This is a genomic window from Enterobacter sp. 3U4 (assembly GCF_057224565.1).
Genome location: NZ_CP136665.1, coordinates 3,258,780 through 3,315,342, shown reverse-complemented (window position 1 = coordinate 3,315,342; position 56,563 = coordinate 3,258,780). Strand labels below are relative to the sequence as shown.

At 56.5% G+C, this 56,563-nt stretch carries 54 protein-coding genes, 1 pseudogene and 1 other annotated feature (2 of these 56 only partly in view); of the genes and pseudogenes, 42 read left to right on the top strand and 13 right to left on the bottom strand.

Features of this window, described 5'->3' with window-relative positions:
* The 6 genes from yjjG to RVY89_RS15835 all read left to right on the top strand — a co-directional run.
* Window positions 1-115, top strand: partial view of a pyrimidine 5'-nucleotidase gene (gene yjjG, locus RVY89_RS15860; RefSeq protein ID WP_008502077.1) — the end only. Its footprint begins 563 nt before the window's first position; only the last 115 of its 678 coding nucleotides appear in the window; its start codon lies off the left edge, out of view; the stop codon is at window positions 113-115.
* Between the two features lie 91 nt (window positions 116-206).
* On the top strand, window positions 207-1,796 hold the full coding sequence (gene prfC / locus RVY89_RS15855) for a peptide chain release factor 3 (RefSeq protein ID WP_028015433.1): 1,590 nt from the start codon (window positions 207-209) through the stop codon (window positions 1,794-1,796).
* A 299-nt stretch (window positions 1,797-2,095) separates the two neighbouring features.
* Window positions 2,096-2,713 carry a molecular chaperone OsmY gene (gene osmY, locus RVY89_RS15850; RefSeq protein WP_484825828.1) on the top strand — a complete coding sequence of 206 codons (618 nt, stop codon included), beginning with the start codon at window positions 2,096-2,098 and terminating at the stop codon, window positions 2,711-2,713.
* A gap of 127 nt (window positions 2,714-2,840) precedes the next feature.
* Window positions 2,841-3,002: a DUF1328 domain-containing protein gene (locus RVY89_RS15845; RefSeq protein WP_003856556.1), complete on the top strand. Its 162-nt coding sequence runs from the start codon at window positions 2,841-2,843 to the stop codon at window positions 3,000-3,002.
* Between the two features lie 120 nt (window positions 3,003-3,122).
* The gene (locus RVY89_RS15840; protein ID WP_371899481.1) at window positions 3,123-4,175 is read left to right on the top strand and encodes a patatin-like phospholipase family protein; all 1,053 of its coding nucleotides are present in this window, start codon (window positions 3,123-3,125) and stop codon (window positions 4,173-4,175) included.
* On the top strand, window positions 4,172-4,954 hold the full coding sequence (locus tag RVY89_RS15835; RefSeq protein WP_484825827.1) for a TatD family hydrolase: 783 nt from the start codon (window positions 4,172-4,174) through the stop codon (window positions 4,952-4,954). The genes RVY89_RS15840 and RVY89_RS15835 overlap by 4 nt, the downstream gene beginning before the upstream one ends.
* Here the strand turns inward: RVY89_RS15835 and RVY89_RS15830 are convergent.
* Window positions 4,949-5,809, bottom strand: coding sequence for a YjjW family glycine radical enzyme activase (locus RVY89_RS15830; protein ID WP_484825826.1), 861 nt, complete (start codon window positions 5,807-5,809; stop codon window positions 4,949-4,951). The genes RVY89_RS15835 and RVY89_RS15830 overlap by 6 nt on opposite strands.
* Entirely contained in the window at window positions 5,784-7,331 is a 1,548-nt protein-coding gene (locus RVY89_RS15825; protein WP_484825825.1) for a YjjI family glycine radical enzyme, read from the bottom strand. The genes RVY89_RS15830 and RVY89_RS15825 overlap by 26 nt, the downstream gene beginning before the upstream one ends.
* A gap of 262 nt (window positions 7,332-7,593) precedes the next feature.
* Here RVY89_RS15825 and deoC point away from each other — a divergent pair, with 262 nt between their 5' ends.
* The 4 genes from deoC to deoD all read left to right on the top strand — a co-directional run bounded on the left by deoC (window position 7,594) and on the right by deoD (window position 11,921).
* Window positions 7,594-8,373, top strand: coding sequence for a deoxyribose-phosphate aldolase (gene deoC / locus RVY89_RS15820; protein ID WP_023310320.1), 780 nt, complete (start codon window positions 7,594-7,596; stop codon window positions 8,371-8,373).
* A 100-nt stretch (window positions 8,374-8,473) separates the two neighbouring features.
* Entirely contained in the window at window positions 8,474-9,796 is a 1,323-nt protein-coding gene (deoA, locus tag RVY89_RS15815; protein WP_484825824.1) for a thymidine phosphorylase, read from the top strand.
* Between the two features lie 53 nt (window positions 9,797-9,849).
* Window positions 9,850-11,073 carry a phosphopentomutase gene (gene deoB, locus RVY89_RS15810; protein ID WP_249576712.1) on the top strand — a complete coding sequence of 408 codons (1,224 nt, stop codon included), beginning with the start codon at window positions 9,850-9,852 and terminating at the stop codon, window positions 11,071-11,073.
* 125 nt (window positions 11,074-11,198) lie between these two features.
* Entirely contained in the window at window positions 11,199-11,921 is a 723-nt protein-coding gene (deoD, locus tag RVY89_RS15805) for a purine-nucleoside phosphorylase (protein WP_010427122.1), read from the top strand.
* A gap of 60 nt (window positions 11,922-11,981) precedes the next feature.
* Here the strand turns inward: deoD and lplA are convergent, their stop codons facing one another.
* Window positions 11,982-12,998: a lipoate--protein ligase gene (gene lplA / locus RVY89_RS15800; RefSeq protein WP_484825823.1), complete on the bottom strand. Its 1,017-nt coding sequence runs from the start codon at window positions 12,996-12,998 to the stop codon at window positions 11,982-11,984.
* A gap of 39 nt (window positions 12,999-13,037) precedes the next feature.
* Entirely contained in the window at window positions 13,038-13,682 is a 645-nt protein-coding gene (locus RVY89_RS15795; protein ID WP_048225575.1) for a YtjB family periplasmic protein, read from the bottom strand.
* A 117-nt stretch (window positions 13,683-13,799) separates the two neighbouring features.
* Here RVY89_RS15795 and serB point away from each other — a divergent pair, with 117 nt between their 5' ends.
* From serB to nadR, 3 genes are read left to right on the top strand one after another with little or no spacing between them, the layout of a single operon-like run.
* Window positions 13,800-14,768: a phosphoserine phosphatase gene (gene serB, locus RVY89_RS15790; protein WP_025757501.1), complete on the top strand. Its 969-nt coding sequence runs from the start codon at window positions 13,800-13,802 to the stop codon at window positions 14,766-14,768.
* A gap of 11 nt (window positions 14,769-14,779) precedes the next feature.
* Window positions 14,780-16,165, top strand: a complete 1,386-nt coding sequence (radA, locus tag RVY89_RS15785; protein WP_014068810.1) for a DNA repair protein RadA — start codon at window positions 14,780-14,782, stop codon at window positions 16,163-16,165.
* Between the two features lie 37 nt (window positions 16,166-16,202).
* Window positions 16,203-17,435, top strand: a complete 1,233-nt coding sequence (nadR, locus tag RVY89_RS15780) for a multifunctional transcriptional regulator/nicotinamide-nucleotide adenylyltransferase/ribosylnicotinamide kinase NadR (RefSeq protein WP_015572616.1) — start codon at window positions 16,203-16,205, stop codon at window positions 17,433-17,435.
* 111 nt (window positions 17,436-17,546) lie between these two features.
* Here the strand turns inward: nadR and RVY89_RS15775 are convergent, their stop codons facing one another.
* On the bottom strand, window positions 17,547-18,548 hold the full coding sequence (locus RVY89_RS15775) for a zinc-binding alcohol dehydrogenase family protein (protein ID WP_484825822.1): 1,002 nt from the start codon (window positions 18,546-18,548) through the stop codon (window positions 17,547-17,549).
* Between the two features lie 108 nt (window positions 18,549-18,656).
* On the opposite strand from RVY89_RS15775, the gene RVY89_RS15770 reads away from it, so the two are divergent.
* Window positions 18,657-19,556 carry a LysR family transcriptional regulator gene (locus RVY89_RS15770; RefSeq protein WP_484825821.1) on the top strand — a complete coding sequence of 300 codons (900 nt, stop codon included), beginning with the start codon at window positions 18,657-18,659 and terminating at the stop codon, window positions 19,554-19,556.
* Window positions 19,557-19,741: 185 nt separating this feature from the next.
* Here RVY89_RS15770 and ettA read toward each other — a convergent pair whose 3' ends face one another.
* Window positions 19,742-21,409 (bottom strand): energy-dependent translational throttle protein EttA, encoded by a 1,668-nt coding sequence (gene ettA, locus RVY89_RS15765; RefSeq protein WP_006810191.1) that lies wholly within the window; start codon window positions 21,407-21,409, stop codon window positions 19,742-19,744.
* 227 nt (window positions 21,410-21,636) lie between these two features.
* On the opposite strand from ettA, the gene sltY reads away from it, so the two are divergent.
* A complete protein-coding gene (sltY, locus tag RVY89_RS15760; RefSeq protein ID WP_484825820.1) occupies window positions 21,637-23,574 on the top strand; it encodes a murein transglycosylase in 1,938 nt (645 codons plus the stop codon).
* 55 nt (window positions 23,575-23,629) lie between these two features.
* Entirely contained in the window at window positions 23,630-23,956 is a 327-nt protein-coding gene (trpR, locus tag RVY89_RS15755; RefSeq protein ID WP_047747961.1) for a trp operon repressor, read from the top strand.
* Here the strand turns inward: trpR and yjjX are convergent.
* Complete coding sequence (yjjX, locus tag RVY89_RS15750; protein ID WP_032649880.1) at window positions 23,953-24,468, bottom strand: inosine/xanthosine triphosphatase; 516 nt, start codon at window positions 24,466-24,468, stop codon at window positions 23,953-23,955. The two genes, trpR and yjjX, sit on opposite strands and share 4 nt — an antisense overlap.
* A gap of 50 nt (window positions 24,469-24,518) precedes the next feature.
* Here yjjX and gpmB point away from each other — a divergent pair, with 50 nt between their 5' ends.
* Window positions 24,519-25,166, top strand: a complete 648-nt coding sequence (gene gpmB / locus RVY89_RS15745) for a 2,3-diphosphoglycerate-dependent phosphoglycerate mutase GpmB (RefSeq protein WP_008502057.1) — start codon at window positions 24,519-24,521, stop codon at window positions 25,164-25,166.
* Here gpmB and robA read toward each other — a convergent pair.
* Entirely contained in the window at window positions 25,163-26,032 is an 870-nt protein-coding gene (robA, locus tag RVY89_RS15740; protein WP_024907406.1) for an MDR efflux pump AcrAB transcriptional activator RobA, read from the bottom strand. The two genes, gpmB and robA, sit on opposite strands and share 4 nt — an antisense overlap.
* Window positions 26,033-26,243: 211 nt before the next feature.
* Between robA and creA the strand changes: the two genes are divergently transcribed.
* Genes creA through creD form a run of 4 tightly spaced genes read left to right on the top strand, consistent with a single transcriptional unit; the run spans window position 26,244 to window position 30,251 of the window.
* A complete protein-coding gene (creA, locus tag RVY89_RS15735) occupies window positions 26,244-26,714 on the top strand; it encodes a protein CreA (protein WP_023334448.1) in 471 nt (156 codons plus the stop codon).
* Between the two features lie 14 nt (window positions 26,715-26,728).
* A complete protein-coding gene (creB, locus tag RVY89_RS15730; protein ID WP_484825819.1) occupies window positions 26,729-27,418 on the top strand; it encodes a two-component system response regulator CreB in 690 nt (229 codons plus the stop codon).
* Entirely contained in the window at window positions 27,418-28,842 is a 1,425-nt protein-coding gene (gene creC / locus RVY89_RS15725) for a two-component system sensor histidine kinase CreC (protein WP_484825818.1), read from the top strand. Before creB ends, creC begins: the two co-directional genes overlap by 1 nt.
* A 56-nt stretch (window positions 28,843-28,898) precedes the next feature.
* Window positions 28,899-30,251 (top strand): cell envelope integrity protein CreD, encoded by a 1,353-nt coding sequence (gene creD, locus RVY89_RS15720; protein ID WP_484825817.1) that lies wholly within the window; start codon window positions 28,899-28,901, stop codon window positions 30,249-30,251.
* A 46-nt stretch (window positions 30,252-30,297) separates the two neighbouring features.
* Here creD and arcA read toward each other — a convergent pair whose 3' ends face one another.
* On the bottom strand, window positions 30,298-31,014 hold the full coding sequence (gene arcA, locus RVY89_RS15715) for a two-component system response regulator ArcA (protein WP_003856501.1): 717 nt from the start codon (window positions 31,012-31,014) through the stop codon (window positions 30,298-30,300).
* 95 nt (window positions 31,015-31,109) lie between these two features.
* On the opposite strand from arcA, the gene yjjY reads away from it, so the two are divergent.
* The 7 genes from yjjY to RVY89_RS15680 all read left to right on the top strand — a co-directional run bounded on the left by yjjY (window position 31,110) and on the right by RVY89_RS15680 (window position 37,928).
* The gene (gene yjjY / locus RVY89_RS15710; RefSeq protein WP_085928893.1) at window positions 31,110-31,250 is read left to right on the top strand and encodes a YjjY family protein; all 141 of its coding nucleotides are present in this window, start codon (window positions 31,110-31,112) and stop codon (window positions 31,248-31,250) included.
* A 399-nt stretch (window positions 31,251-31,649) separates the two neighbouring features.
* Window positions 31,650-32,336 (top strand): tRNA/rRNA methyltransferase, encoded by a 687-nt coding sequence (locus tag RVY89_RS15705; RefSeq protein ID WP_484825816.1) that lies wholly within the window; start codon window positions 31,650-31,652, stop codon window positions 32,334-32,336.
* A 211-nt stretch (window positions 32,337-32,547) separates the two neighbouring features.
* On the top strand, window positions 32,548-32,616 hold the full coding sequence (gene thrL, locus RVY89_RS15700) for a thr operon leader peptide (protein ID WP_015572623.1): 69 nt from the start codon (window positions 32,548-32,550) through the stop codon (window positions 32,614-32,616).
* Window positions 32,555-32,672 (top strand) — a sequence feature (Thr leader region). Its footprint overlaps the gene before it by 62 nt.
* Before the next feature lie 24 nt (window positions 32,673-32,696).
* Window positions 32,697-35,159, top strand: a complete 2,463-nt coding sequence (gene thrA, locus RVY89_RS15695; protein WP_484825815.1) for a bifunctional aspartate kinase/homoserine dehydrogenase I — start codon at window positions 32,697-32,699, stop codon at window positions 35,157-35,159.
* Between the two features lies 1 nt (window position 35,160).
* A complete protein-coding gene (gene thrB / locus RVY89_RS15690) occupies window positions 35,161-36,090 on the top strand; it encodes a homoserine kinase (protein ID WP_032660770.1) in 930 nt (309 codons plus the stop codon).
* 3 nt (window positions 36,091-36,093) lie between these two features.
* The gene (gene thrC, locus RVY89_RS15685) at window positions 36,094-37,380 is read left to right on the top strand and encodes a threonine synthase (RefSeq protein ID WP_371899494.1); all 1,287 of its coding nucleotides are present in this window, start codon (window positions 36,094-36,096) and stop codon (window positions 37,378-37,380) included.
* Window positions 37,381-37,625: 245 nt separating this feature from the next.
* A complete protein-coding gene (locus RVY89_RS15680) occupies window positions 37,626-37,928 on the top strand; it encodes a DUF2502 domain-containing protein (RefSeq protein WP_484825814.1) in 303 nt (100 codons plus the stop codon).
* Window positions 37,929-37,960: 32 nt separating this feature from the next.
* Here the strand turns inward: RVY89_RS15680 and yaaA are convergent, their stop codons facing one another.
* A complete protein-coding gene (gene yaaA / locus RVY89_RS15675; RefSeq protein ID WP_484825813.1) occupies window positions 37,961-38,734 on the bottom strand; it encodes a peroxide stress protein YaaA in 774 nt (257 codons plus the stop codon).
* A gap of 66 nt (window positions 38,735-38,800) precedes the next feature.
* Window positions 38,801-40,231, bottom strand: a complete 1,431-nt coding sequence (locus tag RVY89_RS15670) for an alanine/glycine:cation symporter family protein (RefSeq protein ID WP_484825812.1) — start codon at window positions 40,229-40,231, stop codon at window positions 38,801-38,803.
* Between the two features lie 262 nt (window positions 40,232-40,493).
* Here RVY89_RS15670 and tal point away from each other — a divergent pair, with 262 nt between their 5' ends.
* From tal to RVY89_RS15655, 3 genes are all read left to right on the top strand, one after another.
* Complete coding sequence (tal, locus tag RVY89_RS15665) at window positions 40,494-41,447, top strand: transaldolase (protein WP_023334458.1); 954 nt, start codon at window positions 40,494-40,496, stop codon at window positions 41,445-41,447.
* Window positions 41,448-41,557: 110 nt separating this feature from the next.
* Window positions 41,558-42,145 (top strand): molybdopterin adenylyltransferase, encoded by a 588-nt coding sequence (mog, locus tag RVY89_RS15660; protein WP_371899498.1) that lies wholly within the window; start codon window positions 41,558-41,560, stop codon window positions 42,143-42,145.
* 122 nt (window positions 42,146-42,267) lie between these two features.
* Complete coding sequence (locus RVY89_RS15655) at window positions 42,268-43,590, top strand: MFS transporter (RefSeq protein WP_048028554.1); 1,323 nt, start codon at window positions 42,268-42,270, stop codon at window positions 43,588-43,590.
* Here the strand turns inward: RVY89_RS15655 and satP are convergent.
* Complete coding sequence (gene satP / locus RVY89_RS15650) at window positions 43,567-44,133, bottom strand: acetate uptake transporter (protein ID WP_008502042.1); 567 nt, start codon at window positions 44,131-44,133, stop codon at window positions 43,567-43,569. The genes RVY89_RS15655 and satP overlap by 24 nt on opposite strands.
* A gap of 297 nt (window positions 44,134-44,430) precedes the next feature.
* Between satP and dnaK the strand changes: the two genes are divergently transcribed.
* From dnaK to nhaR, 4 genes are all read left to right on the top strand, one after another.
* Window positions 44,431-46,344 carry a molecular chaperone DnaK gene (gene dnaK / locus RVY89_RS15645; RefSeq protein WP_023310346.1) on the top strand — a complete coding sequence of 638 codons (1,914 nt, stop codon included), beginning with the start codon at window positions 44,431-44,433 and terminating at the stop codon, window positions 46,342-46,344.
* 87 nt (window positions 46,345-46,431) lie between these two features.
* Entirely contained in the window at window positions 46,432-47,577 is a 1,146-nt protein-coding gene (dnaJ, locus tag RVY89_RS15640; RefSeq protein WP_023310347.1) for a molecular chaperone DnaJ, read from the top strand.
* A gap of 172 nt (window positions 47,578-47,749) precedes the next feature.
* Window positions 47,750-48,925, top strand: a complete 1,176-nt coding sequence (nhaA, locus tag RVY89_RS15635; RefSeq protein WP_484825811.1) for a Na+/H+ antiporter NhaA — start codon at window positions 47,750-47,752, stop codon at window positions 48,923-48,925.
* 58 nt (window positions 48,926-48,983) lie between these two features.
* Entirely contained in the window at window positions 48,984-49,883 is a 900-nt protein-coding gene (gene nhaR / locus RVY89_RS15630) for a transcriptional activator NhaR (RefSeq protein WP_371899501.1), read from the top strand.
* A gap of 57 nt (window positions 49,884-49,940) precedes the next feature.
* Here nhaR and rpsT read toward each other — a convergent pair whose 3' ends face one another.
* Window positions 49,941-50,204 (bottom strand): 30S ribosomal protein S20, encoded by a 264-nt coding sequence (gene rpsT, locus RVY89_RS15625; RefSeq protein ID WP_003856458.1) that lies wholly within the window; start codon window positions 50,202-50,204, stop codon window positions 49,941-49,943.
* A gap of 101 nt (window positions 50,205-50,305) precedes the next feature.
* On the opposite strand from rpsT, the pseudogene RVY89_RS15620 reads away from it, so the two are divergent.
* From RVY89_RS15620 to dapB, 7 genes and pseudogenes are all read left to right on the top strand, one after another.
* Window positions 50,306-50,524: pseudogene (locus RVY89_RS15620) on the top strand (DUF2575 domain-containing protein).
* A 7-nt stretch (window positions 50,525-50,531) separates the two neighbouring features.
* Window positions 50,532-51,458 carry a bifunctional riboflavin kinase/FAD synthetase gene (ribF, locus tag RVY89_RS15615; protein WP_032644021.1) on the top strand — a complete coding sequence of 309 codons (927 nt, stop codon included), beginning with the start codon at window positions 50,532-50,534 and terminating at the stop codon, window positions 51,456-51,458.
* 45 nt (window positions 51,459-51,503) lie between these two features.
* Window positions 51,504-54,320: an isoleucine--tRNA ligase gene (ileS, locus tag RVY89_RS15610; protein WP_484825810.1), complete on the top strand. Its 2,817-nt coding sequence runs from the start codon at window positions 51,504-51,506 to the stop codon at window positions 54,318-54,320.
* Window positions 54,320-54,820, top strand: a complete 501-nt coding sequence (gene lspA / locus RVY89_RS15605) for a signal peptidase II (protein WP_033144602.1) — start codon at window positions 54,320-54,322, stop codon at window positions 54,818-54,820. Before ileS ends, lspA begins: the two co-directional genes overlap by 1 nt.
* Before the next feature lie 95 nt (window positions 54,821-54,915).
* On the top strand, window positions 54,916-55,365 hold the full coding sequence (gene fkpB / locus RVY89_RS15600) for an FKBP-type peptidyl-prolyl cis-trans isomerase (protein WP_003856450.1): 450 nt from the start codon (window positions 54,916-54,918) through the stop codon (window positions 55,363-55,365).
* A 1-nt stretch (window position 55,366) separates the two neighbouring features.
* A complete protein-coding gene (gene ispH, locus RVY89_RS15595; RefSeq protein ID WP_371899504.1) occupies window positions 55,367-56,317 on the top strand; it encodes a 4-hydroxy-3-methylbut-2-enyl diphosphate reductase in 951 nt (316 codons plus the stop codon).
* 205 nt (window positions 56,318-56,522) lie between these two features.
* Window positions 56,523-56,563, top strand: partial view of a 4-hydroxy-tetrahydrodipicolinate reductase gene (gene dapB / locus RVY89_RS15590; protein ID WP_484825809.1) — the start only. The gene runs 781 nt beyond the window's last position; the window shows 41 of its 822 coding nt (coding positions 1-41); the start codon lies at window positions 56,523-56,525; its stop codon lies off the right edge, out of view.

Sequence of the window (56,563 nt, the reverse complement as noted above, 5' to 3'; positions counted from 1 at the left end):
AGGTCTGTCGACCGTGTGGCTCAATGCGCATGGCCGCGTGAAGCCTGAAGGCATCGAGCCGACCTGGACCGTGACGTCGTTGAACGAACTGGAGCAACTCCTGTGTAAACAATGATTGCCTGCCCCCCGTTGATGGGTAAAATAGCCGCAATTTTGTATTCCATGATGCGTGGCGTGCTGCCGCGCTTATAAAAGAAGATTTAATTATGACGTTGTCTCCTTATCTGCAAGAGGTGGCCAAGCGCCGCACTTTTGCCATTATCTCGCACCCGGATGCCGGTAAAACGACCATCACTGAGAAGGTGTTGCTGTTCGGACAGGCGATCCAGACTGCGGGTACCGTTAAAGGCCGTGGCTCCAGCCAGCATGCAAAATCTGACTGGATGGAGATGGAAAAGCAGCGTGGTATTTCGATTACCACCTCCGTGATGCAGTTCCCGTATCACGACTGCCTGGTGAACCTGCTGGACACCCCGGGTCACGAAGACTTCTCTGAAGATACCTACCGTACCCTGACGGCGGTGGACTGCTGTCTGATGGTGATCGACGCCGCGAAAGGTGTAGAAGACAGGACCCGTAAGCTGATGGAAGTTACCCGTCTGCGCGATACGCCGATCCTCACCTTTATGAACAAACTCGACCGTGACATCCGCGATCCGATGGAGCTGATGGATGAAGTGGAAAACGAGCTGAAGATCGCCTGTGCGCCAATCACCTGGCCAATTGGCTGCGGTAAGCTGTTCAAAGGCGTTTACCACCTCTATAAAGACGAAACTTACCTGTATCAGACCGGTAAAGGCCACACCATACAGGAAGTGCGCATTGTTAAAGGTCTGGACAACCCGGATCTGGACGCGGCGGTCGGGGAAGAGCTGGCCGCACAGCTGCGCGACGAGCTGGAGCTGGTCAAGGGCGCGTCTCATGAATTCGACAAAGAGCTGTTCCTGAGCGGCGAAATCACCCCGGTCTTCTTCGGTACCGCACTGGGTAACTTCGGCGTTGACCACATGCTCGACGGTCTGGTGGAGTGGGCGCCGCAGCCGATGCCGCGCAAAACCGACACCCGTGAAGTGGAAGCAAAAGAAGAGAAGTTCACCGGCTTCGTGTTTAAGATTCAGGCCAACATGGACCCGAAACACCGTGACCGCGTGGCCTTTATGCGCGTGGTGTCCGGTAAGTATGAAAAGGGCATGAAGCTGCGCCAGGTGCGTATCGGAAAAGACGTTGTCATCTCCGACGCGCTGACCTTTATGGCGGGTGACCGTTCGCACGTTGAAGAAGCCTATCCGGGCGACATCATCGGACTGCACAACCACGGCACCATCCAGATCGGCGACACCTTCACCCAGGGTGAAATGATGAAGTTCACCGGTATTCCGAACTTCGCGCCGGAACTGTTCCGCCGCATTCGTCTGCGCGATCCGCTTAAGCAGAAACAGTTGCTGAAAGGTCTGGTTCAGCTCTCCGAAGAGGGCGCCGTGCAGGTCTTCCGCCCGATTGCGAACAACGATCTGATTGTTGGCGCGGTCGGCGTGCTGCAGTTTGACGTGGTCGTTGCGCGTCTGAAGAGCGAATACAACGTGGAAGCGATTTACGAATCGGTGAACGTCGCGACCGCGCGCTGGGTCGAATGTTCTGACGTGAAGAAATTCGAAGAATTTAAGCGTAAGAACGAAATTCAGCTGGCGCTGGACGGTGGCGATAACCTGACCTATATCGCGCCAACAATGGTGAACCTGAACCTGACTCAGGAACGTTACCCTGACGTTCAGTTCCGTAAAACCCGCGAGCACTAATCCCCTCTCAGAGCACGGCTGCCGCCGTGCTCTTCTTTAATTCCTGTCTTATTAATCCCTTGCGGAATGTTCTTAATTCAACGCAATTTCGCGCTATTCGCGCGTTTTTTACCCAATTCTGAAAGCGGCTCTGTGAGAGTGATCTATATTTAACTCAGTGTTTAACACCGGGCGTGGATAAATTAACTGTTCAATGCATGACTTTAGGTTATCCATTTTGCCCGTGTGTTTATTCGCAATATATATAACTACTAAGGAAGTACGTAGCCCGAATAACGGGTCAACACAGGAATAGATCGATGAATATGACAAGACTGAAGATTTCTAAAACTCTGCTGGCTGTAACCCTGGGTAGCATTCTGGTGAGCGGTTCCGCTCTGGCGGAAAACAGCACCATGGATAAAGCACAGTCCACGGCCGACAGCGCAGGGCAAAAAATCGATAGCTCTATGAATAAAGTCGGCAATTTCATGGATGACAGCTCAATCACAGCAAAAGTGAAAGCCGCACTGGTGGATGATGAAGCCATTAAGAGCACCGATATTTCCGTTAAGACCGACAAGAAAGTAGTCACGCTGAGTGGCTTTGTTGAAAGCCAGGCTCAGGCTGAACAGGCAGTGAAAGTGGCGAAAGGCGTCGAAGGCGTTGCCTCCGTCAGCGATAAGCTGCACGTACGTGACGGCAAAAACGCGTCGGTGAAAGGTTATGCCGGTGATGCAGCTACTACCAGCGAAATCAAAGCTAAACTTTTAGCAGATGACATCGTGCCGTCCCGTAAGGTGAAAGTGGAAACCACCGATGGTGTGGTTCAGCTTTCCGGTACGGTAGATTCGCAGGCGCAAAGTGAACGTGCCGAGTCCATCGCGAAAGCGATTGATGGTGTGAAAAGCGTTAAAAACGATCTGAAAACGAAGTAAATCTGGACCATTCGCCCGTCTGGCTAACACCGGCGGGCGATATAAGAACGACTCTGGAAAAACGCCGGTGAGTGACCTGAGCGCTCACGTTTAGCGGCCGACATTAACTATGGTAAAGGAGAAGCTTATGTTTCGTTGGGGCATTATATTTCTGGTTATCGCGTTAATTGCCGCCGCATTGGGCTTTGGTGGACTGGCAGGTACAGCGGCATGGGCAGCTAAAATTGTCTTCGTTGTGGGTATTATTCTGTTCCTGGTCAGCCTGTTTACGGGGCGTCGACGTCCGTAGCAAACGCAATATTCCTTCAACAAAATAAAGCCAGTCACTGCGACTGGCTTTTTCTTATTTGCGGAACAGGTCGGGTGCGTTACTGTGGTGTTATAAAATAATCAAAACAGGAAAGCAGAGGTGGGGCAACGAATTCCCGTTACGCTCGGCAATATTGCGCCGCTGACGTTAAAACCGTTTCGCGCAGGTCAACTCGCGCTGGTCTGCGAGGGTGGGGGACAGCGCGGCATTTTCACCGCTGGCGTGCTGGACGAATTTATGCGCGCGCAGTTCAACCCGTTTGACCTTTACTTCGGCACGTCTGCCGGGGCGCAGAACCTCTCTGCCTATGTCTGCAACCAGCCCGGCTACGCGCGAAAGGTCATCATGCGCTACACCACGGCGAAAGAATTTTTTAATCCGGTGCGCTTTGTGCGCGGCGGTAATCTGATCGACCTCGACTGGCTGCTGGAATCAACTTCCAGCCAGATGCCGCTGGCCATGGACACCGCGGCCCGCCTGTTTGATAGTGGTAAAGAATTCTGGATGTGTGCCAGCCGGGGCGATGACTATTCGCCGGGCTATTTTTCGCCTCAGAAAGAGAACTGGCTGGACATCATCCGTGCCTCCAGCGCCATTCCCGGTTTTTATCGTACCGGTGCGCTGCTGGACGGCATTAGCTATCTGGACGGCGGGATCAGTGACGCCGTGCCGGTGCAGGAAGCCGCCCGTCGCGGGGCGAAAACCATTGTGGTGATCCGTACCGTACCGTCGCAAATGTATTACACCCCGCAGTGGTTTAAACGGATGGAGCGCTGGCTGGGCGACAGCAGCCTGCAGCCGCTGGTGAACATCGCGAAGCAGCATGAAACCACCTACGGCGCGATGCAGCGTTTTATTGAAAAGCCGCCGGGTAAGCTGCGTATTTTTGAAATCTATCCCCCTAAGCCGCTGCTGAGCATGGCGCTGGGGAGCCGCGTCCCTGCGCTGCGTATGGATTATAAAACGGGGCGGCTGTGCGGGCGCTACTTCCTGGCGACGGTGGGGAAAATGCTGGCGGAGCAACCGCCGCTTCATCGCCATAAACGCATTATTACGCCGCCTGCGATTGTCGCCAACGATCCCCTGACGATGCCGCTGGTGGATATTCCGCAGGCGAACGATGCTTTACTGGATAACGAGGATCTGGCGTGACGTACCGCTTTATCGATACCCACTGCCACTTTGATTTCCCGCCGTTTACGGGGGATGAAGCGCAAAGCATTGCGAAAGCGGCTGACGCAGGCGTTCAGGCCATTATTGTGCCGTCAGTGGAAGCGGCGTACTTTTCCCGCGTGCTGGATCTTTCTGCACGGCACCCCGCGCTCTATGCGGCGCTCGGCCTGCATCCGATCGTGATTGAGCGGCATCGTGCTGAGCACATTGAGAGACTTGATGAGATCCTGCAGACCGCAGGCGACAAGCTTGTCGCCATCGGGGAGATCGGCCTCGATCTTTATCGCGAGGACCCGCAGTTTGAGCGCCAGCAGACGATCCTCGACGCGCAGCTCAGGCTGGCGAAGCGTCACGATCTGCCGGTGATCCTCCACTCCAGACGCACGCACGATAAGCTGGCGATGCACCTGAAACGCATCGATCTGCCCCGCAGGGGCGTCGTGCACGGTTTCTCCGGCAGCCTGCAGCAGGCGCAGCGTTTTATCGAACTGGGTTACAAAATTGGAGTGGGTGGCACCATTACCTATCCACGCGCCAGTAAAACCCGCGACGTGATGGCACAGCTGCCGCTGTCGTCGCTTCTGCTGGAAACCGACGCGCCGGATATGCCGCTGAATGGTTTTCAGGGCCAGCCGAATCGCCCGGAACAGGCGGCGCGCGTGTTCACAGCCCTGTGTGAACTGCGAAAGGAGCCTGAAGAGGTGATTGCCGATGCGCTGCTGGAAAATACGCGGTCGGTATTTGGCATCACGCTATAGGTAAAGCGCCGGGCGGATCACCGTAATCTTCTGTTTTTCCAGCGCCCGCGCCAGCGGTTCAACGTCTTCCGGCGTGGCGCTGCGCCACGACGCCGCCTCACCGTACACGCCATGCGCATGAAACGCGTTGAGGCGTACCGGCACATTCCCCAGCCCGTGGATAAACGTCGCCAGCGGCTTGAGGTGTTCCAGATAGTCACACTGCCCCGGAATCACCAGCAGGCGGAGCTCCGTCAAGCGGTGACGATCTGCCAGCCAGCGGATGCTCTGCTTAATCTGCGGATTGTCGCGCCCGGTCAGGAAGCGGTGATGCGCGTTCCCCCACGCCTTGAGATCCAGCATCGCGCCATCCAGTACCGGCAGCAGCTTTTGCCAGCCGGTTTCGCTTAACAAACCGTTGCTGTCTACCAGGCAGGTCAGATGATGCAGGGCGGGATCGGCCTTGATCGCGGTGAACAGCGTAACTAAAAACGGTAATTGCGTTGTGGCTTCTCCGCCGCTCACGGTAATGCCTTCGATAAACGGTGCGGATTTGCGGACCTGAGCGAGGATTTCCTCCACGCTCAGGCGGTGCGCCATAGGCGTTGCCTGCTGCTGGCACAGGTGCAGGCAGGTGTCGCACTGCTGGCAGTCGCTCTCCTGCCACCAGACGCGCCCGGCCTGAATGGTCAGCGCGTCGTGCGGGCAGTGGAGCACGCAGTCCCCGCAGTCGTTGCAGCGGCCTATCGTCCACGGGTTGTGGCAGGTTTTACAGCGCAGGTTGCAGCCCTGCAGGAACAGGGCCAGGCGGCTGCCCGGCCCGTCCACGCAGGAAAAAGGAATGACCTGACTAACTAAAGCGCATCTGCTGTTCATGGCTAATCACGCGCGGCTGACGTTCCAGAATGCGGGTATTGCGTGCGGCTTCTTCCCCCAGCCACGTGGTGTTCGTTCTCGACCCTGCATCCCGGTATTTCTCCAGATCCGACAAGCGAACCATATAGCCGGTGACGCGCACCAGATCGTTACCCGCTACGTTGGCGGTAAACTCACGCATACCCGCCCTGAACGCGCCCAGGCAGAGCTGAACCACCGCCTGCGGGTTGCGTTTTACCGTTTCATCCAGCGTCAGGATATCGCTTATCCCGGAAGCGTAGTGCTTGTGATGGGGAGCCACCGCCAGCAGGTGGCTGATGGGATCCGGCTCGTCGCCGTAGGGCAGGCGAGCGCCTGGCGTGGTGCCCGAATCGGAGCTGATCCCCGACTGCGCATGAAGCATCGCGCGTTGCTTCCAGCCGTGTTTAACCGGCGTGTTTTCCACGAACGCCGCAAGCTGTGCGCTGATGCGATAGCCCAGCGCGTTGGCCTGCTCATCTTTGCCGTAACGTCCCGCGATGCCTGTTTTCTCACAGAGCGCGTTTACCGCTTCTGCCAGACCGTGCATGCCAAACATCGGCACAAACCGATCGGCATCAATCAGCCCCTCTTTTACCAGGAAGCTATTCTCAAAGAAGCCAGATTGTTCGTACAGGAAACCGCAGCGGGCATCAATGATGGCCACTTGCTGCTGGCAGTAGTGCGGAAGGGCGCGAGTGAAGAAGTCCTCAATAGACGTGCTACGTTCAGCAATGGCTTTGAGGTTAAGGCGCACCAGGGTGCTGCCACCGCCTGCAAGTGGCAGGGAGTTGTAACAGCTCACCACGCCATAACGGCCTTTTGTGAAAATTTTATCATTCACCGGGCCATTAGAAATATGCGGTTTGCTGCATTCACATATGTTTTTCGCCACCTCAAGCAGTAAATCATCCGGGGTGATCTCTGGATCAAAAATAAAGGTCAGGTTCGGCGCGACCTGCTTCAGCTCTGCATCGGCACGCAGAATGGCTCGGGTGATGGGGCCGTCAGCAGGCCCGATGTTTGCGTGCATAAACGCATCCGGCAGCGTACGGTCGAGATAGCGCCAGAAACGTTTTATTCGGCTATTGATTTCTTCTTGTGTTAGAATTCTAACATATGGTTGCAGCAACTCATCAAGCTGGCCGAGATAGACCGGCATCGATGTGACGGACGGAACATGGTGATAGAGGATGGTTAACAGCGAGAGGGCATCGTCGAGATCTTTCGCGCCTTCCAGCTCCAGCCATTCTGAACCGTTAGCCAGAAATTTTGCGTAGTCCGGCAGAACGTAACGGGGTTTGTAAGGCGCATGGCCTTCGAACATGTCGCAGATAAACCCTTCGTCCAGAGCGGCTCTTGCGGCCTCAGGAAGTGCCGGATACGGCAGGTTGTTTTCCGCTTCCAGCGCCAGAAAATGACGTTTTTGTTCCGGGGTTAACACCGGGCTTGTCACAATGTTCTGGCAACGTTGCTGCAGGGCGTCGGGGCCGGAGTGGGGCATATTCGCTTCCTTGAATGTTCTGCGGATGATGAACGGATTGTAGAAAGCCTGCCTGTTGTCGCTTTTGATCCCACAGGGGGTATTGCTGCTTTAGTCGGCAATTTGCGTACGAAAGTTTGAAGAATATCTCATTACAGTAATGCAAATTTGTACGCAGTTTTCATTAACTGTGATGAATGTCGAAGTGTGGATGCGGGTGAATGTTAGAATACTCACAGACCCGCAAGGTAAAATTTATACGGCACTGCCGTTGGAGAATGTTATGACCGATTTAACTGCAAGCAGCCTGCGCGCGTTGAAACTGATGGACCTGACCACCCTGAACGATGACGACACCAATGAAAAAGTCATCGCCCTGTGCCATCAGGCGAAAACGCCGGTGGGTAACACCGCCGCCATCTGTATCTACCCGCGCTTTATCCCGATTGCCCGTAAGACGCTGAAAGAGCAGGGCACGCCGGACGTGCGCATTGCAACCGTAACTAACTTCCCGCATGGCAACGATGATATCGAGATTGCGCTGGCAGAAACCCGCGCGGCGATTGCCTACGGCGCAGACGAAGTTGACGTGGTGTTCCCTTACCGCGCGCTGATCGCCGGCAACGAGCAGGTCGGTTTTGACCTGGTGAAGGCCTGTAAAGACGCGTGTGCGGCGGCAAACGTGCTGCTGAAAGTGATCATCGAAACCGGCGAGCTGAAAGAAGAGGCGCTGATTCGTAAGGCATCTGAAATCTCCATCAAAGCCGGTGCGGATTTCATTAAAACCTCTACCGGTAAAGTGCCGGTTAACGCCACCCCTGAAAGCGCGCGCATCATGATGGAAGTGATCCGCGACATGGGCGTGTCCAAAACCGTCGGTTTCAAACCCGCGGGCGGCGTGCGTACCGCCGAAGACGCGCAGCAGTTCCTGGCGATTGCCGACGAGCTTTTCGGCGCCGACTGGGCCGATTCCCGTCACTACCGCTTCGGTGCGTCCAGCCTGCTGGCCAGCCTGCTGAAGGCGCTGGGTCACGGCGACGGTAAGAGCGCAAGCAGCTACTAAGTTTGAATTGCCGGGTGGCGCTACGCTTACCCGGCCTACCGGATCGTGGTCGGGTAAACCGTACCCGCCGCCATTCACCCGATTCCTCATGGGGGTTACCGTGTTTCTCGCACAAGAAATTATTCGTAAAAAACGTGATGGTCATGCATTAAGCGACGAAGAGATCCGCTTCTTCATCAACGGCATTCGTGATAACACCGTCTCAGAAGGGCAGATTGCGGCTCTGGCGATGACCATTTTCTTCCACGATATGTCGATGCCTGAGCGCGTGTCGCTGACCATGGCGATGCGAGATTCAGGAACCGTTCTGGACTGGAAAAGCCTCAACCTTAACGGCCCGATAGTGGATAAACACTCCACCGGCGGCGTGGGCGACGTGACGTCTCTGATGCTCGGCCCAATGGTGGCAGCCTGCGGCGGTTACATCCCGATGATCTCCGGGCGCGGCCTGGGCCACACCGGCGGTACGCTCGACAAACTGGAAGCCATTCCGGGCTTCGATATCTTCCCGGATGACAACCGCTTCCGCGACATTATTAAAGACGTTGGTGTGGCGATTATCGGCCAGACCAGCTCTCTTGCTCCGGCAGACAAGCGTTTCTACGCGACCCGCGACATTACCGCGACCGTTGACTCCATCCCGCTGATCACCGCCTCTATCCTGGCGAAGAAACTGGCAGAAGGGCTGGACGCGCTGGTGATGGACGTCAAGGTGGGCAGCGGTGCGTTTATGCCAACCTATGAACTCTCAGAGGCGCTGGCCGAAGCGATCGTTGGCGTCTCCAACGGCGCGGGCGTCCGCACTACCGCACTGCTCACCGACATGAACCAGGTGCTGGCTTCCAGCGCCGGTAACGCCGTCGAAGTGCGTGAGGCCGTCCAGTTCCTCACCGGCGAATATCGTAACCCGCGTCTGTTTGACGTCACCATGGCGCTGTGCGTTGAGATGTTAATCTCCGGCAAGCTCGCCAAAGACGACGCAGACGCCCGCGCGAAGCTGCAGGCGGTGCTGGACAACGGCAAAGCGGCGGAGATCTTTGGCCGCATGGTCGCGGCGCAAAAAGGCCCGACCGACTTCGTCGAAAATTACGCGAAGTACCTGCCAACCGCGACGCTCAGCAAAGCGGTGTATGCCGATAGCGAAGGGTTTGTCTCCGCGATGGACACCCGTGCGCTGGGTATGGCGGTGGTCTCGATGGGCGGCGGCCGCCGTCAGGCGTCAGACACCATTGATTACAGCGTCGGCTTTACCGATATGGCGCGTCTGGGCGACAGCGTTGACGGTCAACGTCCGCTGGCGGTAATCCACGCCAAAGACGAAGCCAGCTGGCAGGAAGCGGCAAAAGCGGTGAAAGCGGCAATCAAGCTTGACGATAAAGCGCCGGAAACCACACCGACTGTCTATCGCCGTATCACCGAATAGCGGTATACTGATCTGATCGATAATTTTTGAAGCACTACGTACGGAGAACAATTATGAAACGTGCATTTATTATGGTGCTGGACTCATTCGGCATCGGCGCAACCGAAGATGCAGAACGTTTTGGTGACGTGGGTTCCGATACCATGGGTCACATCGCGGAAGCCTGTGCGAAAGGCGAAGCGGACAACGGTCGTAAAGGCCCTCTGACTCTACCTAACCTGACCCGCCTTGGGCTGGTGAAAGCGCATGAAGGCTCTACCGGTAAAATCGCAGCCGGTATGGACGGCAACGCGGAAGTCGTGGGCGCCTATGCCTGGGCGCACGAGCTCTCCTCCGGCAAAGACACCCCGTCTGGCCACTGGGAAATCGCCGGTGTGCCGGTGCTGTTCGACTGGGGTTATTTCTCCGATCACGAGAACAGCTTCCCGCAGGAGCTGCTCGATAAGCTGGTGAAGCGTGCCAACCTGCCGGGTTACCTGGGCAACTGCCACTCTTCCGGTACCGTGATTCTGGACCAGCTCGGCGAAGAGCATATGAAAACCGGCAAGCCGATTTTCTACACCTCTGCTGACTCCGTGTTCCAGATTGCGTGCCATGAAGAGACGTTTGGCCTGGATAAACTCTACGAGCTGTGCGAAATCGCTCGTGAAGAGCTGACCGAAGGCGGCTACAACATTGGCCGCGTGATCGCGCGTCCGTTTATCGGTGACAAAGCGGGTAACTTCCAGCGTACCGGTAACCGTCACGATCTGGCCGTTGAGCCACCTGCACCAACCGTGCTGCAGAAGCTGGTTGAAGAGAAAGACGGTCACGTGGTGTCCGTGGGTAAAATTGCGGATATCTACGCTAACTGCGGCATCACTAAGAAAGTGAAAGCCACCGGTCTGGATGCGCTGTTCGATGCCACCATCAAAGAGATGAAAGAAGCGGGCGACAAGACCATTGTCTTCACCAACTTCGTGGACTTCGACTCCTCCTGGGGCCACCGTCGCGACGTAGCGGGCTATGCAGCGGGTCTTGAGCTGTTTGACCGCCGTCTGCCGGAGCTGATGGAGCTGGTGGGTGAAGATGACATTCTGATCCTGACCGCGGACCACGGCTGTGACCCGACCTGGACCGGTACCGACCACACCCGTGAGCACATTCCGGTGCTGGTGTACGGCCCGAAAGTGAAGCCGGGCTCGCTCGGTCACCGTGAAACCTTCGCGGACATCGGCCAGACCATCGCGAAATACTTTGGTACGTCAGACATGGAATATGGCAAGGCCATGTTCTAAACGGATTGGGTGCGGCCTGATGCCCTCACCCCGGCCCTCTCCCACAGGGAGAGGGAGAACCGAATGTAGGCCGGGTCAGGCGTAGCCGCCACCCGGCAAAAACAACAATGTTAAAGGAACTGAAGATGGCAACTCCTCACATTAATGCAGAAATGGGTGATTTCGCTGACGTCGTATTGATGCCGGGCGACCCGCTGCGCGCGAAGCACATTGCAGAAACTTTCCTCGAAGACGTGCGTGAAGTGAACAACGTTCGCGGCATGCTGGGCTTCACCGGTACCTATAAAGGCCGCAAGATCTCCGTTATGGGTCACGGCATGGGTATCCCATCCTGCTCTATCTACACTAAAGAGCTGATCACCGATTTCGGCGTGAAGAAAATCATCCGCGTTGGCTCCTGCGGCGCGGTGCGCATGGACGTTAAGCTGCGCGATATCGTTATCGGTATGGGTGCCTGCACCGATTCCAAAGTTAACCGTATGCGTTTCAAAGACCATGACTTCGCGGCAATTGCAGACTTTGGCATGGTGCGTGACGCGGTTGACGCGGCAAAAGCGCTGGGCGTTGAAGCGCGCGTGGGTAACATCTTCTCTGCTGACCTGTTCTATGCACCGGACGGCGGCGAGATGTTTGACGTGATGGAGAAATACGGCATTCTGGGCGTGGAAATGGAAGCGGCCGGTATCTACGGCGTTGCGGCTGAGTTTGGTGCGAAAGCGCTGACCATCTGCACCGTGTCTGACCACATCCGTACTCACGAGCAGACCACCGCTGCCGAGCGTCAGACCACCTTCAACGACATGATCAAAATCGCGCTGGAATCCGTTCTGCTGGGCGATAAAGAGTAATTCTGTCTCTCCCTCCCTCTCCCTGTGGGAGAGGGCTGGGGTGAGGACAACAGACCGCACCTAGCGCACGGCCTGTGCAATCCACGCTGACAAATCCCTTAACTCTTTTTCCTGCTCCGGGAAATCCCCAATCAACGCGTCGCATTCCTGCTGCAGCATATCCGCCCGGTACAAACAGCCCTGTAAACGTGCCGCCAGCGCCTCTAACGGTGCCGGATTAAGGCTATCGGTAAACACCTGCGTACGGGTGATATGGCCTTTCTCCACGTCAAAATGCAGCTCCACGCCGCCCCAGGTAAAACGCTCGTCCAGCAGATGGGAAAACGCAGGAGCCTGGCCGAAGTTCCACTCCCAGCTGCTCTGGCGGGCGAAGGTTTCGGCGAAGTTGGGCAGGTCCGGGGTTTTGTCAGGGGAGATCACTTCTGCTTCCACGCGCTCGCCGTAATGTTCAAAGAACGCGTCACGGATCGCATCGCAAATCTGCTGGTGAGTAATTCCTGGCAGCAGTTCCACCAGATTTGCCACGCGTCCGCGCACGGAGGTAATCCCCTTAGCCTGCAGCTTTTTCTTGTCCGGATTCAGGTAGTTCGCCAGACGGCTCAGGTCAGCGTTCAGCAGCAGGGTGCCGTGGTGGAAGCCGCGATCCATCGTTTCGCGGTAGGCGGAGCCGGAGACCTTCCGGTCGCCCTCGGGGGTTTTCACCACCAGATCGTTACGCCCGGAGGCTTCAGCCGTCACGCCGAGTGAATTCAGCGCGGTGAGGACGATGGACGTTGAGATGGTTTTGTCGTATTCCGGTTTGCCCGCCATAAAGGTAAAGCAGGTATTGCCCAGATCGTGAAACACCGCGCCGCCGCCGCTGCTCCGGCGCGCCAGGCGGACGTTGTCCTCTTCCATACGCCGGGTGTTGCACTCTTTCCACGGGTTTTGCGCGCGGCCAATGACCACCGTATCGGCGTTACGCCAGAGAAAGAGGACGCGCTGGGTGGCAGGCATCTGGCGGAAGATGCACTCTTCCACCGCGAGATTAAACCAGGGATCGTAAGAGTCAGAGATAAGCAGGCGTAACGTCGTCATGGCAAAGTTCCTTTTCTGAATCGTTCGCCTACTTTATCACTATTCTTTCTTCTCGCTCTCTTCGTCTTCGGGGACTGACCGGCTGGCGGTCAGCAGGAACGGCGATTGCTGCCAGCGCGTGCGTTTTCCGCGAAGCAGGGTGCGCGCCAGCACAACGCCAATGGCGAGCGAAAGCAGCAGCATCAGGCGCAGAATGTTGGTGGTATTATCGACCTGTTTGGCTTCAGTGGGCAGAGTATGGGTGTCGAGCGTCAGGCGCAGATAACCCAGAGGACCATTCTTGCCCTGAATAGGTTCAACAAGCTGTTGGTTGAAGTAGCCGCCGGCTTTTTTGCCGTCCAGCGCCAGCCTGTCGCGTACGTCGACGTGCTCACCCGCGCGGGCAATCAGGTTGCCTTGCTCATCGTAGACGCCCGCATCAAGAATGCGGCTGTTCTCCGTGAGCAGGCGTAAAACCTGGCCTATCCGCTTCTCGTCCGGCGTTTCGGTACGCATGGACGGCGCGACGTTGAGCGTCACCTGGCGTGCCAGCGTGCGGGCCAGCTCTTCAAACTGGGGGTTGCGTTGCCGTTGATGGTTCTGGCTAAACCACGATGCCCCTTGCATCAGCACCACTAAGAGTGCGAGACAGGAAAGGACAATCACGGCGCGATGGAGCCGGAATTTCAGTTTTGCGCGAGCCATATTCCACCTGCTGAAAATTTACGGCTTAATGTTGCCAGAAGTGATGGTTACAGGGTAGCCTCATGCGTTATTTTCCCTCTGCAACCTTCCGGCGCGAACGAAATTACAGGAGCTTTAATGCCGAACATTACCTGGTGTGACCTGCCAACGGATGTCTCTTTATGGCCAGGATTGCCGCTCTCTCTAAGTGGCGATGAGGTGATGCCTCTGGATTACCACGCCGGTCGTAGCGGCTGGCTCCTCTACGGACGCGGTCTGGATAAGCAACGCCTGACCCAGTATCAAAGCAAGCTGGGTGCGGCAATGGTCATCGTCGCCGCCTGGTGCGTGGAAGACTACCAGGTTATTCGCCTGGCGGGTTCCCTGACGCAGCGCGCAACGCGTCTGGCGCACGACGCCGGGCTGGACGTCGCACCGCTGGGTAAAATTCCGCATCTGAAAACCCCGGGCCTGCTGGTCATGGATATGGACTCTACCGCCATTCAGATCGAGTGCATTGACGAAATTGCGAAGCTGGCGGGCAGCGGCGAGCTGGTGGCGGAAGTCACCGAGCGTGCGATGCGCGGCGAGCTGGATTTCACCGCCAGCCTGAGACAGCGCGTGGCGACCCTGAAAGGGGCAGATGCTAACATTCTGCGCCAGGTGCGCGACGTGCTGCCGCTGATGCCTGGACTGACGCAGCTGGTGCTGAAGCTGCAGTCCCTCGGCTGGAAGGTGGCGATCGCCTCCGGTGGCTTTACCTTCTTCGCGGATTATCTGCGGGAAAAACTGCATCTGACCACCGTGGTGGCCAACGAGCTGGAGATTATGGACGGCAAGCTGACCGGCCAGGTGATCGGCGATATTGTGGATGCCCAGTACAAAGCCAATACGCTGACGCGTCTGGCGGAAAAGTATGAAATTCCGGTTGTCCAGACCGTCGCTATCGGGGACGGCGCTAACGACCTGCCGATGATCAAAGCGGCCGGGCTGGGCATTGCCTACCATGCCAAGCCAAAAGTGAATGAAAAGACGGAAGTGACTATCCGTCACGCTGACCTGATGGGGGTGTTCTGCATTCTCTCCGGCAGCCTTAATCAGAAATAACGAGGTAAACCGTGGCGAAAGCTCCAAAACGCGCATTTGTCTGTAATGAATGTGGTGCGGATTATCCGCGCTGGCAGGGGCAATGCAGCGCCTGCCATGCCTGGAACACCATCACCGAAGTGCGTGGTGTGGCGGCTTCGCCGAGCGTGGCCCGCAATGAACGTCTGAGCGGCTATGCCGGTAACGCGGGCGTGGCGAAGGTGCAAAAACTTTCGGACATCAGCCTCGAAGAGCTGCCGCGCTTCTCCACCGGGTTCAAAGAGTTTGACCGCGTGCTCGGCGGCGGCGTGGTGCCGGGCAGCGCCATTCTGATCGGCGGTAACCCGGGCGCGGGTAAATCGACCCTGCTGCTGCAAACGCTCTGCAAGCTCGCGGAACAGATGAAAACCCTGTACGTCACGGGCGAAGAGTCTCTGCAGCAGGTGGCGATGCGCGCGCACCGCCTGGGCCTGCCGACCGGCAACCTGAACATGCTCTCCGAAACCAGCATCGAGCAGATCTGCATGATTGCCGAAGAAGAGCAGCCGAAGCTGATGGTGATCGACTCCATCCAGGTGATGCACATGGCGGACATTCAGTCCTCGCCGGGCAGCGTCGCGCAGGTGCGTGAAACCGCGGCCTACCTGACGCGCTTTGCCAAAACGCGCGGCGTGGCGATTGTGATGGTCGGCCACGTAACCAAAGACGGCTCGCTGGCCGGACCGAAGGTGCTTGAACACTGTATCGACTGCTCGGTGATGCTCGACGGGGACGCGGACTCCCGCTTCCGTACCCTGCGTAGCCACAAGAACCGCTTTGGGGCGGTGAACGAACTGGGCGTGTTTGCCATGACCGAACAGGGGCTGCGTGAAGTGAGTAACCCGTCGGCCATCTTCCTGAGCCGTGGCGATGAGATCACCTCCGGCAGTTCGGTGATGGTGCTGTGGGAAGGGACGCGCCCGCTGCTCGTTGAAATTCAGGCGCTGGTGGACGTGTCGATGATGGGCAACCCGCGGCGCGTGGCGGTCGGTCTGGAACAGAACCGTCTGGCAATCCTGCTGGCGGTGCTGCACCGTCACGGCGGGCTGCAGATGGCGGATCAGGACGTCTTCGTTAACGTGGTCGGCGGCGTCAAAGTCACGGAGACCAGCGCAGACCTGGCGCTGCTGCTGGCGATGGTCTCCAGCCTGCGTGACAGGCCGCTGCCGCAGGATCTGGTGGTCTTTGGCGAAGTGGGCCTTGCCGGGGAAATCCGTCCGGTTCCCAGCGGCCAGGAGCGTATCTCCGAGGCGGCAAAACACGGTTTCCGTCGGGCAATCGTTCCCGCCGCCAACGTGCCGAAAAAAATCCCGGAAGGGATGCAGGTGTTTGGCGTGAAGAAACTCGCAGATGCGTTAAATGTCTTTGACGACTTATAATTACGTAAATTTGATTTTGCAGGAGGCACCGTAATTTATGTCATCATTTGACTACATCAAGACCGCAATCCGCCAGAAGGGCTGCACGCTGCAGCAGGTGGCGGACGCCAGCGGCATGACCAAAGGCTACCTGAGCCAGCTGCTGAACGCCAAAATCAAAAGCCCCAGCGCGCAGAAGCTCGAAGCGCTGCACCGCTTTCTGGGGCTGGAATTCCCGCGTATGCAAAAGAACATCGGCGTGGTGTTCGGCAAGTTTTACCCGCTGCATACCGGACATATCTATCTGATCCAGCGCGCCTGTAGCCAGGTTGACGAGCTGCACATCATCATGGGCTACGACGAAACCCGCGACCGTCAGCTGTTTGAAGACAGCGCCATGTCGCAGCAGCCGACCGTGCCGGACCGTCTGCGCTGGCTGCTTCAGACCTTTAAGTACCAGAAAAACATTCGTATTCATGCCTTCAACGAAGAGGGGATGGAGCCCTATCCGCACGGCTGGGACGTATGGAGCAACGGCATCAAAGCGTTTATGGAAGAGAAGGGCATTGCGCCTAACTGGATCTACACCTCTGAAGAGTCCGATGCGCCGCAGTTCCGCGAGCATCTGGGCATTGAGACGGTGCTGATCGATCCGAAACGCACCTTCATGAACATTAGCGGGGCGCAGATCCGCGAAAACCCGTTCCGCTACTGGGATTACATTCCGACCGAGGTGAAGCCGTTCTTCGTTCGTACCGTCGCGATACTGGGCGGCGAGTCGAGCGGTAAGTCAACGCTGGTCAACAAGCTGGCGAATATCTTCAATACCACCAGCGCGTGGGAGTATGGGCGCGATTATGTCTTCTCGCACCTTGGCGGCGACGAGATGGCGCTGCAGTATTCCGACTACGACAAAATCGCGCTCGGTCATGCCCAGTACATTGATTTCGCAGTGAAATATGCCAACAAGGTAGCGTTTATCGATACCGATTTTGTCACCACCCAGGCGTTCTGTAAAAAATACGAAGGGCGCGAGCACCCGTTCGTGCAGGCCCTGATTGACGAATACCGTTTTGACCTGGTGATCCTGCTGGAAAACAACACCCCGTGGGTGGCCGACGGCATGCGCAGCCTCGGCAGCTCAGTCGACAGGCGTGAATTCCAGACCATGCTGGTGGAGATGCTCAACGAAAACAACGTTGAGTTTGTGCATGTTGAAGAGTCGGACTACGACTCCCGTTTCCTGCGCTGCGTCGAGCTGGTGAAGGAGATGATGGGGGAGCAGGGGTAAAAAACTTACCCCTCACCCTAACCCTCTCCCCAAAGGGGAGAGGGGATCGCACGGAGCTGTCTTTACCCTCTCCCCCGTGGAGAGAGGGCAGGGTGAGGGGGAACAAACCACTCAGAACTCAACCACCACTTTCCCGCGCATATGCCCGTCCAGCACCTTACGATGCGCCTCGGTAATGCTTTCCACGCTCAGCCCGTGCAGCGTTTCACTCAGCGAACTTTCCACCACGCCGTTATCCACCAGCTTCGCCACCTCATTGAGGATCTCCCCCTGACGCGCCATATCCAGCGTCTGGTACATGCTGCGGGTGTACATAAATTCCCAGTGCAGCGCGGCGGATTTGGACTTCAGCTTGTCCTGGTTCAGCGGACGTTCATTCTCAACGATGGAACAGATATGCCCCTGAGGCGCAATCAGTTCGCTGACCGCATCCCAGTGCCCGTCGGTGTCGTTGAGGATGAAAATGTAATCCACAAAGGTGAGCCCGTGTTTCGCCAGCTCGCCTTTCAGGTCGCGGTAGTTGACGACCACGTCAGCCCCGCGCTCGCGGCACCACCGGGCGGAATCTTCTCGTGAAGCGGTTGCGACGATCTTCACCTTGCTGTTGTGCTTCGCAAACGGGATCGCCAGCGATCCCACCCCCCCCGCGCCGCCGATGATCAGTAGCGTTTTGTCCGCCCCGGCATCCTGAATATTCAGCCGCTCAAACAGACCTTCCCATGCGGTGAGCGCGGTTAAGGGCAGTGCAGCGGCTGCCGCCCAGCCGAGGCTGGCAGGCTTGCGCCCGACAATGCGTGCATCGATCAGCTGATGCGTGGTGTTGCTGCCCGGGCGGGTGATATCGCCCGCGTACCACACCTCGTCACCCGGCTTGAACCCGGTGACGCCAGCCCCAACGGCTTTGACGATCCCGCTGGCGTCCCACCCGAGAATGCGCGGCTCGTTCAGCCCGCTCTTAGCAATGCCCGCGTGGACTTTGGTATCAACCGGATTAACGGAAACGGCCTTCACTTCCACCAGCAGATCGTGCTCGCCGGGCTGCGGCATCGGCGGGGTGATTTCAATGAAGGTGGACGGATTTTCTGGGTTAACGGCGATGGCTTTCACTGACATGGTGTGCTCCTCAATGGCATGCGTTTTGTTGAGGCTAGTCTATTAAGTGGTCAGCTGCATGATAAGATGGACAATCAAGAACTCAGCGTTCGTACAGGATGAACAATCATGTTTAAACAGCTGCAGGATATGGCGCTTTTCGCGCTGGTGGCGGAGATGGGCAGCTTTACCGCGGCAGCCCAGAAAGCCGAACTGCCGAAATCCAGCGTGAGCCAGCGAATTAGCCAGCTGGAGCAGCAGGTGGGTATCCGCCTGCTTAACCGCACCACGCGAAGGTTGAACCTGACGTTTGCGGGCGAGCACTATCTGGTGCACTGCCGCGAAATGCTGGCGGCTAGCGAGCGGGCCGAGTACGCCATTCAGCGCCTGCGCGATAACCCGAGCGGGCGGCTGCGGATCACCTGTCCGGCGGGGATTGGGGCGACGCTGCTGGCGCATATGAATGCCGAGTTCCAGCTTCGCTATCCTGACGTTTCGCTGGATGTGTCGATCTCTGATGACGTGGTGGATCTGGTCGAGGCCGGTTTTGACGTGGCGCTGCGTACCGGCAAGCCGCAGGACTCCTCTCTGATTGGCCGTATGATCGGGCATTGTCCGCGCTACATGCTGGCCTCGCCGGACTATCTGGCGCGTCGGGAGCCGTTAATTCATCCCCGTCAGCTGGTGGATCACCGATGCATTACGCACCGGGCGTGGTCGGAGTGGCTTCTGCGAAGCGAGAGCGAGGATTACCGCTACCTGCCGGATAACGCCCACATGACCGATAATCTGGTATACGCCCGCGAATGTGCGATCGCAGGGGCGGGGATCACGCTGTTACCCGCATTTCTGCTGGAGGATAAGATCGAAAAAGGCGCGCTGGTTCAGGTGCTGCCGGAGTGGAACGTTGAAGGTAACGATCTGTGGCTGGCCTATCCGAGCCGCAAGCTGAACTCGCCCGCGTTGATGAGCTATATCGAGTTTGCAATGCAGTTTGATGAGGTGAAGCGGTATTACGTGGGTGGGTGATTGTGTGCGGCCTGATGCCCTCACCCTGGCCCTCTCCCATGGGGAGAGGGTACAAACATAAAAAACGGCAACCGAAGTTGCCGTTTTGCTTTTACCTTGTGCGGCCTGATGCCCTCACCCTGACCCTCTCCCACGGGGAGAGGGAACAAACATAAAAAACGGCAACCGAAGTTGCCGTTTTGCTTTTATTTTGCAATACGCTTGTACTTAATACGCTTCGGCTCCAGCGCGTCGGCGCCCAGCGTGCGTTTCTTATACTCTTCGTATTCGGTGAAGTTACCTTCGAAGAACTCCACCTTACCTTCATCCTGGTAGTCCAGGATGTGGGTCGCGATACGGTCCAGGAACCAGCGGTCGTGCGAGATAACCATCGCGCAGCCCGGGAACTCCAGCAGGGCGTTCTCCAGCGCGCGCAGGGTTTCGATATCCAGGTCGTTGGTTGGTTCATCGAGCAGCAGAACGTTACCGCCAACCTGCAGCAGTTTCGCCAGGTGCAGACGACCACGCTCACCGCCGGACAGCTCGCCCACGCGTTTGCCCTGGTCGGTGCCTTTGAAGTTAAAGCGACCAACGTAGGCGCGGCTTGGCATCTCGGTGTTGCCGATACGCATGATATCCAGACCGCCGGAGACTTCTTCCCATACGGTTTTGCTGTTATCCATCGCGTCACGGAACTGGTCAACGGAGGCCAGCTTCACGGTTTCACCCAGGGTGATAGAGCCGCTGTCAGGCTGTTCCTGACCGGACATCATGCGGAACAGGGTCGATTTACCCGCGCCGTTCGGGCCGATGATGCCAACGATAGCGCCTTTCGGTACGGAGAAGGTCAGGTCGTCGATCAGCAGGCGGTCGCCGTAGGACTTACGCAGGTTGGTCACTTCAACCACTTTATCCCCCAGACGTGCTCCAGGTGGAATAAACAGTTCGTTGGTTTCGTTACGTTTCTGGTATTCGGTGTTGTTCAGCTCTTCGAAGCGTGCCAGACGGGCTTTGCCCTTGGACTGACGGCCTTTCGCGCCCTGACGCACCCACTCCAGCTCTTTCTCGATAGACTTACGACGGGCCGCTTCCTGAGAAGCTTCCTGCGCCAGACGCTGATCTTTCTGCTCCAGCCAGGAGGAGTAGTTGCCTTCCCACGGAATACCTTCGCCGCGGTCCAGCTCAAGGATCCAGCCGGCGACGTTGTCGAGGAAGTAACGGTCGTGGGTAATCGCCACAACGGTACCTTCGAAGTCGTGCAGGAAGCGCTCCAGCCACGCCACGGATTCCGCATCCAGGTGGTTGGTTGGTTCGTCGAGCAGCAGCATGTCTGGTTTTTCCAGCAGCAGGCGGCACAGCGCCACGCGGCGGCGTTCACCACCGGAGAGGTTCGCGATTTTCGCATCCCAGTCCGGCAGACGCAGGGCATCCGCCGCGCGCTCCAGCTGCACGTTCAGGTTGTGACCGTCGTGCGCCTGGATGATCTCTTCATACTTGCCCTGTTGCGCGGCCAGCTTGTCGAAGTCCGCATCCGGCTCAGCGTATTTGGCATACACTTCATCCAGACCTTTCAGGGCGTTAACCACTTCGGATACCGCTTCTTCAACGGATTCGCGAACGGTGTGTTCCGGGTTCAGCTGAGGTTCCTGCGGCAGGTAGCCAATTTTGATGCCAGGCTGCGGACGGGCTTCACCTTCGATGTCTGTATCAATGCCGGCCATGATGCGCAGCAGGGTGGACTTACCGGCACCGTTGAGACCCAGAACACCGATTTTTGCGCCCGGGAAGAAGCTCAGCGAGATATTTTTAAGAATATGACGTTTCGGCGGGACAACTTTGCCGACACGATGCATGGTATAAACGAATTGAGCCACGTTGGACTTCGCCTCTTTTATCGTAATGAGAAGGAATTTCAGCCTCGAAGTGTAGCCTTTTTCACGCCCTAATCCCAGCCAGGAACGTTGGGAGTGTTAAAACGCGCAAGAAAGGTAAAAAAGTGTCCATGACGTGGCGCGTTGAAGGATGCCTGGTTAGCATAAGTTAATTAGACTTTGACGTGGCAAGACGCTGCAATTGACGAAAAAACAATGAGGAAGAGCTTGTGGAAAAAGCCAAACGGGTGGTCTGGCGTCTGCTGGCTGCCAGCGTATGCGTAATGGCGGTAAGCCAGGCGGTGCATGCCGATTCACTGGATGAACAACGCAGTCGATACGCTCAGATTAAACAGGCGTGGGACAACAAGCAGATGGATACCGTGCAGGCGCTGATGCCGACGCTAAAGGATTATCCGCTGTATCCGTATCTCGAGTATCGCCAGATCGCGGACGATCTCATGAACCAGCCCACGGTCACCGTGAATAACTTCATTCAGGCGAACCCGACCCTGCCGCCTGCCCGAAATCTCCAGTCTCGCTTTGTGAATGAGCTGGCGCGTCGCGAAGACTGGCGCGGACTGCTGGCGTTTAGCCCTGAAAAGCCGAATACCACCGAAGCCCAGTGTAACTATTACTACGCTAAATGGGCGACCGGCCAGCAGGAAGAGGCCTGGGCCGGGGCGAAAGAGCTCTGGCTGACCGGGAAAAACCAGCCGAACGCCTGTGATTCCCTGTTCGGCGCGTGGCGCGCATCCGGCAAGCAGGATCCGCTGTCCTATCTTGAGCGCATCCGCCTGGCGATGAAGGCCGGTAACACGCGGCTGGTGACCACGCTGGCGGGGCAGATGCCGTCCGATTACCAGACGATCTCCACCGCGGTTATCTCGCTGGCAAACGATCCCAACAGCGTGCTGACCTTTGCCCGCAGTACGGGCGCGACCGATTTTACCCGCCAGATGGCGGCGGTGGCCTTTGCCAGCGTGGCGCGTGACGATGTGGAAAACGCGCGGCTGATGATCCCGCAGCTGGTACAGGCGCAGCAGCTTAATGAGGAGCAAACCCAGGAGCTGCGCGACATTGTGGCGTGGCGACTGATGGGCACCGATGTGACCGATGAACAGGCGCGCTGGCGTGACGATGCCATTATGCGTTCGAATTCCACGTCGCTGGTGGAACGCCGCGTGCGCATGGCGCTGGGCACGGGCGATCGCCGTGGGCTCAATACCTGGCTCGCGCGCTTGCCGATGGAGGCCAAAGAGAAAGACGAATGGCGCTACTGGCAGGCCGACCTGCTGATGGAGCGCGGTCGAGATGATGAGGCCAAAGAGATCCTCCATACGCTGATGCAGCAGCGCGGGTTTTACCCGATGGCAGCCGCGCAGCGTCTGGGCGAGGAGTACACCTTCCGCATTGATAAAGCGCCCGCTAACGCAAACCCGGCGCTAACGCAGGGGCCAGAAATGGCGCGCGTTCGCGAGCTGATGTACTGGAATATGGATAACACCGCGCGCAGCGAATGGGCGAATCTGGTGACCAGCCGTACCACCGACGAAAAAGCCCAGCTTGCCCGCTATGCGTTTGATAATCACTGGTGGGATCTCAGCGTGCAGGCGACGATCGCCGGCAAGCTCTGGGATCATCTGGAAGAGCGTTTCCCGCTGGCGTACAAAGATCTATTCGATCGCTATACCAGCGGCAAAGATATCCCGCAAAGCTACGCGATGGCGATTGCCCGTCAGGAGAGCGCGTGGAACCCGAAAGTCCGTTCCCCGGTGGGCGCCAGCGGCCTGATGCAGATCATGCCCGGCACGGCGACGCACACGGTGAAGATGTTTAATATTCCTGGGTACAGCAGTCCGTCACAGCTTCTCGATCCGGATACCAATATCAACATCGGTACCAGCTACCTCCAGTACGTGTATCAGCAGTTCGGCAATAACCGCATCTTCTCGTCGGCGGCGTATAACGCGGGGCCTGGTCGCGTGCGCACCTGGCTGGGCAACAGCGCCGGACGCATCGACGCCGTGGCGTTCGTCGAGAGCATTCCGTTCTCGGAAACGCGCGGCTACGTGAAGAACGTGCTGGCCTATGACGCCTACTATCGCTACTTCATGGGGCAGAAAGATACCCTGATGAGCGATGCCGAGTGGCAGAGACGTTACTGATCGGCGTGGGTTGTGTTATGCTGTACTCGCTAATGAGTACAAAAGGCAGCATAACATGACCCAGCATTCCCCGTATTCCTCGGCAATGGCCGAACAACGTCATCAGGAGTGGCTTCGTTTTGTGGAGCTGCTTCGCCAGTCTTACGAGCAGGATTTGCATTTACCCCTGATGCAACTGATGCTCACGCCGGACGAGCGTGAGGCGCTGGGCACGCGCGTGCGCATCATTGAAGAGCTGCTGCGCGGCGAGATGAGCCAGCGCGAGCTGAAGAATGAGCTCGGCGCGGGCATCGCAACGATTACCCGCGGATCGAACAGCCTGAAGTCGGCGCCGGTTGAGCTGCGCCAGTGGCTGGAAGCGGTATTGTTGAAAAATACCTAACGATAAATCGCGTTATGGAACGGGCTTAACGCCAGGATCACCGCCTGGTGATAAACGCCTGAACGCGTCAGCGCGCCTGCGGTAAAGACGCCAATCGCCCCTTCTTTACGACCAATCTCATCGATGCCGGTGTACTGCGACATCACTGGCCCGAGCGCTTCACCCGCACGGACTTTTTCCAGAATGATCTCCGGCAGCGGCAGGGTGGCCGAGCGCGCTTCACCCCGCTGCTCGCGGCTTTCGATCACCACCCAGCTAAAGGTTGCGCCTTCGTCGATACCGGCTTCAATCGCTACCCAAAAGTCAGCATCCGGTGCCGCGGCCTTAGCGTTTGCCACGCGATTTCGTGCGCCAGCGCGCGTTTCCTCGCTGCCAAACGGCTGTTCAGGTACGCCACTCTCGACGCCGATGGCCTCAATATGGCAGGATCCTGCGCCGAAGATCTCGTCAAATGCCCTTAGAATTGCCTGAATTTTGGCAGGATTAGTGGTAGCAGAGACAACATGGTGCATAATTAAGCTCGATTCAAAAAAAACTCATCGCAGTATAACGGAAAAAAAGCATGTTACAGGTATACCTTGTTCGCCACGGTGAAACGCAGTGGAACGCCGAGCGACGTATTCAAGGCCAGTCAGACAGTCCTCTCACCGAGAAGGGTGTGCAGCAAGCGTGGCAGGTGGCGGAACGCGCCAGAACGCTGGGCATTACCCACGTGATTACCAGCGATCTAGGTCGCACACAGCAGACGGCGCGCATCATCGCAGATGCCTGCGGCTGTGACGTCATGCTGGAGCCGCGCCTGCGCGAGCTGGATATGGGCGTGCTGGAAAAACGCCATATCGATACGCTGACGGAAACGGAAGAGGGCTGGCGCCGCACGCTGGTGAACGGTACCGAAGATGGCCGTATTCCTGAGGGCGAATCGATGCAGGAGCTCAGCGTACGCATGCATGCCGCTCTGGCGGAATGCCTGAAGCTTCCGGCGGGAAGCCGTCCGCTGTTGGTGAGTCATGGGATTGCGTTGGGATGCCTGGTGAGCACCATTCTGGGATTACCGGCTTACGCTGAGCGCCGCCTGCGTCTGCGCAACTGCTCCATTTCCCGGATTGATTATCAGGAAAGCGCGTGGCTGGCGTCAGGTTGGGTCGTGGAGATGGCAGGGGACATTTCGCACCTCGATGCCCCTGCGCTTGACGAACTGCAGCGTTAACGACGTATCGGAATCAAGAATTCCATACGCAGATTGATTGGGCCTTCTTCCGGTTTGGCATCCTGCGCCGGGTAGTAGCGCTCAATGTCCTGACCTTTACGGCGATTCAGATTCAGCATCGGCATGCAGGTCCCGTAAACGGTCAGGATAAACTCCTGAACCCCCGTTCCCAGCCCTTCATACGCGAACATCACGTATTCACCACCTTCCAGCACGACAGGCTTTGAACCCTGAATGTAGCCATTGGCCATATCTGGCGTCAGCGCGGTGGTGTAGAACACCTCCTGCTCGTCGTCTTTTTCCTGGCTTGGGTGCGTTTCGTTGAGACCATACAGGATCGGCGGGATCGCCGGCGCGTGGCTCAGGAAGTCGCGCCAGAACTGGACGCGCATCTGATGACGGAACTCAGAAATCTGCTCCAGTGAACAGGAGTAGCTCTGCGTCGTGCCGATCAGATGGGTTTCCGGCAGTGTAATGATTTCGTACTTCGGCATCGCGAATTCGCCCAGACGCAGCGGCGGACGCATGCCAAAGGAGCTCCAGTCAGGCGAGCGACGATAAAGCGCTGGCGTCAACGAGAACTGTTTTTTAAATGCGCGGGTGAAGGTCTGCTGTGAATCGAAACGATATTGCAGGGCAATATCCAGAATCGGCCGCGCGGTCAGGCGCAATGCCACAGCAGATTTTGATAAACGACGTGCACGAATATAGGCGCCGATAGCATGACCGGTGACATCCTTGAACATCCTTTGCAGATGCCACTTGGAATAGCCTGCTTTAGCCGCCACATTATCCAGTGACAAAGGCTGGTCGAGATGACCTTCCAGCCAGGTGAGCAGGTCGCGAATAATTCCAGCCTGATCCATATACTATCCTCATCCTTAAAACAGCATGTGCCTGATAACAGGTTAGCGGATAATAGCATTTTTTGATGTTTTAGCATTCAGTGTTTTTTTTGCGCATTCATGCTTTTTAGAGCACATTACAGGCAGATATATTCTAATCCTGTGATCTTGCTACATTTTTGTCTAAAGTGTTGAATAATCGCCCAGTGTAATTTTAAAGAATGGTAACAATATGAAATACAAGACTTTGATCTTCACCGCGTTAATGCTGATGGTCGGGCGCGTGGCGCAGGCAGAACAGATTGGCTCCGTCGATACCGTGTTCAAAATGTTCGGCCCGGACCACAAAATCGTGGTGGAGGCGTTTGACGATCCGGACGTGAAAAACGTCACCTGCTACGTCAGCCGTGCGAAAACGGGCGGTATCAAAGGCGGGCTGGGACTGGCGGAAGATACCTCCGACGCCGCCATTTCCTGTCAGCAGGTGGGGCCGGTTGAGTTGAGCGATAAAATTAAAAACGGCAAAGCGCAGGGCGACGTGGTATTCCAGAAACGGACCTCGCTGGTGTTTAAAAAGCTGCAGGTGGTGCGTTTCTATGATGCCAAACGCAACACCCTGGCGTACCTTGCCTACTCTGACAAAGTGGTGGAAGGCTCGCCGAAAAACGCGATCAGCGCGGTGCCGATTATGCCGTGGCATTAATTCAGGGATGAACCATGCAACAACCTGTGGTCTGGCTGGTTGAAGACGAAACCAGTATCGCCGATACGCTGATCTACATGCTTCAGCAGGAAGGATTCGCGGTAAAGGCATTTGAACGCGGTTTACCCGTGCTGGAGGAGGCGCGGCGGCAGGCTCCGGCGCTCGCCATTCTGGACGTCGGGCTGCCGGACATCAGTGGATTTGAGCTTTGCCGCCAGCTGCTGGCGCAGCATCCCTCACTGCCGGTGCTGTTTCTGACGGCGCGCAGTGATGAGGTAGACAAGCTGCTTGGCCTGGAAATGGGCGCTGATGACTACGTTGCGAAACCTTTCTCACCTCGTGAAGTCTGCGCCCGGGTGCGGACGATTTTACGGCGCATGCAAAAATCCGCCGCACCATCAGAAACGTTGCGTATCGGGCAGTTTGAACTGAACGAGCCTGCCGCGCGAATTAGCTGGTACGGGGAAGTATTGCCCCTGACCCGCTACGAATTCTTGCTGCTCAAAACCTTGTTGCAGGCCCCCGGAAGGGTCTTTTCTCGCCAGCAGCTCATGGATAAGGTGTGGGGTGAAGACGGCAACAGCTTCGACCGTACCGTGGATACCCACATCAAAACCCTGCGCGCCAAGCTGCGGGCGGTGAACGAGGAACTGTCACCCATCAGCACCCATCGCGGTATGGGCTACAGTCTGGGCCTTTACTGATGCGCATTGGGATGCGGCTATTGCTGGGATACTTCCTGATCGTGGCCATCGCCGCGTGGTTTGTGCTGTCGATCTTTGTTCAGGAAGTAAAGCCCGGCGTGCGCAGGGCTACCGAGGGCACGTTAATCGATACCGCGACCCTGTTGGCTGAAATTGGGCGAGATGATTTGCTTTCGGGTCATGCGCAGCAGGGCAAACTGGCGCAGGCCTTTTCTCAGCTTCATCAGCGCCCTTTCCGCGCCAATATCGGCGGGATTCATAAAGTGCGTAACGAGTACCGCGTCTACATGACCGATGCGCAGGGCAGAGTGGTATTTGATTCCGCCGGTCTGGCCGTGGGGCAAGATTACTCGCGCTGGAACGATGTCTGGCTGACGCTTCGCGGCGAATACGGCGCGCGCAGTACCCAGAGCCATCCCGACGATCCGGAGAGCACGGTGATGTATGTTGCCGCGCCGGTTGTGGAGCAGGGCAAGATTATCGGCGTGCTGTCGGTCGGCAAACCTAACAGCGCGATGGCCCCGGTTATCCACCGCAGCGAGCGGCGGATCCTGTGGGCAGGCGGATCGCTGCTCGGCATTGCCCTGCTTATCGGTCTTCTCGTCGCCTGGTGGATCAATCGTTCTATCAGTACGTTATCGCGCTATGCCGACTCGGTGACCACGGATACGCCTCTCCCGCTGCCTAATCCAGGCAGCAGCGAACTGCACAAGCTGGCCCTGGCGCTGGAGAATATGCGCATTCGCCTGGAAGGGAAAAACTACATTGAACACTATGTCCATGCGCTGACCCACGAGCTGAAAAGCCCCATCGCCGCCATACGCGGCGCGGCTGAAATTCTCGCCGAGCAGCCGCCGCCGCAGGTAACCGCGCGGTTTATCGATAATATTCTGGTGCAAAACGCGCGCATGCAGTCGCTGGTTGAAAAACTGCTCACTCAGGCGCGGCTTGAAAATCGGGTCGAGATTACGCCTCAGACCGTCCGCGTCGACTTATTGTTTACGCGTATTGCCGACGCGCGCTCGGCGCTGCTGGCGGCAAAAGATATTGGGCTGACCCTCCAGCCCGCTTCGCTTCATGTTGAAGGCGATCCCGATCTGCTCGAACAGGCGCTCGGTAACTTGCTGGATAACGCTATCGATTTTACGCCGCAGGGCGGCGCCATTGCACTGGCGGCCAGGGAAGAGCAGGGGCAGATACAGCTTCTCGTCACCGACAGCGGAAGCGGGATCCCGGATTACGCGCTGGAGCGTATTTTTGAGCGCTTCTATTCCCTGCCGCGCGAGAACGGGTTGAAGAGCAGCGGACTCGGGCTGGCGTTTGTCCAGGAGGTGGCGCGTCTGCATCAGGGAGAGATTACATTGCGTAATCGTGATGAAGGCGGCGTGATGGCCACGCTGACGCTTCACCGTCCCTTCACATAACTTCAAACTGACCCCACACGGCCTGGTTACGCTCTCCTCATCACAAAGGAGACGTAATGATGAAATCCCCCCTGTTCTGGAAAGTAAGCACCCTGCTGGGGTGCATCCTGCTGCTGTTAGTCCCGCTTTTTATGGTCAGTAACCTGATATCGGAGCGGGAGAGCTACCGCAACGATGTCGAAAATACGCTTCGCCAGAGTACCAGCGGACCGCAAAAGCTGGTCGGTCCGATGATTGCGATACCGATGACGGAGATCTTTTACAAGATAGAGGACGAGAAGAAGGTCGAATACAAGAAAAGCTATATGCATTTCATTCTGCCGGAATCTCTGGTTGTGGAAGGGAACCAGCGCGTGGAGTTCCGCAGTATTGGCATCTACGATGGGCAGATCTGGAACACTGACCTGAAGATAAAAGCGCAGTTTAATACCGAAGAGCTGAAGCAGCTGAAAGGGGAAACGATCGCGACTGGGCAGCCGTTTATTGTGACGGGCGTTGGCGACGCGCGGGGCATTGGCACGGTCAGTATCTCTAAAATCAATGGTGAGACGCTCAGCGTGGAACCCGGTTCAGGCGTCTACGGGGCGCTTGCAGGGATCCACATCCCGCTGACCGACAAAGCGCTGGAAGCCAAAACGTTTGTACTTGAGATGTCACTCACTCTGGCGGGAACCGGCAGTTTTGCGGTGGTACCGGTAGGGCGTAATAGCGAAATGACGCTCAACAGCAACTGGCCGCATCCGGGTTTTATGGGCGATTATCTCCCTGTTAAGCATCAGATTGGCGAGTCCGGTTTCCAGGCGAACTGGCAGAGCAGCTGGTTTGCAAATAACCTTGAGAGCTGGTTCTACGACAAGGAGTCGCCGGAGTGGGAGGCGCTCCCGGCCTTCAGCGTCACGGTAGCCACGCCCGCCGATCAGTATCAGCTGACTGACCGTGCGATCAAGTACGCCATTTTGCTGATTGCGCTGACGTTTATGGCCTTCTTTGTCTTCGAAACCTTAACCGGATTACGCCTTCACCCGATGCAGTATCTGCTGGTGGGGCTGTCGCTGGTCTTGTTCTATCTGGTGCTGCTGGCGCTGTCTGAACACGTCGGGTTTACGCCAGCCTGGGTTGTTGCAAGCCTGGTTGGCGCAGCGATGAACGGAATGTACCTGCAGGCCGTGCTGAAAAGCTGGAAGCGCAGCGGGTTGTTTGTGCTGGCACTGCTCGGGCTGGATGTGGTGATGTGGTTCCTGCTGCGCTCGGAGGACAGCGCGCTGCTGTTGGGGTCAGCGGTTCTCGCGTTGGCGCTGTTCGCCGTGATGTACCTGACCAGGCATTTCGACTGGTACTCGCTCTCTCAGCCGAAGCGACCTGAGCCACCTGCAGCACCGGATGACGATACGATGCGGACCTGGAAATAAAAAAAACGGCGCAAATGCGCCGTTTTTTAATGCGTTAACTGCAGGATTATTCCTGCAGGTCACCGCAGAAACGGTACCCTTCGCCGTGGATCGTGGCGATGATTTCCGGCGTATCTGGCGTAGATTCGAAATGCTTACGAATACGACGGATGGTCACGTCTACGGTACGGTCGTGCGGTTTCAGCTCACGGCCGGTCATTTTCTTCAGCAGCTCTGCACGGGACTGAATTTTGCCCGGGTTTTCACAGAAGTGCAGCATCGCGCGGAATTCACTGCGCGGCAGTTTATACTGCTCGCCGTTCGGGCTAATCAGCGAACGGCTATTGATATCAAGTTCCCAGCCGTTGAATTTGTAGCTATCTACGCTACGACGCTCTTCGCTGACCGTGCCCAGATTCATGGTACGGGACAGCAGGTTGCGTGCACGAATGGTTAACTCGCGAGGATTGAACGGCTTAGTGATGTAATCATCCGCACCGATTTCCAGGCCAAGAATTTTATCAACTTCGTTATCGCGGCCCGTCAGGAACATTAACGCGACGTTCGCCTGCTCGCGCAGTTCGCGCGCCAGAAGAAGACCGTTTTTGCCCGGCAGGTTAATATCCATGATCACCAGGTTGATATCATTTTCAGAAAGGATCTGATGCATCTCTGCGCCATCGGTCGCTTCAAAGACATCGTAGCCTTCTGCTTCGAAAATGCTCTTTAACGTGTTGCGTGTTACCAACTCGTCTTCAACGATAAGAATGTGCGGGGTCTGCATGTTTGCTACCTAAATTGCCAACTAAATCGAAACAGGAAGTACAAAAGTCCCTGACCTGCCTGATGCATGTCGCAAATTAACATGATCGGCTTAACGTGACTAAAGTACGTAATTGCGTTCTTGATGCACTTTCCATCAACGTCAACAACATCATTAGCTTGGTCTTGGGTACTTTCCCTTTGGACCCGACAGTGTCAAAAACGGCTGTCATCCTAACCATTTTAACAGCAACATAACAGGCTAAGTGACACCAGACACCCAATAAAACTACGCTTCGTTGACATATATCAAGTTCAATTGTAGCACGTTAACAGTTTGATGAAATCATCGTAGCGGAATGCTAGCCTTTGTCACAATTTTTCAATAAACCAACTAGTTGCGGACATTGATTTATAAACGAAGCGAATCCAATCAGAATAGGGTATTCATGTCGCTATTATCATTATAAAACATAGGGATAATAGTGTTCTGTTAACATTCTAACTGATTGTTCAGACAAGGAATAGTTTAGCGTTTTTAATTTGTTATGAAACGCTATTTCGGTGATTTGTGTTGCAATTTTGTAAATTCGCGCCGCGTAATATGTTGAAGTGCATCACATTTTTACCGGCTAACTGATTATAAAGAGAGCATAAATGCATCTGTCGATTGTACTGGTTGCCCCAGCCAGAGCAGAAAATATAGGCGCTGCCGCGCGTGCCATGAAGACCATGGGTTTTACCGATTTACGTATCGTGGACAGCACTGCGCACCTTGAGCCTGCAGCCCGTTGGGTAGCGCACGGATCGGGCGATATCCTCGATAATATAACCACTTACGCTACGCTTGCTGATGCGCTGCACGACATTTCGTTTACCGTTGCAACCACCGCGCGCAGCCGGGCGAAGTTCCACTACTACGCCACGCCAGCGGAGCTGGTGCCGATGCTGAGTGAGAAAAGTCAGTGGCTGGAAAAAGCGGCGCTGGTGTTTGGGCGTGAAGATTCCGGATTAACCAATGAAGAGCTGGAACTGGCGGACGTTCTTACCGGTGCGCCGATGGTTGCGGATTATCCGTCCCTCAATTTAGGCCAGGCGGTGATGGTTTATTGCTATCAATTAGCATCCTTAATACAAATTCCCCCGTCGCAAAATACAGGAACCGATGAAAATCAGCTTGCCGCACTTCGCGCGCGCGTAGAAAACCTGCTAGTGAATCTGGGGGTGGCGGACGATCAAAAAATGGCTGACTGGCTGCAGCAGCGTTTGGGGCGTCTTGAGCAGCGGGACACCGCCATGCTGCACCGTTTGCTGCACGATATTGAAAAAAAATTGGCCGAGTAAAATACTGCCATAAGTTTTTACTATGGCGAATAAGTCTGTCCGGAAGGGTTGCATCTGGGCGAATCGGATGAAAATAAATCTGCACGCAGCGGGACGTGAGAGTCCTCCGAATTGTGATCAAATTAAAAATTCGTTGACTTAAGGTGCCCGATCCTTTAACCCTAAAAGAATACAGCACAGACAGATAATAATGACAGAGTACACAACATCCATGAAACGCATCAGCATCACCACCATTACTACAACCATCATCATTACCACAGGTAACGATGCGGGCTGACGCGTACAGGAAAAACAAAAAAAAGCCCGCACCTAGACAGTGCGGGCTTTTTTTTCGGCTAAAGGAAACGAGGTAGAACCATGCGAGTGTTGAAGTTCGGCGGTACATCAGTGGCAAATGCAGAACGTTTTCTGCGTGTTGCCGATATCCTGGAAAGCAACGCCAGGCAGGGGCAGGTTGCGACCGTGCTCTCTGCCCCGGCAAAAATCACGAACCATCTGGTGGCGATGATTGAAAAAACCATCGGTGGCCAGGATGCACTTCCGAACATCAGCGACGCAGAGCGTATCTTCGCAGACCTGCTGCAGGGGCTGGCAGAGGCGCTGCCTGGCTTCCCGCATGCGCAGCTGAAGTCCTTCGTTGAGCAGGAATTCGCGCAAATCAAACACGTCCTGCACGGCATAAGCCTCCTCGGCCAGTGCCCTGACAGCATCAACGCGGCGCTGATTTGTCGCGGTGAAAAACTTTCTATCGCCATCATGGCGGGCGTGCTGGAAGCGCGCGGCCATAGCGTGACCGTAATTGACCCGGTTGAAAAACTGCTGGCGGTGGGCCACTACCTCGAATCCACCGTTGATATTGCCGAATCAACCCGCCGTATCGCCGCCAGCAAAATTCCGTCTGACCACATGATCCTGATGGCAGGCTTTACTGCCGGTAATGAGAAGGGCGAGCTGGTGGTGCTGGGCCGTAACGGTTCCGACTACTCCGCCGCCGTGCTGGCTGCCTGCTTACGCGCGGACTGTTGTGAGATCTGGACTGACGTCGATGGCGTCTATACCTGCGACCCGCGCCAGGTACCAGACGCCAGGCTGCTGAAGTCGATGTCGTACCAGGAAGCGATGGAGCTTTCCTACTTCGGCGCCAAAGTACTTCACCCGCGTACCATCTCCCCGATTGCCCAGTTCCAGATCCCCTGCCTGATTAAAAACACCGGTAACCCACAGGCGCCGGGTACGCTGATTGGCGCGAGTACCGATGAGGACGGTCTGCCGGTGAAAGGCATCTCTAACCTCAACAACATGGCGATGTTCAGCGTCTCTGGTCCGGGAATGAAAGGAATGGTTGGCATGGCGGCGCGCGTCTTTGCTGCTATGTCCCGCAACGGTATCTCGGTGGTGCTGATTACCCAGTCTTCTTCCGAATACAGCATCAGCTTCTGCGTACCGCAGGCTGATTGCCTGCGCGCTCGCCGCGCGCTGGAGGAAGAGTTCTATCTGGAGCTGAAAGAAGAGCTGCTGGAGCCGCTCGCGATTCAGGAGCGTCTGGCGATCATCTCCGTGGTGGGTGACGGTATGCGCACCCTGCGCGGTATATCCGCCAAATTCTTTGCCGCGCTGGCTCGCGCCAATATCAATATCGTGGCGATTGCCCAGGGCTCGTCAGAGCGTTCTATCTCCGTGGTGGTGGATAACGACGATGCCACCACCGGCGTTCGCGTGGTTCACCAGATGCTGTTCAACACCGATCAGGTCATCGAGCTGTTCCTGATCGGCGTGGGCGGCGTGGGCGGCGCGCTACTGGAGCAGGTGAAGCGTCAGCAGGAATGGCTGAAGAAGAAACACATCGACCTGCGCGTCTGCGGGATCGCAAATTCCAAAGCGCTGCTGACCAACGTCCACGGCCTGAACCTGGAAAACTGGCAGGCTGAGTTGAAAGAGGCAAAAGAGCCGTTCAACCTGGGCCGCCTGATCCGTCTGGTGAAAGAGTATCATCTGCTTAACCCGGTAATCGTCGACTGTACCTCGAACCAGGCGGTGGCCGACCAGTACGCCGATTTCCTGCGCGAAGGCTTCCACGTGGTGACGCCGAACAAAAAGGCCAACACCTCGTCGATGGATTACTATCACCAGCTGCGTCTGGCTGCGAGCAAGTCGCGCCGCAAGTTCCTGTACGACACCAACGTGGGGGCGGGTCTGCCGGTTATCGAAAACCTGCAGAACCTGCTTAACGCGGGTGACGAACTGCAGCGTTTCTCCGGCATCCTCTCCGGCTCGCTGTCGTTCATCTTCGGCAAGCTGGATGAGGGGATGAGCCTCTCGGAAGCCACCCGCGCCGCGCGCGAGCTGGGCTATACCGAGCCGGATCCGCGTGACGACCTTTCCGGTATGGACGTGGCGCGCAAGCTGCTGATCCTCGCGCGCGAAACGGGCCGTGAGCTTGAGCTTTCCGATATCGTGATTGAACCGGTCCTGCCGGCAGAATTTGACAGTAGCGGTGATGTCGCTGCCTTTATGGCCCGTTTGCCGCAGCTTGACGACGCTTTTGCCGCGCGCGTTGCGAAAGCCCGTGATGAAGGTAAGGTATTGCGCTATGTTGGCAACATTGAAGAAGATGGCGTGTGCCGGGTGAAGATTGCCGAAGTGGACGGCAACGACCCGCTGTACAAAGTCAAAAACGGCGAAAACGCCCTCGCGTTTTACAGCCACTATTATCAGCCACTGCCGCTGGTGCTTCGCGGCTATGGCGCAGGGAACGATGTTACGGCGGCGGGTGTGTTTGCCGATCTGCTGCGTACCCTGTCATGGAAGTTAGGAGTTTAACATGGTCAAAGTTTATGCCCCGGCTTCCAGCGCGAATATGAGCGTCGGATTTGACGTGCTGGGTGCGGCGGTGACGCCGGTGGATGGTTCGCTGCTGGGCGATACGGTTACGGTGGAAGCGGCAGACAGCTTCAGCCTGAATAACGTAGGCCGCTTCGCAAGCAAGCTGCCGTCTGAGCCGCGCGAAAATATCGTCTATCAGTGCTGGGAACGCTTCTGTCAGGAGATCGGCAAAAACGTGCCGGTTGCCATGACGCTGGAAAAAAGTATGCCGATTGGCTCGGGTCTGGGGTCCAGCGCCTGCTCGGTGGTCGCCGCGCTGGTAGCGATGAACGAGCACTGCGGCAAGCCGCTGAACAATAACCGCCTGCTGGGGTTAATGGGCGAGCTGGAAGGGCGCATCTCCGGGAGTATTCACTATGACAACGTGGCGCCGTGCTTCCTCGGCGGCATGCAGCTGATGATCGAAGAAAATGGCATCATCAGCCAGCAGGTGCCAGGGTTTGATGAGTGGCTGTGGGTGCTGGCCTATCCGGGCATTAAAGTGTCTACCGCGGAAGCGCGTGCGATCCTGCCCGCGCAGTATCGCCGCCAGGACTGTATTGCCCACGGGCGTCATCTGGCGGGCTTTATCCATGCCTGCTACACCCGTCAGCCGCAGCTGGCGGCCAAACTGATGAAGGACGTCATTGCCGAGCCGTACCGCACGAAGCTGCTGCCCGGCTTTAACGAGGCGAGACAGGCATCGATGGATATCGGCGCGCAGGCGTGCGGCATTTCCGGCTCCGGCCCGACGCTGTTCGCCCTGTGCGACAAGCCTGACACCGCGCAGCGCGTGGCGGACTGGCTCTCTAAACACTACCTGCAAAATCAGGAAGGCTTTGTTCATATTTGCCGTCTGGACACGGCTGGCGCACGAGTACTGGGATAATTAATGAAACTCTATAACCTTAAAGATCATAACGAGCAGGTCAGCTTCGCGCAGGCGGTGACTCAGGGACTGGGCAAAAATCAGGGGCTGTTTTTCCCTCATGACCTGCCGGAATTCCAGCTGACCGAGATTGATGACCTGCTGAAGCAGGATTTTGTCACCCGCAGCACCAAAATTCTGTCCGCGTTTATCGGCGATGAAATTCCGCAGGAGCTGCTGGAAGAGCGCGTACGCGCGGCATTCGCCTTCCCGGCGCCGGTTCAGCAGGTTGAGCCTGACGTCGGCTGTCTGGAGCTGTTCCACGGCCCGACCCTGGCGTTCAAGGACTTCGGCGGCCGCTTTATGGCGCAGATGCTGACCCACATCAGCGGCGACAAGCCGGTGACCATCCTGACCGCCACCTCCGGCGATACCGGCGCGGCGGTAGCCCACGCGTTCTACGGCCTGAAAAATGTCCGGGTGGTGATCCTCTATCCGAAAGGCAAAATCAGCCCGCTGCAGGAGAAGCTGTTCTGCACCCTCGGCGGCAACATTGAAACCGTGGCAATTGACGGCGATTTCGATGCCTGCCAGGCGCTGGTCAAGCAGGCCTTCGACGACGAAGAGCTGAAGGTGGCGCTGGGTCTGAACTCCGCCAACTCCATCAACATCAGCCGTCTGCTGGCGCAGATCTGCTACTACTTCGAAGCGGTGGCGCAGCTGCCGCAGGAAGCGCGCAACCAGCTGGTGATCTCCGTGCCGAGCGGTAACTTCGGTGACCTGACGGCGGGCCTGCTGGCAAAATCTCTGGGTCTTCCGGTGAAACGCTTTATCGCGGCGACCAATGCCAACGACACCGTGCCGCGCTTCCTGAAGGACGGGAAGTGGGCGCCGAACGCCACGCAGGCGACGCTTTCTAACGCAATGGATGTATCCCAGCCGAACAACTGGCCGCGCGTGGAAGAGCTGTTCCGTCGTAAGATCTGGCGTCTGGGTGACCTGGGCTACGCCGCGGTGACGGATGAAACCACCAAAGCGACCATGCGCGAGCTGAAGGCGGTGGGGTATACCTCTGAACCGCATGCGGCGATTGCCTACCGCGCTCTGCGCGACCAGCTCAACCCGGGCGAATATGGCCTGTTCCTGGGGACTGCACATCCGGCGAAGTTTAAAGAGAGCGTGGAAGCGATCCTGGGCGAAACGCTGCCGCTGCCGAAAGAGCTGGCCGAGCGCGCCGACCTGCCGCTGCTGTCCCATGAGCTGCCGGCGGACTTTGCCGCGCTGCGTAAGCTGATGATGACCCGAGCATAATTTTTGTCGGGTGCGGCTACGCCTTACCCGACCTACAACGGCTCAGAACGTAGGCCGGGTAAGGCGAAGCCGCCACCCGGCTTTTTTGTGAAGAAATTAAGGAGAAATAAAGCAGGAAAAAAGCAGAAATTCCCAATAAATGCGGTCACTTAGCGTTTAGGATTGCAGAGAATAACATCCCCCGTTTCCCTCGCGTACTCTCCTTACATCGGCCCACGTTGGGCAAGAAGAATAAGGAGTCACCGATGTCTACACTGAAACCTGTGCTGATTGCGCTTTCACTGATGCTGGTCGCTCCCATGGCGGCACAGGCATCCGAAATCACCCTCGTTCCTGCGGTAAAACTGCAGATTGGCGACCAGGATAACAACGGGCACTACTGGGACGGCGGCCGCTGGCGCGACCATGACTGGTGGAAGGCGCACTATGACTGGCGTGATAACCACTGGCGTCCACATGACGAGCATCGTAAACATGACGATCGCCATGACGACCATCACCACGATGACCGCCGCGACGATCGCGGCCCGGACTGGAAGCACCATTAATGCAAAACCCCGCCAGCTGGCGGGGTTTGTTTTTACTGCTCGTGGCGCTTAAACACCAGCTCGCCTTTCCCCGACGACGCCTCGTCAAAGAAATAGCCTTCGCTGTTGAAGGCGGTTAGCTGCTCCGGCTTCGTCAGGCGGTTCTGGATAATGTAGCGGCTCATCAGGCCACGCGCTTTCTTGGCGTAGAAGCTGATCACTTTGAACTTACCGTTCTTCTCGTCGAGGAACACCGGTTTGATAATCTCCGCATCCAGCTTTTTCGGCTTCACCGACTTGTAGTATTCATCGGATGCCAGGTTAATCACTACCTTATCGCCCTGTGCGTGCAGCGCCGCGTTCAGCTTGTCGGTAATGATATCGCCCCAGAAATGGTACAGGTCTTTGCCTTTGGCATTTTCCAGGCGAATCCCCATCTCCAGACGATAGGGCTGCATCAGATCCAGCGGGCGCAGCACGCCGTACAGGCCCGACAGCATGCGCAGATGCTGCTGGGCAAAATCGAAATCAGCTTCGCTAAAATCTTCCGCCTGCAGGCCGGTATAGACATCGCCTTTAAAGGCCAGAATCGCCTGGCGAGCGTTAGCCGGGGTGAAATCCGGGTGCCACTCGTGAAAGCGGGTCGCGTTAAGATCGGCGAGCTTGTCGCTGATGCTCATCAGGGAGGCGATTTGCGGCGCAGAGAGCTTACGCGCTTCGCGGATCAGCTGTTGCGAGTAGTCCAGCAGTTCAGGCTGGGTATAGCGCTCGGTGGCGAGCGGGCTCTGGTAGTCGAGCGTTTTTGCAGGTGAAATCAGAATCAGCATATCCAGTCCTTGCAGGAAATTTAGAGCGACTTTAGCAAAAAATCGCCCTGAATTGATCGATAGCTGTTATTGCCGCGGCAAATCATCCCACGTGCCGGGGGCAAGCTGCGCCTTAATATCGGGATAGCGGGCGGGATCAAAAACCGGCGGAACGCCGAGTTTGCGCTGACGAAGATAGTCTCTGGCAATCAGGGTCACCACGGGCGAGAGCAGCAGGATTGCCGTGAGGTTAGTGATCGCCATCAGCGCCATAATGATATCGGCCAGCTGCCAGACCAGCGGCATACTGAGCAGGGAGCCTGCTATCACCATCAGGATGACCCCCAGTCGCAGGGTTCCGATTGCGGCGCGGGAGTCGAGCTTCAGGAAAATAAGGTTATTTTCGGCGTACAGGTAATTCACCACAATCGAGCTGAAGGCAAATAAGACCAGGATGAGCGAGACAAATCCGGCTCCCCAGCCGCCGGTCAGGTTGACCAGCGCCTGCTGGAGAAGCTGTATCCCGACGGTCCCCGACGCGTGCGGTACGGGGCCTGCCAGCAGCAAAATCATGGCGCTGGCGGAACAGATAATAATGGTATCGGTAAAGACGCCAATCATCTGCACAATGCCTTGCGCGGCCGGGTGCGGCGGCCAGGAAGAGGCGGCCGCAGCCGCGTTGGGGGTTGACCCCATACCGGCTTCATTGGAGAACATTCCCCGCTGAAAACCCGCCATCAGCGCCTGGCTGAAGGTGTAGCCCAGCGCCCCGGAGGCCACTTCGCGCCAGCCAAAGGCGCTTTTGACGATGGTGGCAATCACGCCCGGCACCTGGTCGAGGTGCAGTGCGGCAACGAACAGGCTCGCGGCAACCCAGAGCAGCGCCATAATGGGCACCAGCCACTGCATCAGACGGGCGATGCCCTTGAGACCGACCGAGATGGTAAGCAGAACGACGACGGCTAAAGCGAGACCCGCAAGCCACTCGGGGCAAGAGAAGGCATAGCGCAGGGCGTTGGCGACCGAGTTCGCCTGGACGGTATTAAAAATAAGACCGTACGCGAGCAGTAAAAAAAGCGAGAACAGGACACCCATCCAGCGCATCCCAAGGCCACGCGCCATATACCAAGCTGGTCCACCGCGAAACTGGCCGTTTCTATCTTTCTCTTTATAAAGCTGGGCGAGCGAACTTTCAGCAAAGGAGGTGGCCATCCCGAGAAGCGCCGTCACCCACATCCAGAAGACCGCACCTGGCCCACCGGCGCTGATGGCCAGCGCAACGCCCGCCAGATTGCCGCTGCCGAGGCGTGCCGCCAGGCTGGTACAGAGTGCCTGAAACGACGTTAATCCGCCCGGCTGAGGCGTGACGCTGTTTTTCAGACTTCTGCCAAACTTGCGAATATAACGAAACTGGATGAACCCACTGCGTAGCGTAAACCAAATACCTGCTCCCAAAAGCAGGTATATCATTATCGAACCCCACAGGACTTCGTTAATAAAGAAAAAGAAATCAGGCATTAACGTCCCTCTTGTTGATGCCAAAGTGAATATGTAAGCGCTACCACTGATTGGGCATGCTGTTGCTTAGCAGCCTGTTAATATTCCGAGTTTATCATACTCTGCCTAAGCGCACTGTCTGCGGTTGCGCTACCCCTCCGTCGTGTTATCATCAGGGCAGACCGGTTACATCCCCCTAACAAGTAAACCTGTCATTTTTCCGCTGCAGGCATGCTGTCGGTAGCGTGAATTATCCAGGGCACGTTAAAAGAGAAACACTATCATGACGGATAAATTGACCTCCCTTCGTCAGTTCACCACTGTCGTAGCTGACACCGGAGATATCGCGGCAATGAAGCTGTACCAGCCGCAGGATGCCACAACCAACCCTTCTCTGATCCTTAACGCCGCACAGATCCCTGAGTATCGCAAACTGATTGACGACGCAGTGACCTGGGCGAAAGCACAGAGCAACGATCGCGCGCAGCAGGTTGTGGATGCCACCGACAAACTGGCAGTGAACATCGGTCTGGAAATCCTGAAACTGGTTCCTGGCCGTATCTCTACCGAAGTAGATGCTCGTCTCTCCTACGACACCGAAGCGTCTATCGCGAAAGCGAAACGTCTGATCAAAATGTACAACGACGCGGGCATCAGCAACGACCGTATCCTGATCAAACTGGCTTCTACCTGGCAGGGTATCCGCGCGGCGGAGCAGCTGGAAAAAGACGGTATTAACTGTAACCTGACCCTGCTGTTCTCCTTCGCGCAGGCGCGTGCATGTGCAGAAGCAGGCGTATACCTGATTTCTCCGTTCGTGGGCCGTATTCTGGACTGGTACAAAGCCAACACCGATAAGAAAGAGTACGCACCGGCTGAAGATCCAGGCGTGGTTTCTGTGACTGAAATCTACGAATACTACAAACAGCACGGCTATGAGACTGTGGTTATGGGCGCAAGCTTCCGTAACGTCGGTGAAATCATCGAGCTGGCTGGCTGTGACCGCCTGACCATCGCGCCTGCTCTGCTGAAAGAGCTGGCAGAAAGCGAAGGTACCCTGGAGCGTAAACTGTCCTACACCGGTGAAGTGAAAGCACGCCCAGAGCGCATCACTGAATCCGAGTTCCTGTGGCAGCACAACCAGGATCCAATGGCGGTAGACAAACTGGCGGACGGTATCCGTAAGTTTGCTGTTGACCAGGGCAAACTGGAAAAAATGATCGGCGACCTGCTGTAATCATTCTGCGTGACCGGGCTCCCGGTCACGCGACTTCTTTCGTCCCCTGTCTGAATCTCCTCTCTGCGTGTATCATTCCCTTTAATCAGTACTCTTTGAATGGAATGGATATGAATACCTTACGCATCGGCCTGGTGTCGATTTCTGACCGCGCCTCCAGCGGTGTTTACCAGGATAAAGGCATCCCTGCTCTGGAAGAGTGGCTTGGCAGCGCGCTGACCACCCCCTTTGACATTCAGACCCGCCTGATCCCTGACGAACAGCCGATCATCGAGCAGACGCTCTGCGAGCTGGTGGATGAGATGAGCTGCCACCTTGTTTTGACGACGGGCGGAACCGGCCCCGCGCGCCGCGACGTGACGCCGGACGCGACGCTGGCGATTGCCGATCGTGAAATGCCTGGCTTTGGCGAACAGATGCGCCAGATCGGTCTACACTTTGTTCCGACGGCCATTCTTTCCCGCCAGGTGGGGGTGATCCGCAAGCAGGCGTTGATCCTGAACCTGCCGGGCCAGCCGAAGTCGATCAAAGAGACCCTGGAAGGGCTTAAAGCGGAAGACGGCAGCGTCATCGTTCACGGTATCTTTGCAAGTGTACCGTATTGTATACAGTTGCTTGACGGCCCGTATGTCGAAACCGATGAAAAAGTGGTAGCAGCTTTTCGTCCTAAAAACGCGCGTCGTGAAACAATCTCCTGAAATTAATCAATATGTGACATAAGCTGAAGCGGCGATAGCGTGGTTAAGGTTTTACGGTATAGTAATTTTTTCTTTACGATTGCTGTAAAAATAAATCCACAATACACGCATAATGGTTCGCTATGTCACATAACACCCGACCTCTGAATCGACAGGATTACAAAACCCTCACGCTCGCGGCCTTAGGCGGCGCGCTGGAGTTTTACGACTTTATCATCTTCGTCTTCTTCGCCGCCGTGGTGGGAGAGCTCTTCTTCCCGGCGGATATCCCGGAGTGGCTGCGTCAGGTGCAAACCTTCGGCATATTTGCCGCCGGGTATCTGGCGCGTCCGCTGGGCGGCATTATCATGGCCCACTTTGGCGATCTGGTCGGCCGTAAGAAGATGTTTACCCTTAGCATCCTGCTGATGGCCGTGCCGACGCTGGCCATTGGCCTGCTGCCCACCTATGCCTCGATGGGCATTCTCGCACCGTTGCTGCTGTTGCTGATGCGCGTTCTTCAGGGCGCGGCGATTGGCGGCGAAGTGCCGGGCGCGTGGGTGTTCGTCGCGGAGCATGTTCCGGCGCGCCGCATTGGTATCGCCTGCGGAACCTTAACGGCGGGGCTGACGGTCGGGATCCTGCTCGGCTCGGTGGTCGCAACTATTGTGAATACCAGCATGACGCAGCAGGCCGTACACGACTGGGGCTGGCGTATTCCGTTCCTGCTGGGAGGGGCGTTTGGTCTGGTCGCGATGTACCTGCGCCGCTGGCTGCAGGAGACGCCGATTTTCCTCGAGATGCAGCAGCGCAAGGCGCTGGCGCAGGAGCTGCCGGTGAAGGCGGTCGTGGTACGCCATAAAAAAGCGGTGGTGGTGTCGATGCTGCTCACCTGGCTGCTCTCGGCGGGCATTGTGGTGGTGATATTGATGTCCCCCGTCTGGCTGCAAAAGCAGTACGGTTTCGCCCCTGCCGTGACGCTACAGGCAAACAGCATCGCGACAATTATGCTCTGCTTTGGCTGTCTTGCCGCCGGGCTGGCGGCGGATCGTTTCGGTGCCAGCGTTACCTTTATTGTGGGCAGCCTGTTACTGGCCGCTTCAAGCTGGGCGTTTTACCATCTGGCGGGCAGCCATCCTGAACAGCTGTTCCTGCTGTACGGCGTGGTAGGGCTGTGCGTGGGCGTAGTCGGGGCGGTGCCTTACGTCATGGTGCGAGCTTTCCCGCCGGAAGTTCGTTTCACCGGGATCTCGTTCTCTTACAACGTGTCGTATGCCATTTTCGGCGGGCTGACGCCGATTGCGGTGACGGTCCTGATGGGCGTATCTCCCATGGCTCCGGCCTGGTACGTGCTGGCGCTGTCGGTGATGGGGCTGGGATTAGGGATTTGGCTGGGGCAGAAGAAGGGATGTCGTGCCCGCGAGGCGGACACGACAGAGGGATCAGTGTTTTTCACCAATCGGTAGAACGGTGCGGTCAAACTGCTCGTTCAGCACTTCACCCATTGCCAGGTAGATAGCGCTTGCGCCGCAAACCAGACCGATCCAGCCTGCAACATGAACGATGCCTTCGTTATCCACAAGATGACCAATTGCCAGCAGGGCGAACAGGACGGTCAGGCTCAGGAAGACGAACTGCAGCATGCGGTTGCCTTTCAGGGTACCGAAGAACATGAACAGGGTGAATACGCCCCACAGGCCCAGGTAAACGCCCAGGAAGTGAGCGTTTGCCGCGTCTGCCATGCCCATTTTAGGCAGCAGCAGAATGGCCACCAGGGTCAGCCAGAAAGAACCGTAAGAGGTGAAGGCGGTTAAGCCGAAGGTATTGCCTTTCTTATATTCCAGCAGGCCCGCGAAGATTTGCGCGATACCGCCGTAAAAAATGCCCATCGCCAGGATGATGCCATCCATCGGGAACATCCCGATATTGTGCAGGTTCAGCAGAATAGTGGTCATGCCAAAACCCATCAGGCCCAGCGGAGCCGGATTAGCCAACTTAGTGTTGCCCATAAGTCCTCAAAAAAAATCATCATTGATATGGTGAAATGGTTAAACCCGCGTCAGTTCTCCCTGACTGGGCGCGGCATCATAATGGGCGCAATCAATGGCGTCTATGATCTCATCAGGGTGAAATTAAAATTTTTTTTATGCTTGCCCCTTGATGGATGCCGTCGCGACCCCATCTTGTAGTCAACCGCAGTGTGTGGACCTGAAAAAAATCAAATCTGGGCAGTTGAAAAAGCACGTTCTGCCCTTATTACAGGTACACAACCACATGTTGACTGAATTTTTAGTGGAGACGTTTAGATGGGTAAAATTATTGGTATCGACCTGGGTACTACCAACTCTTGTGTAGCGATTATGGATGGCACCACTGCACGCGTGCTGGAGAACGCCGAGGGCGATCGCACCACGCCTTCTATCATTGCTTATACCCAGGATGGTGAAACTCTGGTTGGTCAGCCGGCTAAACGTCAGGCAGTGACAAACCCGCAAAACACCCTGTTTGCGATTAAACGCCTGATCGGCCGCCGCTTCCAGGACGAAGAAGTTCAGCGTGACGTTTCCATCATGCCTTACAAAATCATCGCGGCAGATAACGGCGATGCATGGCTTGATGTGAAAGGCACCAAAACTGCACCACCGCAGATTTCTGCTGAAGTGCTGAAAAAAATGAAGAAGACCGCTGAGGATTACCTGGGTGAGCCGGTAACTGAAGCTGTTATCACCGTTCCTGCGTACTTCAACGATGCTCAGCGTCAGGCAACCAAAGATGCTGGCCGTATCGCAGGTCTGGAAGTAAAACGTATCATCAACGAACCAACCGCTGCTGCACTGGCTTACGGTCTGGATAAAGAAGTTGGCAACCGTACTATCGCGGTTTACGACCTGGGTGGTGGTACCTTCGATATCTCTATTATCGAAATCGACGAAGTTGACGGCGAAAAAACCTTCGAAGTTCTGGCGACCAACGGTGATACCCACTTGGGTGGTGAAGACTTCGATACCCGTCTGATCAACTACCTCGTTGACGAGTTCAAGAAAGATCAGGGCATTGACCTGCGTAACGACCCGCTGGCTATGCAGCGCCTGAAAGAAGCCGCTGAGAAAGCGAAGATCGAACTGTCTTCCGCTCAGCAGACCGACGTGAACCTGCCGTACATCACTGCAGACGCGACCGGTCCTAAACACATGAACATCAAAGTGACCCGTGCGAAACTGGAAAGCCTGGTAGAAGACCTGGTGAACCGTTCTATCGAGCCGCTGAAAGTTGCCCTGCAGGACGCTGGCCTGTCCGTCTCTGACATCCAGGACGTCATCCTGGTTGGTGGTCAGACGCGTATGCCAATGGTTCAGAAGAAAGTGGCTGAGTTCTTCGGTAAAGAGCCACGTAAAGACGTTAACCCGGACGAAGCGGTAGCAATCGGTGCTGCGGTTCAGGGTGGCGTACTGACCGGTGAAGTAAAAGACGTACTGCTGCTGGACGTTACCCCGCTGTCTCTGGGTATCGAAACCATGGGCGGTGTGATGACTGCGCTCATCAACAAAAACACCACCATCCCGACGAAACACAGCCAGGTGTTCTCTACCGCTGAAGACAACCAGTCTGCGGTAACCATCCATGTGATTCAGGGTGAGCGTAAGCGTGCGGCGGATAACAAATCTCTGGGTCAGTTCAACCTGGACGGTATTAACCCGGCACCGCGCGGCATGCCGCAGATCGAAGTTACCTTCGACATCGATGCTGACGGTATCCTGCACGTCTCTGCGAAAGACAAAAACAGCGGTAAAGAGCAGAAGATCACCATCAAGGCATCTTCTGGCCTGAACGAAGCGGAAATCGAAAAAATGGTTCGCGATGCCGAAGCTAACGCGGAATCCGACCGTAAGTTCGAAGAGCTGGTTCAGACCCGTAACCAGGGTGACCATCTGCTGCACAGCACCCGTAAGCAGGTTGAAGAAGCAGGCGATAAACTGCCAGCGGAAGACAAGACTGCTATCGAAGCTGCACTGAGTGCGCTGGAATCCTCACTGAAAGGTGAAGATAAGGCGGACATCGAAGCGAAGATGCAGGAGCTGGCGCAGGCTTCTCAGAAGCTGATGGAAATCGCTCAGCAGCAGCACGCTCAACAGCAGGCGGGCGCTGACGCTTCAGCGAACAACGCGAAAGACGACGACGTTGTCGACGCTGAGTTCGAAGAAGTTAAAGATAAAAAATAATCGCCCTGATGCAGGGTAATTAATCGGCACGGGCGTAGGAGAACTCTCCACGCCCGTGCTCGCATGTTAAGGGGCTTAAAAAAAACAATGGCAAAGCAAGACTATTACGAGATTTTAGGCGTTCCGAAAACTGCGGAAGAGCGTGAAATCAAAAAGGCGTACAAGCGCCTGGCCATGAAATTCCACCCGGACCGTAACCAGGGTGACAAAGAGGCTGAAGCCAAATTTAAAGAGATCAAAGAAGCCTACGAAGTCCTGACCGATGCACAAAAACGTGCGGCCTATGACCAGTACGGTCACGCAGCCTTTGAACAGGGCGGCATGGGCGGCGGTGGATTCGGCGGCGGCGGCTTTGGCGGCGGCGCTGACTTCAGCGATATCTTTGGCGATGTATTTGGCGACATCTTCGGCGGCGGCCGTGGTCGTCAGCGCGCGGCGCGCGGCGCGGACCTGCGCTACAACATGGAGCTGACGCTGGAAGAGGCCGTTCGCGGCGTAACCAAAGAGATCCGTATTCCGACGCTGGAAGAGTGTGACGTTTGCCACGGCAGCGGCGCGAAAGCGGGTACGCAGCCTCAGACCTGTCCAACCTGTCACGGCTCTGGCCAGGTACAGATGCGTCAGGGCTTCTTCGCGGTACAGCAGGCCTGTCCTCACTGTCACGGTCGCGGCACGCTGATTAAAGATCCGTGCACTAAATGCCACGGTCATGGTCGCGTTGAGAAAACCAAGACCCTGTCCGTTAAGATCCCGGCTGGCGTCGATACGGGCGACCGCATCCGTCTGGCGGGCGAGGGCGAAGCAGGCGAGCACGGCGCACCGGCAGGCGATCTGTACGTTCAGGTTCAGGTCAAGCAGCACGCCATTTTTGAGCGTGAAGGTAATAACCTGTACTGCGAAGTGCCGATCAACTTCGCGATGGCGGCACTGGGCGGTGAAATCGAAGTGCCGACGCTGGACGGTCGTGTGAACCTGAAAGTGCCAGGGGAAACCCAGACCGGCAAGCTGTTCCGCATGCGCGGAAAAGGCGTTAAATCCGTTCGCGGTGGTGCGCAGGGCGACCTGCTGTGCCGCGTCGTCGTGGAAACGCCGGTTGGCCTGAACGACAAGCAGAAACAGCTGCTGAAAGAGTTGCAGGAGAGCTTTGGCGGCCCGACGGGTGAGAAAAACAGCCCGCGTTCCAAAAGCTTCTTCGACGGCGTCAAAAAATTCTTCGATGATTTGACCCGATAATCTGTTCGCAGGTTTTCATCCGCAAAGGCCCGGAAGCGATTCCGGGCTTTTTCTATTTGTGGGTATTGCTCGGTAAAACTGAATCTATACTCAATATTAATCTGTTTTTGCCGAGCTATATGGCTTGGTATTATGGTTTTATCGAGGTATTGTTGTAACAGAGAGAATTAAAGTGAAATTACTACACCGTTTTTTTAGCAGTGAGGCGTCCGGCGGCGTGATCCTGATTATTGCCGCTGCGGCCGCGATGGTGCTGGCTAACCTTGGCATCACGCAGGAACTCTACCATGCATTTCTGGAAACGCCCGTTGAGCTGAAGGTCGGGGCGCTGGAAATTAATAAGAACATGCTGCTGTGGATCAACGATGCGCTGATGGCGGTGTTCTTCCTGCTCGTCGGGCTTGAGGTTAAGCGTGAGCTGGTACTCGGCTCGCTTGCCAGCCGCCAGCGCGCGGCGTTCCCGGTGATTGCCGCGCTCGGTGGGATGGTGGTGCCGGCGCTGCTCTTCCTGGCGTTCACCTGGCAGGATCCGATTGCACGTCACGGCTGGGCGATCCCGGCTGCGACGGATATCGCCTTTGCCCTCGGGGTGCTGGCATTGCTGGGAAGCCGCGTGCCGGTGGCGCTGAAAATCTTCCTGATGGCGCTGGCGATCATCGATGACCTGGGCGCCATTGTGATTATCGCGCTGTTCTACACCAGCGATCTGTCGATCCTGTCCCTGAGCGTGGCCGCTGCGGCGATTGCAGTGCTGGCGCTGCTGAACATCTTCAATGTTCGCCGCATCGGTATCTACATCCTGGTGGGGATGGTGCTGTGGACGGCGGTGCTGAAATCGGGCGTGCACGCGACGCTGGCAGGCGTGATCGTCGGCTTCCTCGTGCCGCTTAAGCCGCAGGACGGCAAGTCGCCTGCCAAACAGCTGGAGCATGTGCTGCACCCGTGGGTTGCCTTTATGATCCTGCCGCTGTTTGCGTTTGCCAACGCCGGCGTTTCCCTCAGCGGCGTGACGCTGGACGGGCTGACGTCCGTGCTGCCGCTGGGCATCATTGCCGGGCTGTTTATCGGTAAGCCGCTGGGTATTAGCCTCTTCTGCTGGCTGGCGACGAAGCTGAAGCTGGCGTCTTTACCGCACGGCACCACCTTTAAGCAGATTATGGCCGTCGGCGTGCTGTGTGGCATCGGGTTTACGATGTCGATCTTTATCTCGACGCTGGCGTTTGGTGCGCATGCGCCTGAGCTTATCGTCTGGGCTAAACTCGGCATCCTCATCGGGTCATTACTGGCCGCGGTAATCGGTTATACCTTGTTGAAGGTGAAATTGTCCGGACAGGCCGTCCAGGCATAACGGAACACCGGGAGGAGGTGACCCTTCTCCCGATACACACTCAGGGAGAGAAGACGCGATGTCTCATTTAAATTACAACCATCTGTACTACTTCTGGCACGTCTATAAACAGGGCTCGGTGGTAGGGGCGGCAGAGGCGCTCTACCTGACGCCGCAAACCATCACCGGGCAAATCAAGGCGCTGGAAGAGCGCCTGCAGGGCAAGCTGTTCAAGCGCAAAGGGCGCGGTATTGAGCCCAGCGAACTGGGTGAACTGGTGTTCCGCTATGCGGATAAAATGTTTACCCTGAGCCAGGAGATGCTGGATATCGTCAACTACCGGAAAGAGTCGAACCTGCTCTTTGACGTGGGCGTGGCGGATGCGCTGTCCAAACGACTGGTGAGCGGCGTGCTGGATGCGGCGGTGGTGGAAGACGAACAAATTCATCTGCGCTGCTTTGAATCCACCCATGAGATGCTGCTGGAACAGCTCAGCCAGCACAAGCTGGACATGATTATCTCGGACTGCCCGATTGACTCCACCCAGCAGGAAGGGCTGTTCTCGGTGAAGATTGGTGAATGCGGCGTAAGCTTCTGGTGTAGTAATCCGCCGCCGGAAAAACCGTTCCCCGCGTGCCTTGAGGAGCGTCGCCTGCTGGTGCCGGGAAGACGTTCCATGCTCGGACGCAAGCTGCTGAACTGGTTTAACTCGCAGGGGCTAAAGGTAGAAATCCTCGGTGAGTTCGACGATGCGGCGCTGATGAAAGCCTTTGGCGAAGCGCATAACGCGATCTTCGTTGCGCCGACGCTGTACGCGCACGATCTCTATTCCGATGACAAGATTACGGAGATAGGCAGAGTGGATAACGTGATGGAGGAGTATCACGCCATATTTGCCGAAAGGATGATTCAGCACCCGGCGGTGCAGCGAATCTGTAACCGTGACTACTCGGCGCTGTTTACGCCACCGGCAATCTGAAGGCATAAAAAAACCCGCGTTAAGCGGGTTCTTTAAACAAGCAACAACAAGTAGCGATTAAGCCAGTTTGTTGATCTGCGCGGTCAGGTTTGCTTTATGACGCGCTGCTTTGTTTTTGTGGATCAGACCTTTAGCAGCCTGACGATCCACGATTGGTTGCATTTCGTTAAATGCGTTCTGCGCTGCAGCTTTGTCGCCTGCTTCGATTGCTGCGTATACTTTCTTGATGAAAGTACGCATCATAGAGCGACGGCTTGCGTTGTGCTTACGAGCCTTTTCAGACTGAACGGCACGTTTCTTAGCTGATTTGATATTAGCCAAGTCCAACTCCCAAATATGATCTATGTGGACAATTCAAAGGCCGAGGAATATGCCCTCTTTGCCTTCTTTTGTCAATGGATTTGTGCAAATAAGCGCCGTTAATAAGCGACGCTACGTTACGTAGTGATGGCGCAGGATTCTACCAGCTTGTCTCCCCTGAATACAGCCTTTCGGCATAAAAATCGCAGTTCAAGAGCAGATTTTTTCTCTGCGAAAGGTCAGCCTGATGAAATCATTACGGCTTTCTGTTTTGCGCGAACAATCGCCGGTTAACCTTAACCGCTGTACAAGGTATACTTTGGCGATTTTCACTGTTTTGAGCCAGACATGAAGCTGATACGCGGCATACATAATCTCAGCAGCGCACCGCACGGGTGCGTGCTGACTATTGGTAATTTCGACGGCGTGCATCGTGGTCATCAGGCGCTGTTGCAGGGATTGCGTAAAGAAGGGGAGGCCCGTGGCCTGCCCGTTGTGGTGATGATTTTCGAGCCGCAGCCGCTCGAGCTGTTCGCGGGCGATAAATCTCCCGCCCGACTCACTCGCCTGCGCGAGAAGTTGCGCTATCTGGCGGAGTCCGGCGTGGACTATGTATTGTGTGTACGTTTCGATCGCCGCTTCGCCGCGCTGACAGCACAAAATTTCGTTAGCGACCTGCTGGTTAAGCGTCTTGGCGTACAGTTTCTTGCCGTGGGCGATGATTTCCGCTTTGGCGCTGGTCGTCAGGGCGATTTCTTGCTATTACAGAAGGCTGGTCTGGAGTACGGGTTTGACGTCACCAGCGCGATGACCTTCTGCGAAGGCGGCGTGCGCGTCAGCAGCACGGCGGTTCGCCGGGCACTGGCTGATGACGAGCTGGATACGGCAGAAACCCTGCTGGGGCATCCGTTCACTATCTCTGGCCGCGTGGTCCATGGCGATGCGCTGGGCCGCACGATAGGCTTCCCGACGGCGAATATACCGCTGCGTCGTCAGGTTTCCCCGGTTAAAGGGGTGTATGCGGTGGAAGTGGCAGGACTGGGCGATAAGCCGTTTTACGGCGTCGCCAACATTGGCACGCGTCCAACCGTCGCCGGTGTGCGCCAACAGCTGGAAGTGCACCTGCTGGACGTTGTAATGGACCTGTATGGTCGCCATATAGATGTGATACTGCGTAAAAAAATACGCAACGAGCAGCGATTTGGTTCGCTGGATGAACTAAAGGCGCAAATTGCGCGAGATGAATTGACGGCCCGCGAGTTTTTTGGGCTTTGAACCCGGCTTAACTGCCTACGTGATAAATACGGAACCGAGAATCTGATGAGTGACTATAAATCAACCCTGAATTTGCCGGAAACAGGGTTCCCGATGCGCGGCGATCTCGCCAAGCGCGAACCGGGAATGCTGGCGCGTTGGACCGATGATGACCTGTACGGCATCATTCGTGCAGCCAAAAAAGGCAAAAAATCCTTCATTCTGCATGATGGCCCTCCATATGCGAATGGCAGCATTCATATTGGTCACTCGGTTAACAAGATTCTGAAAGACATTATCGTGAAGTCCAAAGGCCTCGCGGGATATGACTCGCCTTACGTTCCGGGCTGGGACTGCCACGGTCTGCCAATCGAGCTGAAAGTGGAGCAAGAGTTCGGCAAGCCGGGTGAGAAGTTCACCGCTGCCGAGTTCCGTGCGAAGTGCCGCGAATACGCCGCTACGCAGGTTGACGGTCAGCGCGCTGACTTCATCCGTCTGGGCGTGCTGGGCGACTGGTCGCACCCGTACCTGACCATGGACTTCAAAACCGAAGCCAACATCATCCGTGCGCTGGGTAAAATCATCGGTAACGGCCACCTGCACAAAGGCGCTAAGCCGGTGCACTGGTGCGTGGACTGCCGTTCTGCGCTGGCAGAAGCGGAAGTGGAGTATTACGACAAAACTTCCCCATCTATCGACGTGGCGTTCCACGCGGTGGATCAGGATGCGGTGAAGGCCAAATTTGGCGTCACCTCGGTAAACGGCCCGATCTCGCTGGTTATCTGGACCACCACCCCGTGGACTCTGCCTGCCAACCGTGCGATCTCCCTGTCCGGTGAGTTCGAATATGCGCTGGTGCAAATTGACGGTCAGGCGGTTATCCTGGCGAAAGATCTGGTTGAGAGCGTGCTGAAGCGCGCGCATATCACTGACTACACCGTGCTGGGTACCGTGAAAGGTGATGCGCTGGAGCTGATGCGCTTCAAACACCCGTTCCTGGACTTCGACGTTCCGGCGATCCTGGGCGATCACGTCACGCTGGAAGCGGGTACCGGTGCGGTGCATACCGCCGGTGGCCACGGTCCTGACGACTACAACATCAGCCTGAAGTACGGTCTGGAAATCGCTAACCCGGTGGGTCCGGACGGATCTTACCTGCCTGGCACCTACCCGGCGCTGGATGGTATCAACGTCTTCAAAGCGAACGACATCATCGTCGACATGCTGCGCACCAGCGGCGCGCTGCTGCACGTTGAGAAAATGCAGCACAGCTATCCGTGCTGCTGGCGTCACAAGACCCCGATCATCTTCCGTGCGACCCCGCAGTGGTTCGTCAGCATGGATCAGAAAGGCCTGCGCGAGCAGTCTCTGAAAGAGATCAAAGGCGTGCAGTGGATCCCTGACTGGGGCCAGGCGCGTATCGAATCCATGGTGGCTAACCGTCCTGACTGGTGTATCTCCCGTCAGCGTACCTGGGGCGTGCCGATGTCTCTGTTCGTACATAAAGAGACGCAGGAGCTGCACCCGAACACGCTGGAACTGATGGAAGAAGTGGCGAAGCGAGTCGAAGTTGACGGCATTCAGGCGTGGTGGGATCTCGACTCCCGCGACATCCTGGGCGCTGACGCAGACAACTACGAGAAAGTGCCGGATACCCTGGACGTGTGGTTCGACTCCGGGTCTACCCACTCCTCCGTAGTTGACGTACGTCCGGAGTTTGCCGGTCACGCTGCCGATATGTATCTGGAAGGGTCTGACCAACACCGCGGCTGGTTCATGTCATCTCTGATGATCTCTACCGCCATGAAGGGTAAAGCACCTTACCGTCAGGTTCTGACTCACGGCTTCACCGTGGATGGTCAGGGCCGTAAGATGTCCAAGTCCATCGGTAACACCGTTTCTCCGCAGGATGTGATGAACAAGCTGGGCGCGGACATTCTGCGTCTGTGGGTGGCCTCTACCGATTACACCGGCGAAATGGCGGTGTCTGACGAGATCCTGAAACGTGCCGCCGACAGCTATCGTCGTATCCGTAACACCGCGCGCTTCCTGCTGGCGAACCTGAACGGGTTCGATCCGGCAAAAGACATGGTGAAACCGGAAGAGATGGTCGTGCTGGACCGCTGGGCGGTAGGCTGCGCGAAAGCGGCGCAGGACGATATCCTGAAAGCCTATGAGTCTTACGATTTCCACGAAGTGGTGCAGCGCCTGATGCGCTTCTGCTCCATCGAGATGGGCTCGTTCTACCTCGACATCATCAAGGACCGCCAGTACACCGCGAAAGCGGACAGCGTGGCGCGTCGTAGCTGCCAGACCGCGCTGTTCCATATCGCAGAAGCGCTGGTACGCTGGATGGCGCCGATCATGTCCTTCACCGCGGATGAAATCTGGGGTTACCTGCCGGGCGACCGCGAGAAGTATGTCTTCACCGGCGAGTGGTACGAAGGTCTGTTCGATCTCTCCAGCACCGAAGCGATGAACGATGCCTTCTGGGACGAGCTGCTGAAAGTACGTGGCGAAGTGAACAAGGTAATCGAGCAGGCGCGTGCAGATAAGAAAGTCGGCGGCTCTCTGGAAGCGGCAGTCACGCTGTACGCGGAACCGGAGCTGGCGGCGAAGCTGATCGCGCTGGGCGATGAATTACGATTTGTCCTGTTGACCTCCGGTGCGAAAGTTGCGGATTATGCCGAGGCTTCTGCTGATGCTCAGCAGAGCGAACTGCTCAAAGGACTGAAAGTCGCGCTGAGCAAAGCCGACGGTGAGAAATGCCCGCGTTGCTGGCATTACACCACCGATGTCGGCCAGGTGGCGGAACACGCAGACATCTGCGGACGCTGTGTAAGCAACGTCGCCGGTGACGGCGAAAAACGTAAGTTTGCCTGATGAGTAAAACTCTCTGTTCAACAGGACTGCGCTGGCTGTGGCTGGTTGTGGTGGTGCTGATTATCGATCTGGGCAGTAAGTTCCTGATCCTCCAGAATTTTGCTCTGGGGGAGACGGTGCCGCTGTTCCCGTCACTTAACCTGCACTACGCGCGCAACTACGGTGCGGCGTTCAGTTTCCTTGCCGACAGCGGTGGCTGGCAGCGCTGGTTCTTTGCGGGTATCGCTCTCGGTATCTGCGTGATCCTCGCGGTGCTGATGTACCGCTCGAAGGCCACGCAAAAGCTGAATAACATCGCCTACGCGCTGATCATTGGCGGCGCGCTGGGCAACCTGTTTGACCGCCTGTGGCACGGCTTTGTGGTCGATATGATCGACTTCTACGTCGGCGACTGGCACTTCGCGACCTTTAACCTGGCCGATACGGCAATTTGTATCGGTGCGGCGTTAATCGTGCTGGAAGGCTTCTTGCCTAAACCGGCTGCGAAAGAGCAGGCGTAAGCATCAATGCCGGGTGGCGCTGCACTTACCCGGCCTACGGTTAATGTAGGCCCTGTAAGCGCAGCGCCACCGGGCAAAACAAGCGAGCAATTTGCATGTCTAAATCCGTACAGAGCAACAGCGCGGTTCTCGTTCACTTCACGCTGAAGCTGGATGACGGCTCCACGGCCGAATCCACCCGTAACAACGGCAAACCAGCCCTGTTTCGACTTGGCGATACCTCCCTGTCTGAAGGTCTCGAGCAGCAGCTTCTCGGTCTGAAAGAGGGTGAGAAAAAAGCCTTTTCGCTGGAGCCGGATGCCGCGTTTGGCGTGCCAAGTCCGGACCTGATCCAGTATTTCTCGCGCCGCGAGTTTATGGACGCAGGTGAACCGGAAATCGGGGCGATTATGCTCTTTACCGCTATGGACGGCAGCGAAATGCCTGGCGTGATCCGCGAAATCAACGGCGACTCGATTACCGTTGACTTCAACCATCCGCTTGCCGGGCGTACCGTTCATTTTGATGTTGAAGTGCTGGAAATCGATCCTGCACTGGAGGCCTGAAATGCAGATCCTGTTGGCTAACCCGCGCGGCTTTTGCGCCGGTGTAGACCGCGCTATCAGCATTGTTGAAAACGCGCTGGAGATTTACGGCGCGCCGATTTATGTGCGTCACGAAGTGGTGCATAACCGCTACGTGGTCGACAGCCTGCGCGAGCGCGGCGCAATCTTTATCGAGCAGATCAGCGAAGTGCCGGACGGTGCGATCCTGATTTTCTCCGCGCACGGCGTCTCCCAGGCGGTACGTAACGAAGCGAAAAGCCGCGATCTGACCGTATTCGATGCCACCTGTCCGCTGGTGACAAAAGTGCACATGGAAGTGGCGCGCGCCAGCCGCCGTGGCGAAGAGTCGATCCTGATTGGCCATGCCGGCCATCCGGAAGTCGAAGGCACCATGGGCCAGTACAGTAACCCGGAAGGGGGCATGTATCTGGTAGAGTCGCCTGAAGATGTCTTTACGCTGAACGTGAAAAATGAAGCTCGTCTGTCGTTTATGACCCAGACAACGCTCTCCGTAGACGATACCTCAGACGTGATTGACGCCCTGCGTCAGCGCTTCCCGAAAATCGTCGGTCCGCGTAAGGATGATATCTGCTACGCGACCACTAACCGTCAGGAAGCGGTGCGCGCACTGGCTGAACAGGCGGATGTGGTGCTGGTGGTCGGCTCGAAAAACTCATCTAACTCCAACCGTCTGGCCGAACTGGCGCAACGCATGGGGAAAATGGCTTTCCTGATTGATGACGCGTCGGATATTCAGGAAGCATGGGTTAAAGACGCGGCCTGTGTCGGCGTGACGGCCGGGGCGTCTGCGCCAGATATTCTGGTACAGAACGTCATTTCCCGTCTGCAGGAACTGGGCGGTGGCGAAGCGGTGCCGCTGGAAGGACGTGAAGAGAACATCGTTTTCGAAGTCCCGAAAGAGCTGAGAATCGACGCCCGCGAAGTCGAATAGTCCCTTTTCTGATGAAAGGCCAGCACCTCCTGTGCTGGCCTTTTTTTTACCCGTTACTTTATCGTGACGACAAAATCATGTCTTTTACTGATATTTAAGTCGGTTTCACGTTAAATTCTTATTATCGGTGTTTTCAGTTGGCAGTGCTTCTCAAGGCTGGTTAATCTGAAAACGGTTTACATCATTTTAACGTAAGAGAATAACTATGCATGATGCACAGATCCGTGTCGCCATTGCGGGCGCGGG

What these genes read in the sequence shown, in the direction of transcription:
- RVY89_RS15825 (WP_484825825.1), bottom strand. Translation starts at nt 7,331, where the DNA reads ATGCCCCACTCCGGCCCCGACGCCCTGCAGCAACGTTGCCAGAACATT.
- tal (WP_023334458.1), top strand. Translation starts at nt 40,494, where the DNA reads ATGACGGATAAATTGACCTCCCTTCGTCAGTTCACCACTGTCGTAGCT.
- creC (WP_484825818.1), top strand. Translation starts at nt 27,418, where the DNA reads ATGCGCATTGGGATGCGGCTATTGCTGGGATACTTCCTGATCGTGGCC.
- ispH (WP_371899504.1), top strand. Translation starts at nt 55,367, where the DNA reads ATGCAGATCCTGTTGGCTAACCCGCGCGGCTTTTGCGCCGGTGTAGAC.
- lspA (WP_033144602.1), top strand. Translation starts at nt 54,320, where the DNA reads ATGAGTAAAACTCTCTGTTCAACAGGACTGCGCTGGCTGTGGCTGGTT.
- ileS (WP_484825810.1), top strand. Translation starts at nt 51,504, where the DNA reads ATGAGTGACTATAAATCAACCCTGAATTTGCCGGAAACAGGGTTCCCG.
- osmY (WP_484825828.1), top strand. Translation starts at nt 2,096, where the DNA reads ATGAATATGACAAGACTGAAGATTTCTAAAACTCTGCTGGCTGTAACC.
- thrB (WP_032660770.1), top strand. Translation starts at nt 35,161, where the DNA reads ATGGTCAAAGTTTATGCCCCGGCTTCCAGCGCGAATATGAGCGTCGGA.
- dnaK (WP_023310346.1), top strand. Translation starts at nt 44,431, where the DNA reads ATGGGTAAAATTATTGGTATCGACCTGGGTACTACCAACTCTTGTGTA.
- creD (WP_484825817.1), top strand. Translation starts at nt 28,899, where the DNA reads ATGATGAAATCCCCCCTGTTCTGGAAAGTAAGCACCCTGCTGGGGTGC.
- prfC (WP_028015433.1), top strand. Translation starts at nt 207, where the DNA reads ATGACGTTGTCTCCTTATCTGCAAGAGGTGGCCAAGCGCCGCACTTTT.
- RVY89_RS15670 (WP_484825812.1), bottom strand. Translation starts at nt 40,231, where the DNA reads ATGCCTGATTTCTTTTTCTTTATTAACGAAGTCCTGTGGGGTTCGATA.
- deoD (WP_010427122.1), top strand. Translation starts at nt 11,199, where the DNA reads ATGGCAACTCCTCACATTAATGCAGAAATGGGTGATTTCGCTGACGTC.
- RVY89_RS15655 (WP_048028554.1), top strand. Translation starts at nt 42,268, where the DNA reads ATGTCACATAACACCCGACCTCTGAATCGACAGGATTACAAAACCCTC.
- yjjX (WP_032649880.1), bottom strand. Translation starts at nt 24,468, where the DNA reads ATGCACCATGTTGTCTCTGCTACCACTAATCCTGCCAAAATTCAGGCA.
- nadR (WP_015572616.1), top strand. Translation starts at nt 16,203, where the DNA reads ATGTCATCATTTGACTACATCAAGACCGCAATCCGCCAGAAGGGCTGC.
- creA (WP_023334448.1), top strand. Translation starts at nt 26,244, where the DNA reads ATGAAATACAAGACTTTGATCTTCACCGCGTTAATGCTGATGGTCGGG.
- RVY89_RS15845 (WP_003856556.1), top strand. Translation starts at nt 2,841, where the DNA reads ATGTTTCGTTGGGGCATTATATTTCTGGTTATCGCGTTAATTGCCGCC.
- gpmB (WP_008502057.1), top strand. Translation starts at nt 24,519, where the DNA reads ATGTTACAGGTATACCTTGTTCGCCACGGTGAAACGCAGTGGAACGCC.
- nhaR (WP_371899501.1), top strand. Translation starts at nt 48,984, where the DNA reads ATGTCTCATTTAAATTACAACCATCTGTACTACTTCTGGCACGTCTAT.
- RVY89_RS15680 (WP_484825814.1), top strand. Translation starts at nt 37,626, where the DNA reads ATGTCTACACTGAAACCTGTGCTGATTGCGCTTTCACTGATGCTGGTC.
- ribF (WP_032644021.1), top strand. Translation starts at nt 50,532, where the DNA reads ATGAAGCTGATACGCGGCATACATAATCTCAGCAGCGCACCGCACGGG.
- serB (WP_025757501.1), top strand. Translation starts at nt 13,800, where the DNA reads ATGCCGAACATTACCTGGTGTGACCTGCCAACGGATGTCTCTTTATGG.
- fkpB (WP_003856450.1), top strand. Translation starts at nt 54,916, where the DNA reads ATGTCTAAATCCGTACAGAGCAACAGCGCGGTTCTCGTTCACTTCACG.
- RVY89_RS15775 (WP_484825822.1), bottom strand. Translation starts at nt 18,548, where the DNA reads ATGTCAGTGAAAGCCATCGCCGTTAACCCAGAAAATCCGTCCACCTTC.
- thrA (WP_484825815.1), top strand. Translation starts at nt 32,697, where the DNA reads ATGCGAGTGTTGAAGTTCGGCGGTACATCAGTGGCAAATGCAGAACGT.
- deoB (WP_249576712.1), top strand. Translation starts at nt 9,850, where the DNA reads ATGAAACGTGCATTTATTATGGTGCTGGACTCATTCGGCATCGGCGCA.
- creB (WP_484825819.1), top strand. Translation starts at nt 26,729, where the DNA reads ATGCAACAACCTGTGGTCTGGCTGGTTGAAGACGAAACCAGTATCGCC.
- mog (WP_371899498.1), top strand. Translation starts at nt 41,558, where the DNA reads ATGAATACCTTACGCATCGGCCTGGTGTCGATTTCTGACCGCGCCTCC.
- deoC (WP_023310320.1), top strand. Translation starts at nt 7,594, where the DNA reads ATGACCGATTTAACTGCAAGCAGCCTGCGCGCGTTGAAACTGATGGAC.
- arcA (WP_003856501.1), bottom strand. Translation starts at nt 31,014, where the DNA reads ATGCAGACCCCGCACATTCTTATCGTTGAAGACGAGTTGGTAACACGC.
- RVY89_RS15795 (WP_048225575.1), bottom strand. Translation starts at nt 13,682, where the DNA reads ATGGCTCGCGCAAAACTGAAATTCCGGCTCCATCGCGCCGTGATTGTC.
- RVY89_RS15830 (WP_484825826.1), bottom strand. Translation starts at nt 5,809, where the DNA reads ATGAACAGCAGATGCGCTTTAGTTAGTCAGGTCATTCCTTTTTCCTGC.
- lplA (WP_484825823.1), bottom strand. Translation starts at nt 12,998, where the DNA reads ATGACGACGTTACGCCTGCTTATCTCTGACTCTTACGATCCCTGGTTT.
- RVY89_RS15770 (WP_484825821.1), top strand. Translation starts at nt 18,657, where the DNA reads ATGTTTAAACAGCTGCAGGATATGGCGCTTTTCGCGCTGGTGGCGGAG.
- trpR (WP_047747961.1), top strand. Translation starts at nt 23,630, where the DNA reads ATGACCCAGCATTCCCCGTATTCCTCGGCAATGGCCGAACAACGTCAT.
- dnaJ (WP_023310347.1), top strand. Translation starts at nt 46,432, where the DNA reads ATGGCAAAGCAAGACTATTACGAGATTTTAGGCGTTCCGAAAACTGCG.
- satP (WP_008502042.1), bottom strand. Translation starts at nt 44,133, where the DNA reads ATGGGCAACACTAAGTTGGCTAATCCGGCTCCGCTGGGCCTGATGGGT.
- yaaA (WP_484825813.1), bottom strand. Translation starts at nt 38,734, where the DNA reads ATGCTGATTCTGATTTCACCTGCAAAAACGCTCGACTACCAGAGCCCG.
- thrC (WP_371899494.1), top strand. Translation starts at nt 36,094, where the DNA reads ATGAAACTCTATAACCTTAAAGATCATAACGAGCAGGTCAGCTTCGCG.
- RVY89_RS15705 (WP_484825816.1), top strand. Translation starts at nt 31,650, where the DNA reads ATGCATCTGTCGATTGTACTGGTTGCCCCAGCCAGAGCAGAAAATATA.
- robA (WP_024907406.1), bottom strand. Translation starts at nt 26,032, where the DNA reads ATGGATCAGGCTGGAATTATTCGCGACCTGCTCACCTGGCTGGAAGGT.